Annotated in this window: 57 protein-coding genes, 1 pseudogene and 1 other annotated feature (1 of these 59 running past the window's edge); of the genes and pseudogenes, 14 read left to right on the top strand and 44 right to left on the bottom strand. The window is 53.5% G+C overall.

The features are described 5' to 3' along the window. The 4 genes from L1N82_RS09095 to L1N82_RS09080 form a co-directional block, all read right to left on the bottom strand. Positions 1–409: the 5' end (the start) of a metal ABC transporter solute-binding protein, Zn/Mn family gene (locus L1N82_RS09095; RefSeq protein WP_407946737.1), read on the bottom strand. 545 nt of this gene lie to the left of the window's left edge; 409 of the gene's 954 nt are visible here — the first part of the coding sequence; the start codon lies at positions 407–409; its stop codon lies beyond the left edge, outside the window. A 299-nt stretch (positions 410–708) separates the two neighbouring features. After that, a complete protein-coding gene (locus L1N82_RS09090; RefSeq protein WP_235287072.1) occupies positions 709–2,760 on the bottom strand; it encodes a peptidoglycan D,D-transpeptidase FtsI family protein in 2,052 nt (683 codons plus the stop codon). A gap of 151 nt (positions 2,761–2,911) precedes the next feature. Then, positions 2,912–3,868, bottom strand: coding sequence for a transglutaminase domain-containing protein (locus L1N82_RS09085; protein WP_235287071.1), 957 nt, complete (start codon positions 3,866–3,868; stop codon positions 2,912–2,914). A 249-nt stretch (positions 3,869–4,117) separates the two neighbouring features. Next, complete coding sequence (locus tag L1N82_RS09080; RefSeq protein ID WP_235287070.1) at positions 4,118–4,567, bottom strand: hypothetical protein; 450 nt, start codon at positions 4,565–4,567, stop codon at positions 4,118–4,120. Positions 4,568–4,823: 256 nt separating this feature from the next. Here L1N82_RS09080 and L1N82_RS09075 point away from each other — a divergent pair, with 256 nt between their 5' ends. Both L1N82_RS09075 and L1N82_RS09070 read left to right on the top strand, forming a co-directional pair. Further along, positions 4,824–6,038, top strand: a complete 1,215-nt coding sequence (locus L1N82_RS09075; protein ID WP_235287069.1) for an MFS transporter — start codon at positions 4,824–4,826, stop codon at positions 6,036–6,038. Positions 6,039–6,147: 109 nt separating this feature from the next. Beyond that, positions 6,148–6,525 carry a toprim domain-containing protein gene (locus L1N82_RS09070; protein WP_235287068.1) on the top strand — a complete coding sequence of 126 codons (378 nt, stop codon included), beginning with the start codon at positions 6,148–6,150 and terminating at the stop codon, positions 6,523–6,525. Here the strand turns inward: L1N82_RS09070 and L1N82_RS09065 are convergent. The 3 genes from L1N82_RS09065 to cyoE are packed head-to-tail and all read right to left on the bottom strand — an operon-like array spanning position 6,516 to position 8,997. Beyond that, complete coding sequence (locus tag L1N82_RS09065; protein WP_235287067.1) at positions 6,516–7,448, bottom strand: AEC family transporter; 933 nt, start codon at positions 7,446–7,448, stop codon at positions 6,516–6,518. The two genes, L1N82_RS09070 and L1N82_RS09065, sit on opposite strands and share 10 nt — an antisense overlap. Positions 7,449–7,480: 32 nt before the next feature. Further along, complete coding sequence (locus L1N82_RS09060) at positions 7,481–8,095, bottom strand: SCO family protein (protein WP_235287066.1); 615 nt, start codon at positions 8,093–8,095, stop codon at positions 7,481–7,483. Positions 8,096–8,124: 29 nt separating this feature from the next. Next, positions 8,125–8,997, bottom strand: coding sequence for a heme o synthase (gene cyoE / locus L1N82_RS09055; protein WP_235287065.1), 873 nt, complete (start codon positions 8,995–8,997; stop codon positions 8,125–8,127). Between the two features lie 272 nt (positions 8,998–9,269). Here cyoE and L1N82_RS09050 point away from each other — a divergent pair, with 272 nt between their 5' ends. Next, positions 9,270–9,692 carry a cell wall hydrolase gene (locus L1N82_RS09050; RefSeq protein WP_235287064.1) on the top strand — a complete coding sequence of 141 codons (423 nt, stop codon included), beginning with the start codon at positions 9,270–9,272 and terminating at the stop codon, positions 9,690–9,692. A gap of 20 nt (positions 9,693–9,712) precedes the next feature. Continuing rightward, positions 9,713–10,246 carry a spore coat protein GerQ gene (gene gerQ, locus L1N82_RS09045; RefSeq protein ID WP_235287063.1) on the top strand — a complete coding sequence of 178 codons (534 nt, stop codon included), beginning with the start codon at positions 9,713–9,715 and terminating at the stop codon, positions 10,244–10,246. Here gerQ and L1N82_RS09040 read toward each other — a convergent pair. After that, the gene (locus L1N82_RS09040; RefSeq protein WP_235287062.1) at positions 10,243–10,521 is read right to left on the bottom strand and encodes an HAD family hydrolase; all 279 of its coding nucleotides are present in this window, start codon (positions 10,519–10,521) and stop codon (positions 10,243–10,245) included. The two genes, gerQ and L1N82_RS09040, sit on opposite strands and share 4 nt — an antisense overlap. 86 nt (positions 10,522–10,607) lie before the next feature. On the opposite strand from L1N82_RS09040, the gene L1N82_RS09035 reads away from it, so the two are divergent. After that, positions 10,608–11,594, top strand: a complete 987-nt coding sequence (locus tag L1N82_RS09035; RefSeq protein ID WP_235287061.1) for a metal-dependent hydrolase — start codon at positions 10,608–10,610, stop codon at positions 11,592–11,594. A gap of 132 nt (positions 11,595–11,726) precedes the next feature. On the opposite strand, the gene L1N82_RS09030 is transcribed toward L1N82_RS09035, so the two are convergent. After that, positions 11,727–11,945, bottom strand: coding sequence for an alpha/beta-type small acid-soluble spore protein (locus tag L1N82_RS09030; protein ID WP_111148148.1), 219 nt, complete (start codon positions 11,943–11,945; stop codon positions 11,727–11,729). 116 nt (positions 11,946–12,061) lie between these two features. Here L1N82_RS09030 and L1N82_RS09025 point away from each other — a divergent pair, with 116 nt between their 5' ends. Continuing rightward, positions 12,062–12,238 carry a DUF5325 family protein gene (locus tag L1N82_RS09025; RefSeq protein WP_235287060.1) on the top strand — a complete coding sequence of 59 codons (177 nt, stop codon included), beginning with the start codon at positions 12,062–12,064 and terminating at the stop codon, positions 12,236–12,238. 54 nt (positions 12,239–12,292) lie between these two features. Here L1N82_RS09025 and trpS read toward each other — a convergent pair whose 3' ends face one another. Next, positions 12,293–13,282: a tryptophan--tRNA ligase gene (trpS, locus tag L1N82_RS09020; protein WP_235287350.1), complete on the bottom strand. Its 990-nt coding sequence runs from the start codon at positions 13,280–13,282 to the stop codon at positions 12,293–12,295. A gap of 120 nt (positions 13,283–13,402) precedes the next feature. Continuing rightward, positions 13,403–13,635 (bottom strand) — a binding site (T-box leader). A gap of 191 nt (positions 13,636–13,826) precedes the next feature. On the opposite strand from trpS, the gene L1N82_RS09015 reads away from it, so the two are divergent. The 4 genes from L1N82_RS09015 to L1N82_RS09000 all read left to right on the top strand — a co-directional run bounded on the left by L1N82_RS09015 (position 13,827) and on the right by L1N82_RS09000 (position 16,783). Next, positions 13,827–14,240, top strand: a complete 414-nt coding sequence (locus tag L1N82_RS09015) for a hypothetical protein (RefSeq protein ID WP_235287059.1) — start codon at positions 13,827–13,829, stop codon at positions 14,238–14,240. Positions 14,241–14,407: 167 nt separating this feature from the next. After that, the gene (locus tag L1N82_RS09010) at positions 14,408–15,445 is read left to right on the top strand and encodes a permease (RefSeq protein WP_235287058.1); all 1,038 of its coding nucleotides are present in this window, start codon (positions 14,408–14,410) and stop codon (positions 15,443–15,445) included. A gap of 30 nt (positions 15,446–15,475) precedes the next feature. Beyond that, complete coding sequence (locus tag L1N82_RS09005; protein ID WP_235287057.1) at positions 15,476–16,471, top strand: TIGR03943 family putative permease subunit; 996 nt, start codon at positions 15,476–15,478, stop codon at positions 16,469–16,471. Between the two features lie 87 nt (positions 16,472–16,558). Continuing rightward, the gene (locus L1N82_RS09000) at positions 16,559–16,783 is read left to right on the top strand and encodes an alpha/beta-type small acid-soluble spore protein (protein WP_235287056.1); all 225 of its coding nucleotides are present in this window, start codon (positions 16,559–16,561) and stop codon (positions 16,781–16,783) included. Positions 16,784–16,850: 67 nt separating this feature from the next. On the opposite strand, the gene L1N82_RS08995 is transcribed toward L1N82_RS09000, so the two are convergent. Then, a complete protein-coding gene (locus tag L1N82_RS08995) occupies positions 16,851–17,264 on the bottom strand; it encodes an O-methyltransferase (protein WP_235287055.1) in 414 nt (137 codons plus the stop codon). A 251-nt stretch (positions 17,265–17,515) separates the two neighbouring features. Here L1N82_RS08995 and L1N82_RS08990 point away from each other — a divergent pair, with 251 nt between their 5' ends. Then, a complete protein-coding gene (locus L1N82_RS08990) occupies positions 17,516–18,391 on the top strand; it encodes a polysaccharide deacetylase family protein (protein WP_235287054.1) in 876 nt (291 codons plus the stop codon). 29 nt (positions 18,392–18,420) lie between these two features. Here the strand turns inward: L1N82_RS08990 and L1N82_RS08985 are convergent, their stop codons facing one another. From L1N82_RS08985 to chvE, 31 genes are all read right to left on the bottom strand, one after another. After that, the gene (locus L1N82_RS08985) at positions 18,421–19,182 is read right to left on the bottom strand and encodes a 3D domain-containing protein (protein ID WP_235287053.1); all 762 of its coding nucleotides are present in this window, start codon (positions 19,180–19,182) and stop codon (positions 18,421–18,423) included. 251 nt (positions 19,183–19,433) lie between these two features. Then, on the bottom strand, positions 19,434–20,273 hold the full coding sequence (locus L1N82_RS08980; protein WP_235287052.1) for a hypothetical protein: 840 nt from the start codon (positions 20,271–20,273) through the stop codon (positions 19,434–19,436). 148 nt (positions 20,274–20,421) lie between these two features. Beyond that, positions 20,422–20,943, bottom strand: coding sequence for a DUF2179 domain-containing protein (locus L1N82_RS08975; RefSeq protein WP_235287051.1), 522 nt, complete (start codon positions 20,941–20,943; stop codon positions 20,422–20,424). Further along, positions 20,943–21,845 carry an ectoine hydroxylase gene (gene thpD / locus L1N82_RS08970; RefSeq protein WP_328284460.1) on the bottom strand — a complete coding sequence of 301 codons (903 nt, stop codon included), beginning with the start codon at positions 21,843–21,845 and terminating at the stop codon, positions 20,943–20,945. Before thpD ends, L1N82_RS08975 begins: the two co-directional genes overlap by 1 nt. 81 nt (positions 21,846–21,926) lie before the next feature. Beyond that, complete coding sequence (locus L1N82_RS08965) at positions 21,927–22,334, bottom strand: ectoine synthase (protein ID WP_235287050.1); 408 nt, start codon at positions 22,332–22,334, stop codon at positions 21,927–21,929. A 62-nt stretch (positions 22,335–22,396) separates the two neighbouring features. Beyond that, the gene (gene ectB, locus L1N82_RS08960) at positions 22,397–23,677 is read right to left on the bottom strand and encodes a diaminobutyrate--2-oxoglutarate transaminase (RefSeq protein WP_235287348.1); all 1,281 of its coding nucleotides are present in this window, start codon (positions 23,675–23,677) and stop codon (positions 22,397–22,399) included. Next, complete coding sequence (gene ectA / locus L1N82_RS08955) at positions 23,664–24,296, bottom strand: diaminobutyrate acetyltransferase (protein ID WP_235287049.1); 633 nt, start codon at positions 24,294–24,296, stop codon at positions 23,664–23,666. Before ectA ends, ectB begins: the two co-directional genes overlap by 14 nt. 77 nt (positions 24,297–24,373) lie before the next feature. Then, complete coding sequence (ehuA, locus tag L1N82_RS08950; protein ID WP_268821899.1) at positions 24,374–25,222, bottom strand: ectoine/hydroxyectoine ABC transporter ATP-binding protein EhuA; 849 nt, start codon at positions 25,220–25,222, stop codon at positions 24,374–24,376. Continuing rightward, complete coding sequence (ehuD, locus tag L1N82_RS08945) at positions 25,219–25,962, bottom strand: ectoine/hydroxyectoine ABC transporter permease subunit EhuD (protein WP_235287048.1); 744 nt, start codon at positions 25,960–25,962, stop codon at positions 25,219–25,221. The genes ehuA and ehuD overlap by 4 nt, the downstream gene beginning before the upstream one ends. A 3-nt stretch (positions 25,963–25,965) precedes the next feature. Next, positions 25,966–26,622, bottom strand: a complete 657-nt coding sequence (gene ehuC, locus L1N82_RS08940) for an ectoine/hydroxyectoine ABC transporter permease subunit EhuC (RefSeq protein WP_328284459.1) — start codon at positions 26,620–26,622, stop codon at positions 25,966–25,968. 4 nt (positions 26,623–26,626) lie between these two features. Then, a complete protein-coding gene (gene ehuB / locus L1N82_RS08935; RefSeq protein WP_268821909.1) occupies positions 26,627–27,535 on the bottom strand; it encodes an ectoine/hydroxyectoine ABC transporter substrate-binding protein EhuB in 909 nt (302 codons plus the stop codon). A gap of 477 nt (positions 27,536–28,012) precedes the next feature. Further along, on the bottom strand, positions 28,013–28,666 hold the full coding sequence (locus L1N82_RS08930) for a fumarylacetoacetate hydrolase family protein (protein ID WP_235287046.1): 654 nt from the start codon (positions 28,664–28,666) through the stop codon (positions 28,013–28,015). 70 nt (positions 28,667–28,736) lie between these two features. After that, the gene (locus L1N82_RS08925) at positions 28,737–29,732 is read right to left on the bottom strand and encodes a Gfo/Idh/MocA family protein (RefSeq protein ID WP_235287045.1); all 996 of its coding nucleotides are present in this window, start codon (positions 29,730–29,732) and stop codon (positions 28,737–28,739) included. A gap of 4 nt (positions 29,733–29,736) precedes the next feature. After that, the gene (locus L1N82_RS08920; RefSeq protein WP_235287044.1) at positions 29,737–29,964 is read right to left on the bottom strand and encodes a hypothetical protein; all 228 of its coding nucleotides are present in this window, start codon (positions 29,962–29,964) and stop codon (positions 29,737–29,739) included. After that, a complete protein-coding gene (locus L1N82_RS08915) occupies positions 29,922–30,167 on the bottom strand; it encodes a hypothetical protein (RefSeq protein ID WP_235287043.1) in 246 nt (81 codons plus the stop codon). Before L1N82_RS08915 ends, L1N82_RS08920 begins: the two co-directional genes overlap by 43 nt. 35 nt (positions 30,168–30,202) lie before the next feature. Further along, positions 30,203–31,297: a TolB family protein gene (locus tag L1N82_RS08910; protein ID WP_235287042.1), complete on the bottom strand. Its 1,095-nt coding sequence runs from the start codon at positions 31,295–31,297 to the stop codon at positions 30,203–30,205. 88 nt (positions 31,298–31,385) lie between these two features. Continuing rightward, positions 31,386–32,855, bottom strand: coding sequence for a sensor histidine kinase (locus tag L1N82_RS08905; RefSeq protein ID WP_235287041.1), 1,470 nt, complete (start codon positions 32,853–32,855; stop codon positions 31,386–31,388). Then, a complete protein-coding gene (locus L1N82_RS08900; RefSeq protein ID WP_235287040.1) occupies positions 32,852–33,550 on the bottom strand; it encodes a response regulator transcription factor in 699 nt (232 codons plus the stop codon). Before L1N82_RS08900 ends, L1N82_RS08905 begins: the two co-directional genes overlap by 4 nt. Positions 33,551–33,881: 331 nt before the next feature. Beyond that, a complete protein-coding gene (locus L1N82_RS08895) occupies positions 33,882–35,726 on the bottom strand; it encodes an ABC transporter ATP-binding protein (RefSeq protein ID WP_235287039.1) in 1,845 nt (614 codons plus the stop codon). Next, positions 35,719–37,476 carry an ABC transporter ATP-binding protein gene (locus L1N82_RS08890; RefSeq protein WP_235287038.1) on the bottom strand — a complete coding sequence of 586 codons (1,758 nt, stop codon included), beginning with the start codon at positions 37,474–37,476 and terminating at the stop codon, positions 35,719–35,721. The genes L1N82_RS08895 and L1N82_RS08890 overlap by 8 nt, the downstream gene beginning before the upstream one ends. Before the next feature lie 9 nt (positions 37,477–37,485). Next, on the bottom strand, positions 37,486–37,962 hold the full coding sequence (locus L1N82_RS08885) for a MarR family winged helix-turn-helix transcriptional regulator (RefSeq protein WP_235287037.1): 477 nt from the start codon (positions 37,960–37,962) through the stop codon (positions 37,486–37,488). 82 nt (positions 37,963–38,044) lie between these two features. Next, entirely contained in the window at positions 38,045–38,869 is an 825-nt protein-coding gene (locus tag L1N82_RS08880) for a glycosyltransferase family 2 protein (protein WP_235287036.1), read from the bottom strand. Between the two features lie 71 nt (positions 38,870–38,940). Continuing rightward, the gene (locus L1N82_RS08875) at positions 38,941–41,340 is read right to left on the bottom strand and encodes a putative bifunctional diguanylate cyclase/phosphodiesterase (RefSeq protein ID WP_235287035.1); all 2,400 of its coding nucleotides are present in this window, start codon (positions 41,338–41,340) and stop codon (positions 38,941–38,943) included. Positions 41,341–41,562: 222 nt separating this feature from the next. Further along, the gene (locus L1N82_RS08870; RefSeq protein ID WP_235287034.1) at positions 41,563–42,567 is read right to left on the bottom strand and encodes a cation diffusion facilitator family transporter; all 1,005 of its coding nucleotides are present in this window, start codon (positions 42,565–42,567) and stop codon (positions 41,563–41,565) included. Between the two features lie 14 nt (positions 42,568–42,581). Then, positions 42,582–42,890, bottom strand: coding sequence for an ArsR/SmtB family transcription factor (locus L1N82_RS08865; RefSeq protein ID WP_235287033.1), 309 nt, complete (start codon positions 42,888–42,890; stop codon positions 42,582–42,584). A 121-nt stretch (positions 42,891–43,011) separates the two neighbouring features. Then, a complete protein-coding gene (locus tag L1N82_RS08860) occupies positions 43,012–44,220 on the bottom strand; it encodes a response regulator transcription factor (protein WP_235287032.1) in 1,209 nt (402 codons plus the stop codon). Continuing rightward, positions 44,183–46,036: a cache domain-containing sensor histidine kinase gene (locus L1N82_RS08855; RefSeq protein ID WP_235287031.1), complete on the bottom strand. Its 1,854-nt coding sequence runs from the start codon at positions 46,034–46,036 to the stop codon at positions 44,183–44,185. Before L1N82_RS08855 ends, L1N82_RS08860 begins: the two co-directional genes overlap by 38 nt. Before the next feature lie 34 nt (positions 46,037–46,070). Next, positions 46,071–47,087, bottom strand: coding sequence for a substrate-binding domain-containing protein (locus tag L1N82_RS08850; RefSeq protein ID WP_235287030.1), 1,017 nt, complete (start codon positions 47,085–47,087; stop codon positions 46,071–46,073). A 163-nt stretch (positions 47,088–47,250) separates the two neighbouring features. Further along, complete coding sequence (gene mmsB / locus L1N82_RS08845) at positions 47,251–48,444, bottom strand: multiple monosaccharide ABC transporter permease (protein WP_235287029.1); 1,194 nt, start codon at positions 48,442–48,444, stop codon at positions 47,251–47,253. Continuing rightward, positions 48,441–49,982: a multiple monosaccharide ABC transporter ATP-binding protein gene (gene mmsA / locus L1N82_RS08840; protein ID WP_235287028.1), complete on the bottom strand. Its 1,542-nt coding sequence runs from the start codon at positions 49,980–49,982 to the stop codon at positions 48,441–48,443. The genes mmsB and mmsA overlap by 4 nt, the downstream gene beginning before the upstream one ends. Before the next feature lie 150 nt (positions 49,983–50,132). Beyond that, positions 50,133–51,239: a multiple monosaccharide ABC transporter substrate-binding protein gene (gene chvE / locus L1N82_RS08835; RefSeq protein ID WP_235287345.1), complete on the bottom strand. Its 1,107-nt coding sequence runs from the start codon at positions 51,237–51,239 to the stop codon at positions 50,133–50,135. Between the two features lie 264 nt (positions 51,240–51,503). Here chvE and L1N82_RS08830 point away from each other — a divergent pair, with 264 nt between their 5' ends. Further along, positions 51,504–51,857 (top strand): hypothetical protein, encoded by a 354-nt coding sequence (locus L1N82_RS08830; RefSeq protein WP_235287027.1) that lies wholly within the window; start codon positions 51,504–51,506, stop codon positions 51,855–51,857. Between the two features lie 113 nt (positions 51,858–51,970). Here the strand turns inward: L1N82_RS08830 and L1N82_RS08825 are convergent, their stop codons facing one another. Then, complete coding sequence (locus L1N82_RS08825) at positions 51,971–52,339, bottom strand: zinc ribbon domain-containing protein (protein WP_235287026.1); 369 nt, start codon at positions 52,337–52,339, stop codon at positions 51,971–51,973. A 195-nt stretch (positions 52,340–52,534) separates the two neighbouring features. After that, positions 52,535–55,318 (bottom strand): chitinase N-terminal domain-containing protein, encoded by a 2,784-nt coding sequence (locus L1N82_RS08820; RefSeq protein ID WP_235287025.1) that lies wholly within the window; start codon positions 55,316–55,318, stop codon positions 52,535–52,537. Between the two features lie 355 nt (positions 55,319–55,673). On the opposite strand from L1N82_RS08820, the gene katA reads away from it, so the two are divergent. Continuing rightward, on the top strand, positions 55,674–57,140 hold the full coding sequence (gene katA / locus L1N82_RS08815; protein ID WP_235287024.1) for a catalase KatA: 1,467 nt from the start codon (positions 55,674–55,676) through the stop codon (positions 57,138–57,140). A gap of 325 nt (positions 57,141–57,465) precedes the next feature. Further along, positions 57,466–57,671 (top strand): annotated as a pseudogene (locus tag L1N82_RS08810) (IS1182 family transposase); the annotation flags it as partial.

Genomic DNA, 57,671 nt, shown 5'->3' with positions numbered 1-57,671 from the left:
CGTCCTCCTCGCTTACGGTGAGCAGCTGTCCCTCTGTAAGCCGGCTGGCTACAGCAACTGTCCGCTTCTTCTCGGCCAGCTTCTCCAGCATTTCAGCCATTGTCCCCTCCAGATGAAGGCCGTTATAGAAGATCACATCCGCCTCATCCAGCCTCCGGATGTCACCTTGAGATGCCTTGTATAGATGCGGATCTGTACCGGGGCCCATCAAACCCACAGCCTCCACATCGCTTCCGCCGATTTCACGAACGATATCATGGATCATGCCTGTCGTTGATGCAACCTTCAACACCTCTGATCCCTCAACGCCTGCCCCCCGCTCACCGTTCCCGCATCCGCTGAGCAGCACAGCTGCAAGCAGCACGTAAGCCATTGTGACAACCCATCTCTTGAACGGTGCTTTCTTCATAACCAACTGTCCCGGTGCATGATTCCTGCTGCCGGTTTGGATGCCAACCATGTGATCACCTTCCTCAATAGTTTGCATGGACGAACAATAATTGCCCATAGGACTAATTGTTTTCATTATACAATAAAGTTTCCCCGGTGCAACATTTATTTTATGTTAATGCTGCGCGGCAGCTGCGGGGTCACAGCAGACAATCACTGCCCAACATGTATCCCGAAAATAAAAAAAGATCGTCCCCCGGGCTCATACGACCCGGAAGACAATCCTGTTATGCTCCAGCAGAGCAGCTTATTTGACACTTACTCAGCCGCCGCGTCCGCAGCATCCGACTCCTGCTGCTTCGCCTTGCGCGGCGTTCCATACAGACCAACCTCTTCATCGTAGGCATCAAAAATTTTACGTGCAATCGGTGCGGCACCGCGTCCGCCGAAGCCGCCCTCCGGCACGACTACCGCTACAGCCAGCTTCGGCTTGTCAGCCGGAGCGTAGGCGATGAAGACGGCATTGTCGACGGTACCGGCACTTGTCTTCTGCTCAGATGTGCCCGTCTTTCGGTTGAAGGAATAATTGACACCCTCAAATCCTTGAACACCGGATTTCATGCCACGCTCAATGACCTTCCAGTATTCGGCCGGGAAATCCACTTCATTCAGAACGACGGGCTCAGCCTTCTCCACAACATTGCCGTTCTGATCGACGATTTTCTCCACGAACAGCGGCTTCATCCGCTTACCGCGGTTAGCGAGCGTAGCGGTATATTGCGCGAGCTGCAGTACTGTATATCTCGCCTGTTGGCCGAACGAAGCACGGATTAAGGCGGACTGTGCACTAGCTACTTCTGCCTCATGGAAATAATCAATAACCCCACTACTCTCCCACGGCAATCCGCTCTCCGTAGACACGCCTAACCCAAATTGCTTGACATATTTGTCCCAGGTCTCGACTCCTTCTAAGCCATCATATTTATGGTAGAGCTGGTTACCGATCATCTCCGCCATAAACGGGTTAGACGACTTCTCTATCGCTCTGGCCGGGTCCATTAAACCGTATGCATGGTTACCGGCATTCTTAATTCGAACTCTGTGAGTGCCTTCCTTACCAAAGTAAAACGATCCATTATCGTTATAACGCGTATATGGGGTAATAACCTTCTCTGCCATCCCAATCAGTACTGATAGAGGCTTCTGTGTGGAACCCAGGTACACAAGGGAAGAGGTATGCTTGTATTCCTCTTTTTTTGAACCCCAATCTTGAACAACCTGCCGAATTGTACCGTTGTACTGAATGGCTTGAATCTTCTTATAATCCTCTGAATCGATGCTTCCGCCCTTCCATACATTCGGATCATAATCCGGCATGCTGGCCATGGCCACCACCTTGCCGGTGTCCACTTCCATTGCTACTGCATAACCAGCTCTCGCATAGGGTGCATAATCCGGACTACTGCGCGGTACTGAACGGATGTAAGCCAAATGGTTCATGATCGCTTCTTCCGTCTTCAGCTGCACATCCTTGTTAATAGTCAGGTACAGGTTGCTGCCCTTTTCCGGCTTCGTAACCGTCGGCTGTCCGATAATGGCCGACTGGCTGTTGATCGGATACGTCTTCACGCCGTTCTTGCCCCTCAGCACATCCTGGTACATCAGCTCAATACCATCCACGCCGACATCTTCCTCTTTCAGGTACCGGACCGTCGTATCTTCTTCCTTATCCCGGGCGCCATATATATCTTCGAAGGCCGGCACGGTATTTACCTTGTTGTACTTCTTCAGATAGCCGACCAGCTGAACGGCAATCGTGCTTTCATCATAATTGCGGATGCTCTCCTCCACGACCTCCATGCCTTCGAAATCATCCTTGTTCTCCATAAAATGGGCGATTTCCTCATTGGTCAGGTTCGATTTGATGCGGCGCGGCGTAGTGGCATAGTTAATCCGGAAATTAATATCCATCTCCTTGATGATTTCATCAACGGTCATGGACTCCTTCGGATCTCCGTACTCTTCAAAGACGGCATGGAGCTCCTCAGCAATACGCCTTGCTTCGTCTTCCTTGATTTGCGGGTCAATCGTATAATAAAGCGACTGCGTAGATGTCGAATACGCGATGCGCGTTCCTGTCGAATCGTAGATATCCCCGCGGATCGGCGGGATCAGAACCGGTCTAGTGCTTATCTTGGTCTCCATTGCCTTCAGCTCCGGAGCCTTGACGAACTGCAAGATCGCAAGCTGAACAATCAGCATGCTAAACAATACAAAGGTACTGAAAAAAAACATATTCAGCCGGAATGAGAAATGTCGCCGATTAACAATCTGCCGCTTCTGTTCCTCTTCCGTACGCTGATTCGACATACCCTTCTCCCCTCCCTATTCGCTTGCTGTCAAGCAGGACCAAGCCCGCCTGCTTCCTTACCTATAGACGATCATAACAGCCATCTGGTTTCATCCGCTTGACGCTGCTTCCGCAGTTGTAGCCAGGTATATATCCTATAGCTCCGGCAAGCTAGGCTTCGCGGATGTGTGTCTGGTCAAAATCGGCTGTATCGAACCAATTTCCCGAAGAAGCCCAGGTTGCATCAAGCGGAATCCACCGCCCGGTATCCGATACGAGCACTTCGTTCCAGGCATGCGGTCCATACCCGCCCCGTCCATCCGCTCCCAGTCCCGTGACCACCTTCACATCAAGACCGGCTGTCCGGGCCATTACCGCATACAAGCGGGCCACATCAATACAAACGCCCTTGCGGGTGCGAAAGGTGTCATCCGGTGTCTGTTCCTTCCATACACCATTCTCAATATAATTATCGGCCTTATCCCAATCATATTCAATCCGAGTCCCGATCCAGTCATACAGCGCCTTGGCTTTTTCCCGGTCACTCTCCAGCTCGGCTGTCAGCTTGACCGCCGCTTCCTTGATCTCATCCGGGACATCATGGTCGATGACCTCGTAGCGGCGCTGAGCGATCTGTCTGAACTCAGCTTCAACCGCCTTGGTGAAGACAGGCCCCTGCTCGGCCAGCACCCGGCCGGCCACGGGCTCCAGCAGCCGGCCGGCCGCTTCCTGGTAGACAGGCGAAGATGCGATTCCGCCGGCAAGCGGCGCTCCCGGCATCAGCGACACATACACGAATAGCATGGCAAGCAGCAGCAGCGCTCTGCCCGCTCCATGCGCCGCACCAAGGGCTGCTCCCGCAATCCTGCTGACCGCCCTGCTTGCAGCTCCCGCTTCCCTGCCGGGACTCAGTTTGCCCAGCAGGTCCACAATGAGCGGAACGAGCAGCATGCCTGCAATACGGGACAGTGTTCGCAGCAGCAGATAAAACACGACCAGCAGAACACCGATCCGCATCAGCGAAAAGTCGCGCAGGCTGGTAACGAAGGTGTACCATACTTGCGAGAAGGTATTTAGACCGCCTTCCGGGACTGTAATATTCCTGCCCTGCAGCCACAACTCCAGCATGGGAGACACGAAGCAAGCGATCCTCCAGGCCGCAACCAAAGAGATCAGGCTCCAGGCGCCCTCCCAAATAAAAAAGAAAAGGTGCTTCGCTGAACCCGACGCACCCCTACGAAAGCCTTGAATCACCGAGAAACCCAAAACCACTATAATGATCAACGCGACAGGCTCCAAATAGGAATCCGCCCTGCTCCAATCCATATCTGCATGTTCCCTCCCCGGGAGCTGTACCCATACAGCCAGTTAGTCTGGCTACCCGTTTTGCTTAGCCTGTTCAATCAGAGACTGAATGGTGTCATCAACTTTCCATTTGCCAAGTGATGTCCCTCTGTAATAAACCGCCACTTCGTTGTCCCCGGCAGCACCGGTCAGCTCCAGCGTATCGGTCTTCACCGTATAAGTCCCGTCCCCGTTATCCGTATACGAGGCGCTCTTGATTTCACCAGCCATAGCGTTAACCGCTTCCTTCTTCACACTGTCCGCTACCTGCGTGCCGATCGAGGTTATCGAATCTAGATTCAAATCATTCAGCGTGTAGCCGCTGTAGATGATTACGACTATGACAATGACGGCGACGAGCGCCCATTTCACCACGGTTTTAACAAGCCGGATAATGATAAGAAGTACAACAAGTGCAGCGACTAGTATTAACCAGTGCTCCTGAAAAAACAGCTTCCATGTTTCCCAGTCATAATTCAACATCTCTTCAAACACTAAGACACCCCAATTCATCTGTTTCCAAAGCCGTCCGCGCACGGCTCACAGCTAATCTAGCATACTACCAAATCAGCTTGATCCCGCATGCTCAGGTATCAATCATTATACCCCAGCTTCATCCTACCGTAAACGGCATTTGAGAGGACCTTTATGTCAAGGCGGCTTGTCCATACATATCCTGTCCCCTTAATGAGTACAAGTAGGATATAGAGAATTTTCGAACTTTACGGGAGAGTGACTCATGCGAACAGCCATTTGGCTTTATCTGTTTTCCTTCGTCGCTGTATTCGATCTGCACGCTCAATACCCTATCCTCACGCCCTTCGCCGTATCGATCGGCGCTGCCCCTTCGTTCATCGGGCTCATGATGGGAATGTACTCCCTGACGCATCTGCCCGGCAACATTATTGCGGGCTACAGTGTGGACCGGTACGGCAGCCGCTTCTTTATCGTAATGAGCCTCCTTCTGGCCGGCGGAATTCTGCTGCTCCAATCGCGGGTTACCGACCCCTGGCAGCTCCTGACCCTGCGCTCGATCAGCGGCTTCGTACTTGCCTTCCTTTCACCGGCTTGTATGGCCATGCTCGCCCGGATTACCTCCGATCAGCTCAAGCAGGGCAAGCTGATGGCAGGCAATGGCCTGGTCCATACGCTAGCTTCCGTCGTCTCGCCGGCGGCAGGCGCACTCTTGGTCGCGAAGGTGGGCTTTGAACAAGCCTTTTACCTGCTTGGATGGATTCTGATCGGCACAGCACTCTGCGCGTATTTCTTCATTCGCGAAGCATCCGCCAAGCCAATGCCAGGGGATACCAGCCAACCGGGCCAGCTGACTGGCAGCAGTCCGGCTGCAATCAGCAAGCCGCAGGAGGAGCAGGATCATGGCAGTACGCAAGCTGCGACAGCGGCCCCATCCATGCCGTGGCTTGTCTATTCCCTGCCGGTGGCCATGTCCTGCGCCCAAGGAATCCTGTCCTTTGAGCTCCCGCTCATGGCCGGCTCGAGCGCCGGCGTAATGACGACCGGACTGCTCTTCTCTGTAATCAGCCTCGGCGCATTGTTCACGCTCAGCCTGCTGTTCCTGAATAAGCTCTCGCCATACGCCCGTACACTGTGGGGCGCCCTGGGACTTGCGCTAACCTTCTTCGCCATTGCGATCAATATTCCACTACCGCTGTATATCCTGCTCTTCGCTGCCGGAATGGCCAAGGGGATCATCTATCCCGCTCTCTCGTCACTACTTATCCAGCTCAGCGGAGGCACCCGGTATGGCCGGATGTTCTCTATCCTGTCCGTCGCCTTCTCCATTGGCGCCTTTCTGGGTCCGATGATTGCCGGTCAGATCAGAGAGAGCATCTCGCCTTACTATATCGCTTTTCTGTCCCTGATGCTGGCCGTCATTCTGCTGCCTATGCATACGTTTCGGACATCCTCTGCCCCCACCCGGATCACATCGTAATGGCGTGCAAATGCAGTCATAAGGACTGCCCTGTTTTTCAGCCAGCCATTCAAGCCTTTCGACATTTCCCGGGAAATGGGTACAATAATAATAACGGGAGGTGGCCATGGTGGACATCGTTATCATAGTGGAAGGCAAGAATGACCGCAGCAGGCTAAAGCGAGTGGTGACGGAGGAAGTGGATATCTTCTGTACCTATGGAACTCCTGGCACACTGCAGGTGGAGCGGCTGATCAAACAGGTAAACGGGCGGGAAGTCTATATATTTACAGACAATGATTCTTCCGGCAAACGGATTCGCGGCATACTTCGCGATGCTTTCCCGGATGCTGAGCATATCTATACGAGAAGAGGATATCCAGGGGTTGAAGGCACTCCCGAGCCCTACCTGCTTGCCCAGCTGGAGAAGGCAGGACTCGGCGAGTATCTGGTATTCCCGGAGCCTGCTCCCGCCCTGGAGCGCTGGAGCAAGGAAGATCAAATCTGAATATTCAACAGATAGATGACGAAGGTAACCGTAATAATACTGGCTAACGTAGAAACAAATACAGCCTGGGAAGCAAACTCCTTCTCATTATCAAATTCAACGGCCAGCAGCACACTGCTCAGCGAAGTCGGAACGGCGGAGGACACAATCAGGGCAGCGGCTGTGAGACCATGGATGCCGAGGAGCAGCGTAAGGCCCCACGCAATGACCGGTCCCCCGATGAGACGCAGGAAGACTGACAGCCCTACATCGTAGGCCAGCCTTCCGCTGATCCGCCAGCTCATGGTCCCAAGCTGCACCCCCAGTGTGATCAGCGCCGTTCCAATGAAGGCATCCGCAAGATAATTAACCGGGGTATAGATAAACTCCGGAACAGGTACCTGAAGCCATCGCATGACAAAGGCCAGTGGGATCACATAGATGATCGGCATCGACAAGATTACCCGGCGGATGGCCCTCCAGTCCGCCTTATGGGCATTAACGCTGTAAATACCATATGTATTGGGGATCAGCGATTGCAGCATCATGATCAGAACCTGGATTGACAGCGTGTAAGAATTTCCGGCAAAGGCAAGCTGGTTAAGCGGTATCCCATAGTTCGCACTGTTATAGAAGAGGACACTGTTCCGCATCGCGCCCCGCATCCCTCCGTCATACCCCTTCAGACGAATGACGATCTCCACTGCTCCATACTGCAGCAGCATGAAGATCAGCGCAAACAGCATCACATTCCCGAAAATATCGAGCGATATAGGGGTTTCATACAGCAGCCTGAACATCAGCGCCGGGGAAAACAAGTAAAAGTTCAGCTTGGATAATGTTTTAATGTCTAAAGAAAAAGCCCGCTGCAGAATGATGCCTACAGCAATCATCACGGACAGCGGGAGTACGTTATTCCACAGGATGTGTAAAAATATCGACATCTCTCTATTCTCTTTCCGGGGCGCCTACATTCTCAATCGTTCGCCACGTTCTTAATATCGGCTACAACCGATTCCACACTGGTTTCATCGTCTGAGAAGCCCCTGATATATTTCCGGATTTGTCCTTCCCGGTCCACAAGCACCAGAATATCCATATGAACCAGATTATCCGAGCCCTTGCTGATCACGCCCAGGTCAAATTCCCTTGCAATGTTAACAATCTGCTCCGGTTCACCCCGCAGGAAATTCCATCCGTTCAAATCGAGCTGCATATTATCCGCATACTCGCGCATGGCTTCGAGACTGTCCCGCTCCGGGTCAATTGTAATCCAGTTAAACTCGACATCCGACGGGAACAGCCCGTCCTTCTTCAGCTCGTCCTGAACATCGCTGGCCATTCTCGTGGTCGGCGGACACACATCCGGACAATTGGCGAAGAAGAAGTAATACAGCCTGACCTTCCCATCCGAATCAGAGCGTTTAGCCATGTTCCCGTCAAGAGCGGTCAGTTCATAATCCGGCGCAGCCTTGATGACTTCAAGCTTCTCCTCTGGCGTGAACACGAATCGTGTCAGCACATAAGCCGCCATAGCGGCAACCAGAATAAACAATGCAATCTGAAAGCTGTATTTCTTAATAAATGCCATACGTCAGCTGATTCCTCCCTTCGTTAAATTCAGGGCTGCAGCGCAGCTGCTCCCGTTGTGTCTGCGACCATGATGATAAAGGTTAGCATCAGGTAGTTTACAGAGATCAGAAAATTCGTCTTGGCCCATCTCTCCGTGTCCTTGGCCCCAATCCCCAACAGCGTATGCCACATCCAAACGGCACCTGCAAGCACAGAGATTATCAGGTAAATCTCCCCGACATAACCGTAGTAGTACATCAGAATACCCGCGGGAAGCAGCAGCAGGACATACGGTATCATCTGCAGCTTCGTCCGTGGAACGCCCTTCACAACCGGGAGCAGTGGGAAACCGGCAGCCCGGTACTCCTCCACCCTTCTGATTGCCAGCGACCAGAAATGCGCGGGCTGCCACAGGAAGAGCAGAGCGAACAGCAGCCAGGCTCCTGCGTCAACCACATTGGATGCAGCGCAATATCCGATAACCGGCGGCATGGCACCCGATATCCCTCCAATCGAGGTACTCCACGTAGAGGATCGCTTCAGCCACATCGTGTAGATCACAATATAGACAAACATGCCAAGCAGTCCCAGCCAGCCGCATAACGGATTAACGAGAACAAATAGAACGATTTCCCCCACAATCCCCAGCACAATCCCGTAAAACAAGACTAAGGAAGGGGTTAAGCGGCCGGACGGAAGCGCACGGTCCTTGGTCCGGGCCATCTTCAAATCCAGCTCGCGATCCCAGTAATTGTTGATGACACAGGAAGACGCCATCGTCAGTGCGGAGCCGGCCAGCATCCAGAGAAGCAGGAGCCAATCGATATCCCACTTGGACCCGACCCAGAAGCCGCCGAATGCGGCAATCAGATTGAGGCGTATAATCCGCGGTTTGGTCAACAGGTATAAATCTTTCAGCACAGCGGGCCTCCAATTATTTGCATAAAGGCTGTACGGTCACCTTTTGCCCTTGAATCGTTCTTAATCATACCGAAAATAACGCCAGTTGACAACGTTCTCACAGGCTGTTCATCATTTCGCCATGTGTTGATTATCAGATCTCTCTATAGCCTAAAAAAAAGTACAAGCCGTATGTGTCACTATCCATTCGTCCAGCTAATATACATATCATATAGTCTTGTGCCCATGGGCGCGGGCGACCATACCTGCCGAAAGGAGTGGATCCCGAACAAATGGCAAGGATCAAGGCGAATTCCGAAGATGTCAAGATGCTGGCACGCCTCATGCGTGCAGAAGCGGAGGGTGAAGGCGAGCTAGGCATGCTTATGGTCGGTAATGTGGGTGTCAACCGGGTGAAGGCCAACTGCCTTGATTTCCGTAATCTCCGGTCCATCCGCGACATGACATTTCAAAGGCCTGGCGGCTTTGAGGCCACACAGAAGGGTTACTTCTACCAGGCTGCAAGAGAGAAGGAAATCCGGCTTGCCCGCCGTGTCATCAAGGGAGAGCGGCAGCATCCCGCATCCAATGCACTCTGGTTCTTCAAGCCGAGCGCATCCTGCCCAGGCCAATGGTACAACCAGCCGAACACCGGCCGTCACAAAAGCCACTGCTTCTTTGCCCCGACAACTACCAGCTGTCCAAATGTTTATTAACGAAAGCGAGGAATTATCGAATGTATAATGTTAATCCTTCTTACGGCATGCAGCCGGCTGCTTATGGTACTGGCGGACAACACCTTCAGCCCTACGCTGCCTCTTATACCTATCCCGGCTGCACAAGTGCCCCGATGACCTATTCTCAAGCTCCAAGTGCTATGATGACCCCCGGACCTGGCATGCAGGGAGCAGTGCCGCCAAGCGTGCCTTCAGGCGGAATGGTGACACCGGGCGCCGGCAATATCGTTACGATGCCCGCTGTTGAAGAGTCCTATGTAGAGAACATCCTGCGCCTGAACCGCGGCAAGCTCGCCACCGTATACATGACCTTCGAGAATAACAGCCAGTGGAATGCCAAGGTGTTCAAGGGCATCGTGGAAGCTGCCGGCCGGGATCATCTTATTCTCAGCAACCCGGAAACTGGTATGCGCTACCTGCTGCTTATGGTCAATCTTGATTACGTTACATTCGATGAAGAGATCGCCTACGAATATCCGATCAACGGCGGCGGAGTTGTAACCAACACCACACCGATGACGAACGGCCGTTAACAGGCTCTAAAAACCCAGGCGTGAATCTTATCTCTTCCGCCCTGCACATACTTGAACATACCGGCCCAGGAAGAGCTCTCCGAGCAGCGCTCTTCCTTCAGGGCCTCCCCCTGCTCCAGACTGTCCGCAGGCCATACCTCAACGAACAATCCTTGCTGGTCTGTTCCTTCATATAAGATGAAGCTCTTATTCGATACCCTGGCAGCTTCCATCCATTCCATATAGGCTGCACGGGATTCTGAAGCAACCCGGTATTCTACAAAGCAGGTGTACATCCAAGCCCCTCCTAATAATCAGCAGTTATGAAGAACATACTAAAGCATGCACATAGTATATCATCATAACGGGAGGTCAGCATGCCATGGATTCCGGAACTCATTTGGTCATCGGACTCGGTCTTGCAGGTTTGGCGGCAGTAGACCCCGTGGTCGCTGGCGACCCGGATATCTTCGGTGCCGTCATGATCGGCACGGTCGTCGGATCGCAAGCCCCCGATTTTGACGGGCTGATTCGTTTCATGGGCAATGCCGCCTATATCCGGAATCACCGGGGCAAATCCCATTCCTTCCCTGCGGTGCTGATCTGGGCTTGTCTCCTTACACTTGCCCTCCAGCTAGCCTACCATGGATCGCTGCCCCTCCTTCACGTCGGCGCCTGGGTACTGCTTGCCGTCAGCCTGCACGTGCTGACCGACATGTTCAATACATATGGCACACAAGCCTACTGGCCGGTGTCGGATAAGTGGGTAAGGTGGAATATTATCCACATTTTTGATCCTGTTATTTTCCTGACCCATCTTGCCGCGCTCCTCCTCTGGGCATCAGAAACGGCAAGGCCATCGCTGGTGTTTCCATGGCTCTACAGCTTATTGGTGATGTACTACATCGGCCGCACCCTTCAGCATAGAGCAGCGGAACGTCTTGCGATCCGCATGGATGCCACCTTCACCGACGGGGATCGTTATACTGTCATTCCCACGCTTACCATTCAGGACTGGAACATAGTAAAACGCCGGAGTGACGGCGGATTTGCCATCGGTCATCTGAAGGGGCGGACACTGACATGGATGGAAAACGTCCGCTCCGCCGAGCACCCGGCTGTCGAAGCTTCCAAACAGCATGCGGACGTTAAGGCTTTCCTGTACTTCACCTCTTTCACTTATGTGGAAGTACGCAGCTACGAATGGGGATATGAAGTTCGATGGTCGGACGTGCGATTCCGCTACCGGAAGCAGTATCCCTTCGTCGCCGTTGTCGTGATGGATAAGGATTACGTGACACTTGGCTCCTACATTGGCTGGCTGAGCGAGAAGAGGCTGGAGAAACGGCTCCGCCTTAACAGCTATTAATGCCTTGACCCCTGCATCCCTTCCTGCCACAATGGAAGGGGTGCGCTTTTAGCGTGAAGCAGACCCTCGGCCGAACACAAAAAGAAGCCCGGGCTTCCCCGGACTTCCGCTTATCAATAGGTATACGTAGAATTAACGGTTGCCCGCCAATTGTTGTTCAGCGATTTGGACGAGCTTCTTCGTGATGTAACCACCAAGGGAACCAGCATCACGAGTTGCCATGTTACCGTAATAGCCGTCCTGCGGGATTTGGATACCGAGCTCTTGTGCAGCTTCATATTTAATTTGTTCCAGTGCCTGGCTCGCTTGAGGTACTACCAACGTGTTGCTGCTGCGGGATTGGCCTGCCATGTTTGTAATCTCCTTTCGTCCTCTAAGCTGTAGTGTGTTGCAAGCTTGCGAGCTTATTATGTGCCCTCTGCGCAATTATATGCTTCTTGTCTCAAAAATTTTAAAGGAGAATGTGAATGTCCAAATCTGCATCGCTGCTGTTTGCCTGTATCTCTGTCCTGTTCATGTTTGCAACTGCCATCATGATCAGTCATAACGGCTGGCTGGCCCTGCTCTTCTTCCTTCTGACGATGGGCGTCATCGGGTACGGATTTGTCTATAAAGCTCGCCAGAGAAGAAGAAAAGACGGCTGATCGCCGTCTTTTCTTCTTGTAATAGTTGATAACACAGCCTTTACTGGCTTTAAGTTATGCCTTCGGCAGCAGGAAGCCCATCTTCTCCTTGACGTCACGCACGGTCTTGTCTGCAATAGCGGAGGCACGTTCGGCTCCATCTGCCAGAATCCGGTGGATTTCGCCTGACTGTCTGATTTCATGGTACCGCGCCTGCAGGGGCTCCAGCACTGCAACCACCTGCTCAGCCAGGTCCTTCTTAAAGCCGCCGTAGCCTTGACCCTCATAACGGGCTTCGATTTCTTCCAGCGACAGCCCCGAGCAGTGCGAGTAGATGCTCATCAGATTGCTGATTTCCGGTTTTTCAGCAGGATTAAATTTCACTTCACGGCCAGAGTCGGTTACCGCCCGGCTGAGCTTCTTACGAATGACATCCGGCGGATCGAGCAGGGCAATGTAGCTGGCCGGATTCGGGTTACTCTTGCTCATCTTCTTAGAGGCGTCGTCGAGGGACATAATCCGCGCGCCGATCTTCGGAATATACGGCTCAGGTGTGGTGAAATAGTCGCCGAACCGGCTGTTAAATCGCCCTGCCAGATCACGGGTCAGCTCAAGATGCTGCTTCTGGTCATCCCCCACCGGCACAAGGTCAGCGTTATAGATCAGGATGTCCGCGGCCATCAGCGCCGGATATGTAAACAAACCCGCACCAATCGAATCCTTGCCCGCTGATTTATCCTTGAACTGGGTCATCCGCTCCAGCTCGCCCATATAAGTCATTGTCGTCAACAGCCAGCTGAGCTCCACATGCGAACGTACATGCGACTGGACAAAAACGGCCGCCTTGGCCGGATCAATCCCCGCCGCGATGAATAGAGAAGCTACTGCTTCCGTCTGCTCACGCAGTGCTTCCGGCTCCTGTGGAACGGTGATGGCATGCAGATCGACGATCATGAAGAAGCATTGGTGGGTGTCCTGCAGACGGACAAAATTTTTCATTGCTCCGATATAGTTGCCAAGAGTCAACTGGCCACTGGGCTGAATGCCCGATAATACGCGCTGCATCAATAACAGCTCCTTCCCCTTAACTGTTTTGCAATCCATTCCTGTCTGTCCCCTGGTGTTTAGCCATTCCTGCACATGGGTATTAATACCAGGATACAAGAACACAAAAAGGCCCCCGCCGCAAGGGACGAGGGACCGTGGTGCCACCCTTATTCGCTGACGGAAGCGCAGTAACGCGCAGTCGACAGCCTTGATGTTCCGTAACGCTGAACCTGCGGAGAACCATCGGCAGCGGGTGCCTTCCGGTCTCGGCTCCGGGATCCATTCAGCAAGAGCTTGACACCGGTTTACACCAACCACCGGCTCTCTGCGATCACAGCTGCGCGCCTACTACTTCCCTTCATTGCCATTTAACCCGATTATACGCTGCAGACCCGAAAAGTCAAGCTGCTGCAGCTGGTTTATCGATACCTATCTTAACCGTTTAGAAGTTACCGGATAGGTACGAACAGTCCCGGAATCGGCCCGTTAAAATGTTAATGCACCAACCCTAGACCTATGCTACAATTAGGAAATTAGAACTACATACCGAGGTGAGTCGACGATGCTGAAGGAATTGCAAGTTGCACACTGCCCGTCTTGCGGGAAGGTGTACCAGAAGAATCTCCGCAACCTGTGCAGGGAATGCTCCTCACGTCTAGACAACCAGTTATCGGCGATCGACCGCTATCTGGCGGGCAACCGCTTTGCCGACACAGCAAGCCTGTCTGCGCGTACAGGTGTTCCAGTGAAGACCATTCACAGCTTTATCCGAAGCCGCAAGCTGTGCATTCAGCATTACCCTAACTTGACGACTGCCTGTGAAAGCTGCAGCGGACCGACGCGTGAAGGAAAGCTCTGCACAAGCTGCACCAAGCGATTAACGATGGACATTCATTCGATGCTGGAACAGGAACAGGCTCTACGCCAGCGGTCACGGGATACATCCAGCTTCCAAATCAGGCACTCATCGTATTGAAATGATTCGGTAGAAGCCGCATAATAAGCTGTCTTCGGCAGACGTGCCCGCACGCTGCTGAAGGCAGTTTTTTGCTTCTGTATCTTATATTAGTTGTCCTATGGACGCCTGTGGAGGCATAGTCTATAATTAGTAACCGTAATCCTTACAGAAATGAGGTAAGAAGCTTGGCCACCATTATTTTACGCTTTGTGCCTCCGCTGCTGATGGTCTGCTGTCTCGGAATAATCGGGCTTATTTTGACTGGCACCAGCTTCTCGGATTTAATGGATTTTTCACTCGATCCAGCCTTTATACCAAGCTTTAAGACCATGTTTATCAGCATCATTCTAGAGGCTTTCCCGTTCATCCTGCTCGGCGTATTGTTCTCAGCACTGCTGCAGGTGTTCGTTTCTGACAGTGTCATCCAGAGGTTTACGCCCAGGAATCCCGTCGCAGGTGTGCTGTTCGGCAGTCTTCTGGGTCTGCTGTTTCCGCTGTGTGAATGCGGTATGGTACCCGTCGTAAGGCGTCTAATCCGCAAGGGCATGCCCGCCTATATCGGAATCGTCTATATTATTGCCGGCCCGATCCTGAACCCTGTCGTTTATACAGCGACCTGGACGGCTTTCCGGACAAGGCCTGAGATCGCTTATTCACGAATGGGCCTCGCCTTCGGCGTGTCCGTGATTACCGGTCTGATCCTGTATAAAATGATTAAAAGCAGCCCGCTGAGACAGGCCAGCTCTGCTGCTGTGCACAATCATGATCACCATCACGGCCATGACCACAGCGATGCAGGGGCAGCAAGCGTTAAGAGCCGGTTCGCTTCTACTCTTTCACATGCATCGGATGAATTTTTTGAGATGGGCAAATATTTGATATTCGGTGCGCTGCTTACCGCACTTATACAGACTGGTCTCAGCCGTGATACGCTTGCAGGCGTCGGCGAGCAGCCGGTGCTCTCCAACCTGTTCATGATGGCTTTCGCCTTCATCCTGTCGATCTGTTCGACCTCTGACGCGTTTATCGCCGCATCCTTCACCGGAACGTTCAGCGCAGGACCGCTGCTTGCTTTCCTCGTGTTCGGACCGATGATAGATCTCAAGAACACGCTGATGCTGCTGTCCACGTTCAAAACGAAGATCGTGATAACGCTCATATTCCTTACAGGCACTCTGGTGTTAATCGGTTCTATCTTAACGGAGAGGCTGTTCTTTCCTTGACCGGCGGCCCCCTGAAAGGAGATTCAATCCATGCAAGATGAGATTCGCAGCCGCATGCTTCACCAGCTCATGAGAGGCCTCATCCTGACTGGCTTCGCCATGCTTATTGTCTATCTCGTCAAGACCGACAGTATCGGCTATTATATCGCTCCCCGGATGGAGCTTTACGTTAAGCTGTCCGCAATTGGCTTGTATGCCGCAGCTGTTTACCAGTTCTATGAAGCGATCCAGTCATGGATTGGCCGCAAAAGAGAGGCACAGTGCGATTGCAGCCATGATCCGTCGCCTTCTGCAGCCAAGAATACGCTTATCTATGGCCTCTTCCTGTTCCCCCTCGCGCTCGGCTTCCTGCTCCCCGACACCACAATGGGCAGTGCGCTGGCTTCGAAGAAGGGAATTACTTTAAGCTCCTCCCAGCAACTGGGCGGCTCAGCAGACACTGTCACCTCAGCAAATGAACAATCACAAGCGGAGGTCAGCCCGGAAAGTGAAGGATCAGATGCCTCCGCAAGCCAGCCTGAGATGACATCGCCAGTTCCCATCCAGCTTGAGCCGGGAGCAGTGCCTACCGAGGAGCAGCTCAATGCCATGTTTCCTGCGGACACCTATACGGAAACCTATGCCGAGCATGCCAAGAAGCTGTATTTCTCCGAGCGTATTGAAATACCGGAGAAATCTTTTATCGAGTACCTGACGACACTGGATCTGTACCGCGCCAATCTGACTGGCAAGACAGTGGTCATCAGCGGCTTCGTCTACCGCGAAGAGGAAATGGGCAAGGACCGGTTTGTTGTAAGCCGGTTCGCAATGAATTGCTGTTCAGCGGATGCCATGCCTTACGGCTTGATGATTGATTATCCGGGCGCATCGCGGTACGCGGATGACGAGTGGATTCAGGTAACGGGGCGGATGGAGTTGACGACCTATAAGGACAATGAGATCGTCTACCTCAAAGCGAGTAAAATCGAGAAAATCGCAGCGCCTGAGACGCCTTATGTATACCCTGATTTTGATTTTGGCTTCTAACATACTTTCCTCCGCTTCCTGAATGTTTATGGATGAATATTTTTATCCTGCATAACCATACTAAGGGCAGCAAAGGAGGTGAGCAGGATGGCATCTAATAACCGCAACAGCAACACGCTCGTCATTCCGCAAGCCAGCGCAGCTCTCAAGCAGCTCAAATATGAGGTTGCGCAGGAGCTCGGTATCCAGATTCCACAGGACGGCTACTACGGTTATATGGCAACCCGCGACACCGGCGCAATCGGCGGCTATATCACACGCCGCTTGGTTCAAATTGCGGAAGAGCAGCTGGCTGGCCGCTTCGGCCGTTAAGCTCTGACGCACTCAAGCCCGCAGCTATAACCGCTGCGGGCTTATTTCTTTGTAACTTAAGCGAACACTAATTGAATTCCATGAATGAGGTTTTATGCTGAGGCTGGTACCTGCTCATCCAGTTAACGGCATTGTAATTGGATTCGTACATCACACTGGCAGACCAGTTCTTGCTGCTTTCCCTCACTGAAAAATCGTATTGAATTTCCCCATGTGTCCAGCTGCGCTTCATCTGCAGCACCTCCACCGCCATCTTACGGAAGGCCGCCACCTGATCTGCGGACAGTCCAGTTCCGCTGCAAGGCTTTACTACACCATCACGTGTATCAATCGGATGATGCTTAATTCCATACTTGCCAACTGCATTATTCCGGATTTGAATTGATACTGTCCCTCCCACCGCATTGGTCAATTCATTCTCCAGCTGCCGGAACACATAATCCACCTGCCTAGCTAATGGCATTTCTTCTACTGATCTCATCATTAGTCTCCTCTACCCTTTTCTGCATGATCCTTCCACTGGGTCACAAGACTCATTATATAGTTAATAATCCCTATTCGACAATAGCTTTAGTGAATATTATTAGTTCTAAAGTATTATTATTCAGGAGAAGAAATAAAAATTACAGCTTCCTCCAGCTGCATGAGAACGCTGTAATCGGTGAAACTATGTATGAATATGTAGGGATGAATCCAATCAGTCCTACTACATGATTAAAGGGAGGGACGGACATGCAGCGGTTCTTACAGACGGCACTTATACTGCCCGTGCTCCTTCAGCTGCTGGCATCGGTTATACATACACCTTCTTTGTATCCGTATCCAATGAGCCATTCAGCAGTCCAATTGGGGAATGGGAATAAATCTGAGACAGCGGCTTTAGATAAGAACAGCACAAGTGAAGCCGCTCCCCGCCGGAAGCGCTACCGCAAATCCAGCGTCCGCCGTGTCCCCTGGTCAGTCCTGCAGAGCCGTTATTCGGGAAGCTTCGTCATACGGGGGAGCGGCGGGCGCAAGCTTGTGGCTTTGACCTTCGATGATGTTCCAGACCCCCGGTATACTCCAATGGTGCTGGATATCCTCGCCAAACACCACACCCGGGCAACATTCTTCGTGCTCGGCAGCCGGGCGGCGAAGCACCCTGGGATCGTTAAGAGAATGGTTCGAGAAGGCCATCTCGTGGGGAATCATTCCTATTCGCATGCCCTGTTCGCCCAAGCGTCACTGGCTGCTTACCGCAAGCAGATCACGCTGACAGACCAGCTGCTTGCCAAACTAACCGGCTACAGGCCCCGATTTATCCGCCCGCCTTACGGTGAGATCCTTCCCCGTCAGGTCGAATGGTCAAGGGAGCAGGGCTATATTGTGGTTAACTGGGATGTCGATTCCGAAGACTGGAAAAGCATCGGCAGTGATAAAATCATGGCCAATATCCGCAAAACGCTGCAGCCCGGCTCTATCATTCTCCAGCACGCAGGCGGCGGAGACAGCCAGGATCTAAGCGGAACCGTTAATGCAATTCCCAAGCTGCTCCGTTATCTTAGAGCCAAGGGCTACCAGACCGTTACAGTCGATGAACTGCTGGGGCAGCGGGGACAACGCGGATAGCGTTTTTTTCAATCAGATGCATTGCTCGTTTACAACACATATATCGTCACGCCTTGAATGCCGAACGTCAGTGCTTTATGCCTGCTGTCCGCAACGAAGATGTCGACCCGGCTGCCCTTAATCGCGCCACCAATATCTGAAGCAACAGCATACATGCCGCCTGCCGGCAGCCCGCTGTACGAGTAGCCTGTGATATAGAGCTTGCTTCCCAGAGGAATCAGCCTCGGGTCCACGGCAACGGTACCGATTGCCAGCGGATTGCCGAAATAATCAACTGCCCCCCACTTCCCGTTCTCAGCTGCTGATGCTGTGTAGACACTGGCCTTGGCCCGCAATGCTTTCTTGTAGCTGGCCGGTTTCACACTGGTTGAGCCCGTCTTTTGCTGGCTGGAAAAATCGGGCGCTTTGAACGCCACGGCACTCATCACCGTTGGCAGCTTGGGAGAAGCCGACATGATGAGAGGTGCCGGTCCGGCATCTGGTATATGGATCTCTATTCCTGCGGGCAGATTATTCGGATTAATCTCCGGGTTGCTCTCAAGCATCTGCTCCAGTTCCACGCCAAATCGCTGCGACAGCTTCCAGAAGCTGTCACCTGGTTCGGTGGTATAAACTGCAGCTGCAGCAGCTGAGGTTGCCAGCTGGGCTGCCGTTACAACGGCCAGGATGGCCGATGCTGCGCATATTCTCTTCAATAGCCCGGGTCTGCGGTTTTTCATCGTCGCAGTCTGTGGAACAGCCTTGCTTATATCGTTATGTTCGGGGTTGTTTAACTGGATAGTTGCGGTCATATTGCCCTCCCTGTTTTAGCAGCCTTTATGTACAGCTCAGCTGGTAACGGTTAGGAAAACCATCCCGCTTTGGCTTACAAACGAGAATAACACAGCCCTTCCGGCTAAAGTACAGGAAAAACTGACCAAAAGGCTTCAAACCCGCAGTGTAAAGCGAATATTAGAAATTATTAATTGGCTTAAGCTGGCAGCAAAAAGACCTGACGGCAGCTTGAGCGCTGAACCGCAGGTCTTTCCATTCAATATGTGTATTAACAGACCGGGTTCGTAACGGTCTGAACGCCTTGAAACAGGGTTGCCATATGAATTCGGTCCCCACTGAAATCAACATCAGTTACAGGCATGCCAAGCTGGACTGACTGCAGCCGAATCGACCCTTGGAATCCGCAGATGCGGTATACGCCGCGATCCGTGCATACAAAGCTGTCATGGCCAATAGTCCGGACAGCAAACATAAACAGACTGCCAAACCGGTATTTCTCAAAGCCGCCGCGTGTGTTTCCTACCGCAAGCTCCCCCTGCTCGGTTATTCCCAGCACTCTGCTTCCATAAACCGTCAGACCGGTTACTGCCCCGTCCAGCGGAAATTCCGCCCAGGCATCTGTGTAGCGGTCATAAAGCGCGATTCCTTGATCATAAGCCGCTATAATATAATGAGGGAGCAGGAGTATATCGTACACGACTGAATTGGGCATGGCCAATCTGCTCCAGCCGGCCCCCGAGTTCTCCCAGATTCCGTACTGCGTCGCAGCCAAATTACAGCCGCCCTGCCGTCTATACTGAAAACAGGGAATCGCGATATCCGATGAACACCAGCTGTCCCCCTTCAAATAATACAGTCCATGATCCGTGCAGGCATGCAGCACATCCTGCTGAAGAATTAGCCGGTTAACTGATGTAGCATCAGGCAACCCTTCATTTAGCTGGCTCCAATCAAATCCGGCCTCCCTGCGATATACACCCTTTCCTAATGTAGCGGCATATATAGAATTTTCCCCGACGACCTTTACCGAGGAAAGCGGATACTGAATTTCTTCCCAAGAACGCTTGGCCCCATGCGAGAACATCTGATCCGAGCACCCCATTTCCATTCATATCTTTAATGAGAATCATTATCAATGATATATGGAAAAAGCTCAACGGTCAATGCAAATTTAGAAGGATAGCCGATCCGCCTATGGCAGACCGGCTTTTGGCTCCTTCCAACGAGCTTTATGCTTGTCGAATCCAGCTTGTCCGCTATCGTGTCAGCTTGGTCCAGAAGCCTCCTTTGAAGAACTTCGGTTCATGTGAGATAACGAATGCTTTTGGGGCAATGTCTGCAAGTGTCTTCATCAGCCTGCGTTCATTGCTGCGTTTGACCAGCACCTGCATGACAAGCCGCTGGCCGTCCCGCCCGTCGGCCGGCCAGGAGGTGACTCCGTACCCAAGCTGGCGGAGCTTGCCGGGCAAGTCCACTGCCAGGGAATCCACAATCACCTGTACGACCATATAACCGAGAGCCAGGAACTCCTCAATTTTGCTTCCGAGGTATACCCCGATTCCAAAGCCCAGACAATACGCGATCATATTGGCCGGGTTGGAGACATTTTGAAGCACAAGATTAAGACCGACCAAATATACGAACACTTCGATCATCGCCAAGAAAGAGGCTGCGCCCGTCCGGCCTTTGATGACCAGAATAAGGCGCAGCGTAAAGAGTGATACATATACAACATTAATGGCGATGATCGTAACGACCGTCTGCCAGTCGATCAGCATTAGCCGTTGCCGCGCTCAGCAATATAGGCAGGACGCGGAGCTTGACCGGAGAAGGGCTCCGTCAATCTGTTCTCCGTGCTGTTGTACACCATAAACACGTTGCTGCGCGGATATGGCGTAATATTGCTGTTAGAGCCATGCATAATGTTGCAGTCGAACAGCAGGATGGAGCCTGCTTTGCCTACCGGCGTAGCGATACCATGCTCTTTCACGAGCTTCGTAAGGCTGTCATTGTCCGGTACGCCGTATTCCTGCTTGCGCAGCGATTCCTTGAAGTGGTTTTCCGGCGTCTTGCCGACACAGGAGACGAACTTCTTGTGCGAACCCGGTACAACCATCAGAGGCCCGTTATATTCAAAATTATCTTCCAATGCAACCGAGCAGCTGAGCGCACGCATGGAAGGCATGCCGTCCTCTACATGCCAGGTTTCAAAGTCGGAGTGCCAGTAGAACTCCTTGCCCTTGAAGCCAGGCTTGAAATTGATTCTGGACTGGTGAATGTAGACATCGCTGCCCAGCAGGTAACTCACGATCCCCACAAGACGCGGATCCTTCGAGAGCGCTTTGAATAGCATATTATTCTTGTGCACCTCAAAAACCGAGCGTACCTCTCTGCCTCCCGGCTCACGAATGACCCCATCAGCATCCTTCTCGCGATACTCTTCCAGCATCTTGCGGAGCTCGGCACGCAGCGCCTCCACCTCACGGGCGGGCAGGAAATCCTCCAGGAACAGATAGCCGTTCTGCTCGAAGAAATCCGACTGCTCCTTGGTCAGCGGGCTGTCCTCTGTCCAATTGGAATAGACAACCGGGTCCTTACGATCCGTAATCTCCGGCGTGTCTGATACACGGGAAGGATATTTGTCCGCGATTGTAGATTGGTTACCTACTTCCATAGTCATACGATCAGCTCCCTATTCATGGTTTAGTATTGGATGATAAGCAGGCATTAAACATGTCGATTAGCTGCGGGAAGCGGCACGTCAGGCAGATGGTGCAGCGGCTTTATCCTCTTCAGGCAGCGGATAAACGCCGTCCGCATCATGTACTTCCTCGCCTGTAACCGGAGGGTTGAAGACACAGATCATACGCATCGTGCTCTTGGCGCGAAGCAGATGCTTCTCATTGCCGTTAAGCGCATAGAGCGTACCCGGGCGAATCGGATATATCCGGTCTCCCTCCGGCTCTATTTCACCTTCGCCTTCGATGCAGTAGACGGCCTCCAGATGGTTCTTATACCAGATCTGCGTTTCTGTTCCGGCCTTAATCAGCGTGTCGTGCATAGAGAAGCCCATGCCATCCTTCTTCAGCAGCAGTCTTCTCGAATTCCACGTCTCTGTATCCACATCATGCTTGGTGCCAAGCACATCTTCCAAATGTTTGACGATCATATGCCATTACGCTCCTTCTCTATATAATCATGCCGCGTCCGCGGCACTATTCCCGGTAAATGTTACGCCTGGCCGGCGCCAACCAATTCTTCCTCTTTGATGGCGAGCTGATCAACACAGCCCTCTAGAATCTTAAGACCCGCTTCAAGAACTGCCGGCTCAATCGTCAGCGGCGGCATCAGCTTCGCCACTTCATCGAATGGACCCGAGGTTTCCATGATCAGCCCGCGTTCAAAAGCCAGCCCGCAAAGCTTCGAGGCCATCTCCGGCTCGGTGAACGACAGACCCTGAATCATGCCTTTGCCCTTATGCTTCACGGAGCCCTCAGGCAGCTTCTCGATCAGTCTCTTCAAGGTGCTGCGGATCGCGTCCGCCTTACCCTTAATATCACGGGTGAAGCTGTCATCCTTCCAATAAGCAAGTGCAGCTTCGGCAGCCACAAACCCAAGGTTGTTGCCGCGGAAGGTACCGTTATGCTCACCCGGCTTCCAGATATCATACTTCGGATGAATGAGCGTCAGCGCCAGCGGCAGACCATATCCGCCAATCGACTTGGACAGACATACAATGTCCGGCTTGATGCCCGCATCCTCGAAGCTGAAGAACGTTCCCGTACGCCCGCAGCCCATCTGAACATCATCGACAATCAGAAGAACGTCATGCTTGCGGCAGAGCTTCTCGATGTCCTGCAGCCACTGGCGGGAAGCCACATTAAGGCCGCCCTCTCCCTGAACGGTTTCGAGAATGACCGCTGCCGGTGTTTCAACGCCGCTGCCTGGATCCTCGAGCATCTTGGCAAGGTATTCCACCGTGTTCACATTTTCACCAAAATAACCGTCATACGGCATGAAGGCTGTGCCTCCAAGCGCCACGCCGGCACCGGCGCGCTTATAGCCGTTACCAGTAGCTGCCAGCGAACCAAGCGTCATGCCGTGGAAGGCATTGGTAAAGCTGATAACCGTATTTCGTCCCGTAACCTTGCGGGCAATCTTCAAGGCACTTTCCACTGAGTTCGTTCCCGTCGGTCCCGGGAACATGACTTTATAGGTCAGGTTCCTAGGCTTCAGAATCGTCTCATCCAATGTGGTAAGGAAGGATTCCTTGGCCTTCGTGGCCATATCCAGACTGTGTGTGATGCCGTCTTCCAGCATATAATCCACGATTTTACGGCGGATTGCCGGGTTGTTGTGACCATAGTTCAATGAACCTGCTCCGGCGAAGAAATCGATATATTCATTGTTGTTCGCATCCCACATCTTCGCGCCTGTTGCCTTCGAGAATACGGTCGTGAAGCTTCTGCAGTAGCTGCGCACCTCAGATTCCAATTGCTCAAACACTTGCATGGACGGTTTGTCTGCGATTTTCGTTCCCTTTACGTTGCTCACCGAATCCCTCCTTGAGTGGTTTGGTTTCCTTGGTCTGTCCAGTTGTTCCTGCATGCTCTTGCTTGCCTTTATATCGGAAAGGACCTACCCGCAGCAGCGGTTCATCCTCGTGCGTCATACCAGGCGGAAATAAGGTTGACGGATAGCCGTCAGCCGCTACGTCCAGCTTCGTTTCCATCGCTTCCGCAAAGGTGCGGAACAGACGGTTGGAAGCTTGATTAGACGGGCTCACTGTCGCTTCCACATAGCGGATTTCTTCCCCGCCGCGTGCTGTCACTTCCTTCAGCAGGCGCTTCCCAAGCCCAAGCCCCCGGCTGTCCGGATCAACAGCGATCTGCCAGATGAACAGGGTATTCGGCTGATCCGGACGGCGAAATGCCGACACGAATCCAAGCAGCCTGTTGTCGGCCTCCGCTACAGCGCATGTATCCTTGAACATGTCGCACAGCAGCAGGTAGCAGTACGCTGAGTTGAGATCAAGCGTGCCCGCCCGTTTGATCAATTGATAGACCGCGGCTCCGTCCTTCTTCGTGGAGCGTCTGATTTTCACGGTATCCTTCTTTTTGTTCAACTCCATACGTCACCTCCTCGTGATGCAGCCTTATGGTTGCTCCTTTGGTGATGGAATGTTGAATATCGTGAATTTCGCTTTCGCTACAGCCGGAACCGGCTTAAAAAGGACTGTAACCGTTCGCTCTGCGGATTTTCGAAAATCTGCTCAGGCGGGCCCTGTTCCACGATATGGCCTTCCGCGCCGAATATCACGCGGTCTGCTACATCCCGAGCAAAGTCCATTTCGTGTGTAATCAGCATCATGGCCATTTCGCCCTCGCTGGCAATTTCCTTGATGACCTCAAGCACCTCGCCGACCAGCTCGGGATCGAGTGCGGATGTAACCTCATCAAACACCATGATCTTGGGGCTCATGACAAGTGCCCGTGCGATTGCCACACGCTGCTTTTGTCCTCCGGACAGCATCGACGGATACACATCCAGCTTATCGCCAAGGCCCACCTTACCCAGCATCGTTACCGCGCGTTCATGCGCTTCATCAGTGGATACGCCCAGTACCTTACGCGGGCCAATGGTAACGTTGCGCAGCACGCTCATATGCGGAAACAGGTTGAAGTGCTGAAACACCATGCCGATTTTGCCGCGCATACGGTGTAAATGCGCTTCATTCGCCTTCACAAGCCTTCCCTTGGATTTCATGTGCCAGAGCGGCTCGCCGTCAACTGTGATCATACCTCCGGACGGTTCTTCCAGCGTCATGAGCATGCGGCCCAGCGTCGTCTTGCCGGATCCGCTTGGACCGATCATGGCAACCTTTTCACCAGGAGCAATGTCCAAATTAATATCATGCAGAACCTCCAGGTCGCCGAACGATTTACTGACATGCTCGTAGCGTACGATCGGCTGAACTCCTGTGCTTGCTCCCTGGGGTTTGCGGGTCCGGGCTGGAGCTTCCTGACCGGCCGTCTTTTCCAATTCAGTCGTATTCATGCTTGCTGCTTCACCTCCTTATTCAATCTGGCTTTCCCTCCGGACTGTGGCTTCGATGGAGAATCCGTGCCGGATGAAGCACTCTGTTCCCTGTTCAGACGTATCTCCATCATTCGAACAAGCAAGGAGAACATATAACTGATAATCAGGAATATAACACCAACCAGTGTATAGGCTTCGAAAGGACGGTACGAGACCGAGATCGCATTCTTGGCTGTTGTCAGCACCTCTACCAGCGTGATCGCAGACAGAAGCGGGGTCTCCTTGAAAATGACTATCAGATAATTCCCCATAACCGGTAATGTGGGCGGCAGGGCCTGCGGCAGGATAATGGACGTCCAGGTCTTAGACCGGGGAAAATTAAGCGCCTTGGCTGCCTCCCACTGTCCCTTCGGGACCGCATCAATCCCAGAACGGTATACTTCTGACATATAGGTACTGTAATGAAGACCCAGACCAATGATCCCGCTCACCAATGCGGTCGGTGCTGTCGGAAACATTGTCGGCAGAATGTAAAAGTACAGGAAGAACAGCTGTACGAGCAGCGGTGTGCTCCGGATAAACTCAATGATGAGCCGGTTAATCGCCCGGATAATCCAAATCGGAGATCTGCCAAGCAGCGCCAGCATAAGACCGCCTATGGCTGCAAATATAAATCCGCCGAATGTTGCCCAGAATGTCGTCTTCAGTGCAGCAATAAGATCCGGTAATATACTCCATGCGTAATCCCAATTCCACATCGGTTACAACCTCCCCGCCGCAAGCTTCCGCTCAAGCAGTCTGACGGTGACCGATACGAAAGACGAGAGCACAAAATAGATCAAGAGCAAGAGCAAGAAAATATACGGCGTCATGTTCAGGAAATTATTACGCAGAATCAGTGCCTGGTAGGTCAAGTCGGACAGTGTGATGAAGTAGATAAGGGATGTGCCCTTGATCAGCTCAATCATCAGATTGCCGAATGGCGGCAGCATCCGCAGCGCCGCCTGCGGAAGAATAATATAAATCATCCGCTGCAGCGGGCTGAAGTTAAGCGCCCTGGCCGCCTCTGACTGTCCATTAGGCACCGCGAGGATCGCGCTTCGGACAATCTCAGAACCGAATGCCCCATAGTTTAATCCGATGGCGACAACTGCCGACGTTACCTTGTCAAACTCGATACCGAGGAAAGGCAGTGCGAAGTATACCCAGAACAGCAATACCAGCAGCGGCAGTCCCCGAAACACTTCCGCGCAAATCTGTGAAATAATCCTCACAGTTTTGAATTTTGAAACCCGGCAAAGTCCGATTACAAGGGAGAGGACCATGGCCGCCAATGCGGACAGAACGGCCACCTCCACCGTTACTTTTAGCCCCTCCCAGAGGAGGGGGAAAAAGTCATTCCACGGTACATCCATCATCGCTTTAGCTGCAGAGCTCCTCTGCCGTTACATCACCAGGCAGCTCAGCTTCGGTAAAACCAAATTTCTGCAGGATCTCCAGCAGCTCGCCGGATTCCTTCATCTTCTCTAGCTCCGCATTGAAGGCATCCCGGAATTCCGTATCATCAATCCGGAAAGCAGAAGCGCCATAACCGCGCACGTCTTTACCATCGATTACCGGCTGGGTAAAATCAGCTACACGCTCAAGGCTATCATCGTTTGCTGCATCCAGACGGGATTGAAGTGCCGGACCGGTCATAGCCATGACATCCGCACGGCCGGTTTGAAGGGCATTGACTGCCGCATCCTGATCCGGTACGATGACGATTTGGTCACTTGGCACGCCAGATTTCTCCAGATATCCGATCTCAACCGCACCGGACATAACCGCTACTTTAGCGCCTTTTTCCTTAATATCCTCATAGCTCTTGATATCCATCGGGTTACCCTTCTTTACTGCAATCGCCTCACCGATGCTGTATTCCGGATTAGCAAACGCCACTGCCGGACAGCGATCCGGATTAATAAACATGCCGGCGGTAATCATATCAAACCGTCCAGCCTGCAGGCCGCCGATCAATGCGCCGAATTCGGTCAGCTCGCCCCGCACCTCAGGTACACCGAGACGCTCCAGAATGGTTTTGGCAATCTCTACGGCTTCGCCTGTTAAAGTTCCATCTGCTTCTTTATATGCATACGGCTTCTCATTAGCAAAACCAATCGTTATGTACCCTTGCTCGATCGCTTCGCCGAGCGTTCCCCCTACTGCGCTTGCATTGTTAGATGCTTCTCCTGCTGCCGGTACATTGGCATTATTACCGCCGCCATTGTTCGTACCGTTGGACCCGCAGCCTGTGACCAGCATGACGGCAGCGAGCAGTGCGTACAACATTCCCTTCCTCACGTGACTCCCACAACCTTTCTTCGTTATCTTTCGTTCAACGCTTATTATGTTAACACGGTTTTCCAGAGGGGTCATTTCCAGTCAGCTACCATATAGAGGGCTTATCATGGCTCACTTGGGATGAGGGAACATTATCCGGTCGGTTCTGCTTATTGCTCCCGTTAAGTGCCATATCGTGACCGATTCGCCGGTTTACATGCCCTGCAGAGTATGTTAAATAACCAAAACTTATAATTATCTAACCAAGTTAGGACGAGAATTTTGTTGATTTATATAGCTTTTTGGGATCGATTAAATTTTCAAATCTATAAGCGAAAATTATAATCAGACTATTAGATCTATTCTGGCTCCATTTAGCAGTGTTTTAAAGTGCGCTTATGTTCTTTTTACTCATAACAAAAAGCCGTGCAGCCACTCAAGAGCTGCACGGCTTAGACCGTAAACCATTCGTGATTAGACCGATTCCTACCTCTGCAGTGCGATCCGGCAGCTGCCCAACAGCTCTTCCGCCAGGAAGCATTCCAGCAGATCGCCGTCCTCTACCGCACCTACGCCGGCAGGCGTTCCCGTGAAGATAATATCTCCGGCATCCAGGCCGAAGCGATGGCCAATATACCGGATAAGCTCACTCGTGTGGAACAGCATCTGGGACGCTGACCCGCGCTGAACCTCCTGGCCGTTGCGCTTCAATGAGAACTCACGGTTATAGAGCGCCTGCTTGCCCGGGTACTCCTGCCAGCCTGTCAGCAGAGCGGAAGAAGGGAAGCCCTTGGCACTAAGCCAAGGAAGACCGGCCGATTTTGCAGTACTTTGCACATCACGCAGCGTCAGGTCCAGACCCAAAGCTAGACCGTCTATGATGGAATCCGGATCCACTCCCGGCTCGTACCGATCCCCGATGCGCAGCACCAGCTCCACTTCATAATGCACCGCTCCCCGCTTGCCCTCAACCTCTACCGCTGAGCCATCAAGCGGCACTGCCGCATGAGACGGCTTTAGAAATACGATCGGTTCAGCCGGGACGTCATTGCCGAGCTCCTTCGCATGCTGCGCATAATTACGTCCCACGCAATAGATATTTCGAATGGACTGCATATCTTCTCTACTAAGCGTGCCCATTGCTCGCTCATTCCTCCTTGTCACTTAAGTGCTCCTATATTATAGGAGCTGGTTTCAAAGCTTCGGCCAGTTACAGCGTAATCCGGCTCCGCTGCTCTGCCGACAGCAGACAGGCATCAATCAGACGCATATTGGCAACGGCATCCTGCGCCGCATAGCGCGGCGGCTGCCCGCCCCTTACCACTGCCGCAAAATCATCCGCCTGCATGGTATACGCATTGACCTGAGGAGCTTTAACCTCCCGCATTTCATCAGCGGTATGTACATAAAAGACCAGGTTATCGGTGTTAATTACGAATGCCTGCGGAAGCTCAATCCTGCCTACCGATCCGACAATCTCCAACACATTGCGGAAGGAGGCCCACATGCCGCAGTCGAATGTCAGCGCCACGCCTCCGGCAAATTCGACAAGCCCCGATGCCATCATGTCGACGTTGTCGTGTTCTGCCGATACGAAGGTCTGAACGGTCACCGCTTCAGGCTCAGCTCCCAGCAGCAGCCGCGCTGCGCTTAGCGGATAGCATCCGACATCGTACAAGGAACCGCCACCCCAATCCTTGCGGTAGCGCACATTCGACTTGTCATCGGCGTTGTTAAAGGTGAAGGCGCTGTGAATGGCCCGAATCTCGCCGATTTCGCCCGAACGGATAATCCCCGCTACCAGATCATACACCGGGTGGTGTCTGTACATGAACGCTTCAGCCAGATGGACACCGGCGCGTGCGCAGGCATCCACCATCTCCTGGGCTTGTCCCGCATTCAGCGCGAGCGGCTTCTCGCATAAGACATGCTTGCCCGCTTCCGCAGCCCGAATGGCCCACTCCCTGTGCAGATGGTTAGGCAGCGGGATATAGACCGCGTCAATATCAGGGTCCGCAAGCAGCGCCTCATAGCTGCCATAGGCCGCCGGTATGTTCATCTCTCTGGCTGCAGCCTCCGCCTTGTCCTGATCACGGCTGGCAAGCGCTGTCACAACGCCCGACTCCGATTGCTGGATTGCAGGTATAACAGCGCCCTTAGCAATGCCTGCGGCACCCATGATTCCCCAGCGCAGTTTATTGGACACGTGATTACACACCTTCCTTCCATGTAATGGATTCATTATACTGCATGATGACGTTGATTCCCATCCTAACATTGGATGACAAAAAAACGCCTCGCGGCGTTCTGTCACTGCTGCTGTAAATCGTCATCAGAGCAGGTTTAACTAACAAGCTTAATAGCACCGGAACTGTCGTTTCCTCCGCCAGCTTGCTCAGGCGCCCACCCGGGAACGCATTGCCTGCATGCCGCAGCATACCCGGATGGCCTCCTGCTTTAGCAACTTCTCTCTAGCACCCGAAGCCACAGTTGCAAAAAAAGCGTCGGAGGCGTACAAATTTATCAGCATCTGCTTGGCGGCCTCATGGGCCTGCTGCTCATCCTCCGTAAGCAGGTAACACATCCTGTAGCAGTCATGCTCCACCTCACGCAGCCTTTCAATTCGCTCCCCGCTCCCCATACGCTCACATCCTGTCTCCGGCTTGTGCCGGTCCGTTATTTCAACGTAATTACATACGTCACAAAATGATTGTGCCCTGTTGATGTGGAGGCGACAATCTTCGTTCCTGACGGGCTCCAGCGGATTTTGTCGGCCGCATACTGCAGCTCAACCGTCAGCGAGGTTGTCGTCCCAGTAATCGTATCCGCTGCAAAAATACCCTTTTCCCCGCGCTCCTCGGATATCATATTATAGACAAGCTTGGTGCCATCGGGCGACCAGCTCGTGCCGAACAGCTGTGTGGCAGAACCCAGCTTCATCAATTCATTCCCCTGCAGGTCGGTCACATACATCGTCATCTCGGTGTCGGAGCTGCGTTTTACCACCGCCAGCTGCTTGCCGTCCGGCGAAGGAATCACCCAGACGACTCTTTCGCCCGCCAGCTGCTTCGGCTTGCCGCCTTCGTCAGGCTGCATGTACAGCTGCTCATCCGCTACATAATAGATGCCGCTCGTACCCTTAGCCGCTGTGAAGAGCGACTTCGTCTCCTCAGGCAGCAGCTCCCCGGTGCTTCCATCTGCGCTCCCGCTCATCACTTGACCGCTTAACGTCTCGAACATGACCGCAGCATTATCCAGCCACTCGCCAGCGTAAACATTGATAGGGTCTGTATCCAGCCTTACAGTCTCGCCCGTGTCCATATTGAGGATATGGCCGTAGCTCGTAGCTTCCACATTCGTCTTATAGAAGAGATGCTCCCTGTCAGGGGACAGAACCGCGAAGCCCTGATTCTCATCAGCCGGGTTCAGCGCCTTGGCTTCCTTCGTCTTCATATCATACGTATAGAGGTTGCTTGGCTGGCTCTGCTCGCCTTCAGTATGAACAGGCTCGGCGTCCGGATTCGGCCGGCTTATAATGAGCACATCCTCGCTGAGAAAATCCATCCCTCTAGCATTATCCACAGTCTGGATCGAGTCCACAATCACCTTGTCCTGCGCCTTCTCCCCCGATTCGATCACCGTAATCGTCTTATCCGGCTTCTGAACCGTCTGCCTGTTCTCCTCCGTACCGCTTCCACAGGCACTCAGCGCAGAGGCGATCGTCACCACCGCTGCTAATGTCATCGTCTTGCCCCACATGTTGTTGTTCATACGTAAGATCCCTCCAATCGGTTATGGATCCATTATGCAGCCCCTATGTTTCGTCCGCATATCCGATTGTTTCGAAGTTGTAAACTATTCAGCCCCTATACAACGGCAGATATACCGTAAAGGTTGATCCTCCGGCATCTGTCGCTGTAAGCTGAGCCGATCCGCCCTGCTTCTCGGCAAGCTCGCGCACCAGCGGCAGACCGAGCCCTGTTCCGCCTGTTTCACGCGAACGGTCGCTTCCCCCCGTGAAGAAGGGCTCGAATATTTTATCGCGCGCATCAGCTGGAATTCCGGTGCCCGAATCCGTTACATCGATCCGGATGCCGGGATTCTCCGGGGCCATAACCAGCCGGATGCTGCCGCCCGGCCTATTGTATTTCACTGCGTTATCCAGCAGGTTAATCATAATATGGAGAAGATTCTCCCGGTCTGCCAGCACCACTGCCGGCTTCAGCTCAGTCGTTATCGAGATGCCGAATCTTGCAGCCTTGCCGCTCATCCGGCTCACGACATCCTGCAGCAGCTCCAGCATATCAACCGGCTCCGCGTGCTGCTCGAAGTCGTACTTCTCCAGAGCTGACAGACGCAGCACCTTATCCACCATATCCTGAAGCCGCGCTGTTTCCCGGCCAATGCTTCCAACCGCTTCCTCCAGAAGCCTCGGATCATCCGGGTACATGCCCAGCAGATCAATATAAGCCCTGATAGAGGTCAGCGGCGTCTTGAATTCATGGCTGATATTCCCGATAAAATGCTTCTGCTGCCGCTCCAGCTCCCGAAGCTTCTGTACAGCTAGCTCCAGCTTGTGCTTCTCCGCCTCCAGGCTGCGGATATTGTCCCCGATGGCCGTGCTCATATAATAGATATCCCGCCCAAGCTCACCGAGCTCATCCCGCCGCTTGACGGGCGGCTGCTCCAAATATTCCCCGGCCCGAATCCGGTTGGATGCACCCCGGAGCCGGTCAATCAGCGCAGCGAATCGGTAGAAGTAGCCGTAGCCCGCCAGAAAACCGCCCACCAGCACAGCGATGCCCACCGTCCGGAACTGCCATTCAATCCGGGCGAGAAATTCGCGGTCCTGCCGGAGCGGGTATTGAAACCGCACCGCACCCAGCAGCTCTGTTTCTCCCTCTACCGGGGCAAAATACAGCAGCGAATCCCCGCCCGGAGAGGTGTGATAGGCGATTTTCCCCTGCAGGGCATAACCCAGCGTATCGGCAATCTCCATCTTCTCCGCTGCGAGCGAAGAGCTGCCGGCCTCTCTGCCTTCCGTATCGTATAGGACGGTCTGAAGTCCGCTCAGCATTGCAATATACTGGGCCATCCGCTGGCCCCGGCTCGTCATGAAATCAGTCGGGTCAGGCCGCTCCTCACCTGTTACATACGTCTGCCTCACATACTGCCCCGCCACCTGGCTGTGCTTTGCGAGCAGCGCTTCCATCTGCTGGCGCTGGTTGCGCTCAATTCCCTGCAGCACAAGCGTGCTAAGCAAACCGACCGTCAGTCCCAGCAGGGCAGCGATCGCCAAGCTGAATTTCAGCTTGATGCTGATTCTCATACCGGAGCTCCGGATGCCTTGTAGCCGATGCCGTATACGGTCTGGAGCATATGCTGGCAGCCTGCGCCTAGCTTCTTGCGCAGCCGCTGGATATGAATATCCACGGTCCTTGTTCCGCCGGCATAGTCCATCCCCCATACCAGCTCCAGCAGTTCTTCCCGCGTATACACCCGTTCCGGATGCGTCATCAGCAGCGCGGCGAGATCAAATTCCTTGGGTGTCAGCTCCACCGCGTCCCCGTCCACAGTGAGCAGACGCTGCGCCGGCTTGATCCTGACGCTGCCAATCGCAATCTCATCTGCCTGCCGCTCCGCTTTGCCATTCTTCTCAATGCGCCGCAGCAGCGCCTTCGAGCGGGCGATCAGCTCCCGGATATCGAACGGTTTGGTCATATAATCATCGGCGCCAAGCTCCAGCCCAAGCACCTTGTCAACGATATCATTCTTGACGGTCAGCAGAATAATGCCCATTCCCCTGCGGTCTTCGAGCCTGCGGCATACATCATAGCCGGTCAGCTTAGGCATCATCACATCCACAATCATCAGATCAGGCTGAAATGTCCCCGCCTTAGCGACCGCTTCCTCGCCGTCGCCGGCCGTCTCCACCAGATACCCTTCCCTGCGGAAGGCATAGGCGACAGCATTCGCTATATTCGGCTCATCGTCCGCGACGAGCAGCTTCTTCGGTTGTGTCAAACGGTGTCCCTCCGCTTCCTGCAACGGGCCATTCGGTCTGTCAGCTATCTTCCGTGCATAGATTATCTATCTTATACCAACAAGTATGCCTCAACAATGCGTCTCCGTCATGTCGAACTTGTTTCCAAGATGTAAACAAAAGCAGAATGCTGGAGACATGTATTCGACGATTCATGCGTGCAGAAGGTTCAAAAACCGCGGACATCCAAACACGGTTTGCTGGTAAGCCTGTCGCTGTCCGTATAAAAAAGCGCAGGACAGCGTAACCCTTTACGCCATTCCTGCGCCATTATCCATTTACATACTCACCGTGCCGTGAATACCTTCGCCGCTAGCCCGTCTCAGGCTGTGTAAGCTGGTTGGCATACAGCCCGTAATACTTGCCGCCCCTGGCCAGCAGCTCGTCGTGAGTGCCGCGCTCGGCAATTTCACCATCTTGCACGAACAGAATCTGATCCGCACTGCGAATCGTGCTGAGCCGGTGGGCAATGACGAAGCTGGTGCGTCCGTGCATCAGCTTGTTCATCGCATCCTGTATCTGCATCTCCGTACGGGTGTCAACACTGCTCGTGGCCTCGTCGAAGATCAGGATCGCGGGGTCCGCCAGAATGGCACGGGCGATTGTCAGCAGCTGCCGCTGTCCCTGACTGAGGTTGCCGCCCTCCGCATGCAGCACAGTGTCATAACCGTCTGGCAGCTTCTGAATAAAGCCTTCCGCCCCGGCAAGCTGCGCAGCCCGGCGGATATCCTCCTCGGATGCATCTGTCCGCCCATACCGGATATTATCCTTCACGGTACCCGCGAACAGATAAGCATCCTGCAGCACCATCCCGATGCGGCTGCGCAGGCTATCCTTGCTGACCTCACGGATATCACGCCCGTCGATCCGGATGGCACCCGATTCTATCTCGTAGAATCGTGTCAGCAGGTTGATGACAGTCGTTTTGCCGGCACCTGTCGGCCCGACCAGCGCGATGGTATCTCCTGGCTTCGCTGTGAAGGACACATCCCTCAGCGTGATGTCGTCGCCATAGCGGAAGGTCACCTGCTCGAAGCGCACCTCGCCCTGAATATCGCCGAGCTCCTCGCCCTGCCTGTCATCCTCATATTCGGTGGACTCGTCCATGATTTCGAACACGCGCTCCGCACCGGCCACACCCGACTGGATCATGTTATACTGGTTGGCCAGCTCGTTGACCGGATTGCTGAACTGCCGTGAATACGTGAGGAAGCTGACGATGATTCCGATGGATGCATAGCCATTCAGCGTCATCCAGCCGCCTGCGACCGCCAGCAGAATATAATTGAAGTGACTCATCATGTTGTTGACCGGCCCGAGAGCGCCGGACAATATCTGGGCCCGGATGCCTGCAGCGGCAAGCTGGCCGTTAATGGCGCTGAACTGGCTGACCACCTTATCTTCACGGTTGTACATCTTCACGACCTTCTGGCCGGAGATCGTCTCCTCAATCAGGCCGTTCAGGTCGCCAAGATGCTGCTGCTGGCTCGCGAACTGCTGGCGGGTGCGGGCGGCGATAAGCCTGACCGTCAGCATGACCAGCGGGATGGTCACCAGCGCGATAATCGTCAGCCACACATTCAGCACGAGCATCATTGTCAGCGAGCCGACCAGCATCATCACGCTGTTAATGAGCTGCACCAGGCTCTGGTTCAATGTGTTCGATACATTCTCAATATCATTGGTCGTCCGGCTCATCAGCTCGCCGTGCGTCTTCTTGTCGAAGAACCGCAGCGGAAGCTTCTGGAGATGGCCAAACAGATCCCGCCGCAGTGTCCAGACTGTGCGTCCTGATATCCCGACCATCAGGTAAGCCTGCAGCCAGGTCACGATGGCGCCCGTAACATACACGAGCAGCAAAATCAGACAGGTGCGGAGAAGCCCGCTCCGGTCATGCTGCAGAATGTATTCGTCGATCGCCCGGCCGATCAGATATGGCCCGGCGAGTGATGCGGCTGCTCCGCAGATGACCAGCAGAAGAACAGCCAGCAGGCCGCCCCGCTGCTGCCGCAGTACCTTCCACAGCCGCACTAGCGTAGCCCGGGTGTTGCGGGCCCTCACCTTGACCATCGGCCCGCGTGCCCGTCCGGCGCCAAACGGCGGCAATGGCGGCTGCTTAGCTTCCTTTGCATTCATATTTCCCCCAGGTTCAGCCATGTCTTACCGCCTCCTTCCGCTGCTGGGACGCATAAATCTCCTGATAAACGCTGCTGGTCCGCATCAGCTCCTCATGGGTTCCAACGGCCGACAATGCACCGCTATCCAGCACAATAATCCGATCCGCATCCTCCACAGATGAGATCCGCTGGGCTATTACAACACGGGTACATCCCTTCATCAGGCCGCCGAGAGCCTGCTGAATCCGGGCCTCGGTCGTAAGGTCGACGGCGCTCGTACTGTCATCGAGAATCAGAATATCCGGCTTAAGAAGCAGCGCCCGAGCTATCGAAATACGCTGCTTCTGTCCCCCGGAGAGATTGACGCCGCGCTGTCCAAGCTCCGTATCATAACCGGCTGGCAGCTTCATGATGAAGTCATGAGCCTGAGCCGCCCGGGCAGCCTCGATGATTTCTTCCTCCGTCGCCTCCGGACGCCCGAACCGGATATTATCGCGAATCGTCCCCGTGAACAGCACCGCCTGCTGCAGCACCATTCCAATCCGGCTGCGCAGCTGGCGGGCGTCCATATCCTTCACATTGACGCCGTCGATCAGCACAGCGCCTTCAGTGACATCATATAATCGTGGGATCAGGCTGACGAGCGATGTCTTGCCGGATCCGGTAGCCCCCAGGATACCAACCGTCTCGCCCGCCTGAATATGAAGCGTGATGTTCTTAAGCACAGGAGCGGCTCCATCCTTCCCATACTCAAACGAAACATTATCGAAGGTGATGCTGCCCTTAAGGCCGCCGCTAACCAGCCCCTCTCGAACTCCAGCCTGTCCGGGCTTCCGGTCCTCGATACCAGGCACTTCCTCCAACACCTCGTTCACCCGGTCTGCAGATGCCTTGGCCCGGGAGAACATGACCAGCTGCATACCGAGCGCCATCATAGCGAACAGCATCTGCGTCATATAACTGATGAATGCCGCCAAGTCCCCGACTGGAAAACCGCTGTTCCATGTGCTGATGCCGCCGAACCAGATGATCGCTACGATTCCGAAGTTGAGCACCAGCATCATCAGCGGCATCCCAAGCGCAATAGTGCGTGCCGCCTTCAGGGCCATCTCCAGATAATCGGTATTGGCCCGGCCAAAACGGCTGCGTTCGAATCGCTCCCTTACAAATGCCTTGACCACACGGATGCCGGACAGATTCTCCTGCAGCACCGTGTTGACCTTATCCAGCCGCTCCTGCACCCTGCCAAACAAGGGAGCCGCGTATCGCCCAAGCACTACCAGGATCAGGATCAGCAGCGGAACAATGATAACCAGTATAAGAGCAAGCCGGGCATTCAGCATGAACATCATCACAATGCTGCCCACGGTAAGCGAGATGTCACGGACAAACATTCTCAGCGACATCTGGACCATATTTTGCAGCTGTACCACATCGCCTGTCAGTCTCGTTACCAGTGACCCGGCCGAGAAGCGGTCCAGATTGTCGAAGGAATAGGTCTGAACCTTGCGAAACAGGCTGAGCCGCAGGTCCGCCCCGAATCCAAGCGCCGCCTTCGAAGAATAGACCGTACAGCCGAACCCCCCGATCAGACCGATGATGGCCGCGCCAATCATAAGCATGCCTGTCTTCCAGATGGCTGACAGGTCGCCTTCCATAATGCCGTTATTCACAATCGAGGCCATCAGCCTTGGCTGCAGCAGATCCATGCATACCTCCAGGATCATCAGCAGCGGGGCCAGCAGCACCGCAGCCCGGTAAGGCTTCAGATAAACCGCCAATCGTCCCATGCTTCTTCATCACTCCATTTCTGTTGTACTGCCGCCTTCCGCATACTTGCCAGCGTCAAACTCTGACAAGTCCTTCACCATCTGCTGCAGCTGCCGGTGGAACAGCTGCTTGTCCTCCGCGCTAAAGCTGCGGAAGGACACCTCCTCCAGCAGAGCAAGCGCTTCCCTGACGGAATCCATTACACTGCGTCCGCGATCAGTCAGATATACGCGGGATACACGCTGGTCGGCAGGATCAGGCCTGCGGACGACATGGCCGTTCTTGACCATCCGGTTGATCATTACGGTCAAGGTGGCGGGCTTAACCCTCATGCTCTCAGCCAGTTCCTTTTGGCTCTGCCCGTCCTTCTCATGCAGGCGGAACAGCAGCGGCGGCTGGCCCGGGAAGATATCGTACTCTTCTGTAAGCTTGTGGAAGGTGTGCCGGTGCAGCTTCATAACATGGACCATCAGATGGCCCGTCGATTGACGAATATCAAATTCCATCAGAACCCTCCTTTATTTAGCCGGCTAACTATATATCCAGACTACAACGCCTAAGCATTGCAGTCAAGCATATCTGCCTCCACTAGCCAAGGCCGGGATTACGCCTGCGCGAGGGAATCGGCTCGCCGTCCCACAGCACTTCTGTTGCAGCCTCCCGCTTCTTCACATCCGGCTCGTCGAGCAGAACAAAAAAGTTCTTGGTAGGCAGGCTTCCCAGCCCATGCTTCTCTGAGAGCAGGTCAAGATGCTTCCTGTGCGAGTCCCCCTGCGCGCCTGATATATTGCCCCCCTGCTGGGAGAAGGCATACAGCACGCCGGCGCTCGGCACACGGGCCACCCGGAATTTCTCCACTGCGCGCAAATAAAAATCCCAGTCCCAGTAATGATTCATCGCCTCATCAAACGGACCCAGTGTATCGTGCAGGACGCGTCTGTACAAACAGCCTGAGGGCACAAAGGTAGAGAACTTCCGCATTTCCGCCGGATCGTGCTCATAAGCAAACACCCGCCGCGACAGCGGTTTGCGCATCCCGTCCACAAGCTCATAATCAAAGATCTCAACATCCGAATACACCAGATCATAGTCGGCTATGGCTGCCAGCATCCGTTCGATATGGATCGGGAGCAGCAAGTCATCATCGTCACACAGCAGGATGTACTCGCCGGTCGCTTCCGCAAGAGCGGCATTGCGGGCGTGAACATGCTTGCGATTTTCCGGCAGATGAATGACCTTGACCTGTAATTCAGGATACAGGGCCACAATGTCCTCTACCGGCTCACCGGCATCGTTGGCAATAATAATTTCCAAATGCTTGTAGGTTTGTCTAGTTAATGATTCCAACAGCTCTCCAAGCTGTACGGGACGGTTATACGTAGGTATGATGACAGATACCAGCGGCTGCTCCAAGCAGTTATTCCTCCTTGTGAACTTGTTCGTCGTCTGCTTCTATCTTAATCACTTCAGCGGTATAAATCCAATCAGCCCGCTGAGTCTGTATCTCGGACCGAATCCGGCATCAGAAGCTGGTCGATATCCTCAGGTTCAGAGGGATGCCCGCACAGATATCCCTGTACCTCATGGCAGCCCAGACGCTTCAGAATATCCAGCTGCGCTTCCGTCTCCACCCCCTCTGCCAAAACCTCCATCTCCAGATGCTCTGACAGACGGATGATGGTCTCGATGATTGCGGCATCCTTGCTGCTGGCTTCAATATCGCGGATCAGCGACTTGTCAATCTTGATTGTGCGGAAAGGAAAGCGGCTCAGCAAACCAAGAGAGGAGAAGCCTGTCCCAAAATCATCAATCGCCAGTGCAACGCCCATATCGACGATTTCCTCACATACCTTGAGCGTCTGCTCCACATCCCCGATCATCGTGCTCTCGGTTATTTCCAGACATAGATTTGCCGGCGGAAACTGATAAAGCTCCAGCATGCTCCTCAGCTTCGCCGCAAGGGTCGGATCCTTCAACTGGCGGGCTGACAAATTAACCGAAACAACAAAGTCCTCCCTGCCCGAGCTAATCCAGCGTAATCCTTCAGCTAGTGCCGTTCGGATCACCCATTCCCCGATTGGCACGATGGCCCCGGTCTCTTCGGCCAGCGGAATGAAATCTCCCGGAGATACGACACCGATTTCTGCCGACCGCCAACGCAGCAGGGCCTCAACCCCAATCACCCGATTCGTGCGGATGTCAATTTGCGGCTGGTAATGGAGCGAGAATTCCTCCTCCTCAAGCGCGCGCTGCAGACAATTTGCCAGCTTTAATGCCTTCTCGGCATTTGCCTTCTGTGAGGGCCGGAACAGATGGAACTGGTTACGGCCCTCACGCTTGGCCTCATACATGGCGGAGTCCGCACTCCCTACGATCAATTCCACTTCCATACCGTCTCTTGGCGCAATCGATATCCCGATGCTGGCTGATATTTGGAAGCGGCTGTTCTGAAACAGAAACGGCTCCCGGAGGGCCCGAATAATGAGATGCGCGCATTCCAATGCCTCGTCCGTGCCCGACAACCAGGGCAGGAGGACAATAAATTCATCGCCGCCCAAACGCGAAACACATGCTTTGCCGGGGATAATAGTTTGCAGCCGGTCCGATGCCATCCGCAGCAGTTCATCCCCTGCAGAATGACCGAGTGTATCATTAATCCATTTGAATTGGTCCAGGTCAATCAGCAGCACAGCCAGCTTATCGGTTTCGGGGTTCATCTGCTCCAGATACTCTCCAAGCCGCTCCTGGAACTTTCGTCTGTTGCCAAGCCCTGTAAGTGGATCATGATAGGCCAGAAACTCCAGTTTCGCTTCACTATCCTTCTGCTGCGTGATGTCCTTGGTCATCATGAAGCACCAGATCTGCCCGTCCACTTCAATATATTCGACGTCTGTTTCCATAATATAGCTCTCGCCCAGGAAGTTAGTGACGCGGATTTCCGCATGGAAGGGCTCCTTATCTGCGAACTTTTCATTAACCCATTCATACAGCTTTGCATCCTCTATGGTAATGAAGGAATATATCCGCCGGCCCTTCCAGCTGGCATCCTTCTGGTCGGTAATGCCAAGCATGCGGATGAAAGCTGGATTCGTCTCGGCCATATATCCGTCCTGATCCACCAGCGCTATGCCGTTACGGGACAGCTTGAACAGCATCTGGTATCTTCTTCCGGTCGTGGACAGGAAATCATAGTTAATCATGACATGCCGGATCGCATATACAAGGAACAGCACACTATAAGCCGACATGGCGCCCGGCGGAAGAATTGGAGCATGCTCTGCATAAGGCCGGAAGACGAATAGGGCAAGCACTCCCCAGATGCATGTCAGAGCCGCACCGCGAAGCATAACCCGGTAACGTTCCTTCTCTCTAAGGACCCGAAGCTTGGGCTTGCTGCTTAGCAGAGCTTTGAAAAGCTGCAGCAAGAACAATATAATAGAATAGATTCCAGTTATTAGGAGTACAGCTATCAGATCCGTGCTGTAAATCTCGATATACCAGTAAGACTGCTTCTCAAGGGATATTTCAAAGCCTGGAAGCGGAAAGACCAGCGGTATAATTCCGAATAGCGGAAGCAAGGCCATTACCTGATATATACGGCTGAGCCGGGCATAGGTGAACAGACGGACAAAGTACAGGCCAATCGTCATCGTTGTGAAAGCCGACGGAAGCTTAATATATCGTGCAGCGAGCTGGGCCTTTTCGTACGGCAGCACATTGAACAGGAATTCACCCAAAAACAAAAAGCTGATGGAAATAATAAGCAAAGCAGTCAGGCGGTGCTTGATGCTGCCCGGGTTCCGCAGGTAGATTTCTGCCGACATATAAAAGAGCAGCAGGTAGGGACCAAGCAGAAAAATCAAGGGGAGGAAAAGATCGGTCATCGCGGGTCAGCTCCATTAAAGTTTTCTCAAAAGTTGCGGTTAAGCTGAATATGTAAACGACAGGCGATAAAAGGCGCAAGGTCAAACACACAAGGTCTATATCGGAAGATAGACACCGGCAGTGTAGAGTTGACCGCCTATTATAAATAGTACCACAGACCTATTTGCATTGCTCCAATTATTTAATTCAACCCTTGGAAAATTCTGCTGCCCGCCCTTTTCTTACTGATGAAGACCTTCATGCTCAATGCCCGAATTTTCAACCTGTATCGTTGTATGATGTATCCCGAACCGTTCGCCGATAAGCCGGATTGCCTGCTGCAGGATGCGCTGGCTGTCCCTATTGTCATCAACGAGCAGATGACAGCTCAGCGAATCCATGCCCGAAGTGATTGTCCAGATGTGGAGGTCATGAACGTTAAGCACACCGTCAATTTGCTCAAGAGCCGCCCTTACTGACTGCTGGTCAATGGCTTCCGGTGTGCCTTCCATCAGGATATGCAGCGCGTTGACGAACACGCTCCATGCCCCGCGCAAAATTAGCAGGGATACTGCCATGCTGATGACCGGGTCCGCGATATACCAGCCGAACAGCCACATCACCAGGCCCGCTCCGATCGCACCGATGGAGCCAAGCGCATCACCGAGGATGTGCAGATAGGCACTGCGGAGGTTAATGTTATTTTTCACATCGCCCCTGCTCATCAGAAAATAGGCGCTCAACAGATTGGCCAGCAGGCCAATTAGCGCGATCACCATCATGGAGCCGCTTGATACGGCTGGCGGATTTGCGAAACGCTCGATGGCCTCCCATACAATAAATCCGGCAATGATAAACAGTGATATACCGTTAAAAAGCGCCGCCACGATTTCAAACCGCTGGTAGCCGTAGGTTTTCTTGGGAGATGCCGGCTTGGCCGCGATCCATACGGCAATCAGGCTGAGCACAAGCGAACTGCTGTCACTCAGCATGTGCCCGCTGTCTGACAGGAGGGCGAGACTGCCGGTGAACAGGCCTCCGAAGAACTCCAGCAGCATAATGCCAAATGTAATCGCCAGCGCAATAATTAGCCCCTTCTTGTTCCCTTCCAGATCCACATGATGATGGTGCCCATGATGCCCGTGGTGGTGCCCATGATGTCCGAGATGATGCTCATGATGACTTTGTTCTTGACCATAGCTGTCCTTAGGGCCATCAGCATGCCCGTTGTGTTTGTGCTTTCCCATAGATCGTTCCTCCTCTACCTGTGCTCCGCATGGTCAATGGCCTGCCTGAGCAGTGAGATGACATGGGCGTCATCGCAGCTGTACAGCATGGCCGTACCCTCACGGCGGTACTTCACAAGCCTCATTGTCCTAAGCATTGCCAGTTGATGCGACACTGCCGATTGCGATATCTCAAGCACTTCCGCGATATGGTTGACCGAACACTCCTCCTGCGAAAGCATGTACAGAATCCGTATCCTGGTCGGATCGGCAAGCGCCTTGAAGATCTGTGAAACATCCGTAACTACCTCTGGACTTAAGAAAGAATGCTCTTCTGCTTTCATATTCATACCACCTCATAACAAAATATAACCTATATATGAGCATATGCTCATATATAGGTTATATTACATTTAAGCTGCTATGTCAACTAACCAGCCTCGGTCTCCTAAGGGGAAAGCCGGCTCATGTATGAACCTTGCGGTAATGAGCCGGCGGCACACCGGTAGCTTTCTTAAATGCGGTACTGAAGTAGTGCTGGGTCTCATACCCGATCCGCTGCGCAATTTCATTCATGGTCAGATCTGTGTCGTGGAGCAGCCGTATGGCTTCCTTTATCCGCATTTCAGTCAGCAGTGTGCTGTAGGAAACGCCGGTTTCCTGTTTGAACAGCCTGCTTAGATAAACCGAAGAGACACAGAGCTCTGCGGCAACAGCCTCAAGACTCAATTCCGGTTCGGCATAGCGTTCGGTTATGGCCGCCTTGGCGCGCCTGATTAACGGGGACAGCTTGGCTGACTTGAATACATCCGCCTTCGCTTCTGCGTAGCACTTGTAAACATCGGTCAATCCTCCCGGATTTGCAGCCAGCCTGGCCTGAACCTTAATGTTCAGGCAGTCAGAAACCGCTGTCCCTATTCTCCCCCAAGCCTCACCGTCCGGCTGCTGCCAGAATAAGAGCACGATCATGCCGAAGTCATCCCGGTAGTGAATGAACCGGTACCCAGCCAGTACCTCCTCTACAATATTCTCAATTGCGAAGAGCAGCAGCTGACGATCCTTCTCGGTCAGGAACTGCTTGCCCTTGGAGCCTTCAGGCCAGCGGATTACGCCCACCGCCTCCGGCGGCCTGACCGGCATGCCTAGGAATGCCAGCTGCTCGCGCAGCTCCTCCTCCGACAGCTCGCCGGCCATCCATTCGAGGCAGAACCGCTCCCGCAGCATTCCCATGTTCTTCTCAAGCTGCCTGGAGGCAAGAGCCATCCGTTCCTCCTGGTGCTTCTCAGCTGTAAGCCTGGCAGCAGTCTTCTCCAGCAGCCCCTGCAGCTGTCCGGGATTGACCGGCTTAAGCAGATAATCGTCCACACCGAGCCGTATCGCTTCCTGCGCATAGCCGAATTCATCATGCCCGGTAATAATAATTATTTTGCAGGAGGGATGCTGCTCCCGCAGCTTGCCGATCAAGACAAGACCGCTCATGATCGGCATGTTCAAATCAACCAGCACGATGTCAACATTTTCCCTAAGTGCTATATCGAGTGCTTCTTCCCCGTCCTCCGCCTCACCAGCGATGGTCAGGCCAAGCTCCTCCCAGGAAACTGAGCCGCGAATGCCTTCCCTGATAATCGGTTCATCATCAGCAATCAACACCTTCCACAGCCGCTCCCGTTCCATAAACTTTCTCCCCTTCCTCCTCCAGCAGCGGATGCCGGATTGTTACAGCCGATCCTATGCCCGGTTCACTCTCCACCTCTATGCCATACTCCCAACCGAAGGCAAGACGGATTCGCTCCTGGATATTTACGAGCCCATACCCGCCAGCTCCTTCCTCTCCCGGTACTCCATGGCTCTGCCGCCGGTCCAGTGTGCCCGCTCTGTCTAACCGGACACGAAGGGCGTGGAGGGCAGCCGCATCCATTCCTGCACCGTCATCTTCCACGACAAGCAGCAATCTGTTACCCTTTACTGCCGTACGAATCCGGACCATACCCGGCCCCCTTCGCTCCTTGATTCCGTGATAGATGGCATTCTCCACAATCGGCTGCAGCGTCAGCTTCGTCACCAGAAGATCGCCGGTCTGCGGCTCCGAGTCAATTGAATAGCTGAGCTTGTCCTTATACCGGGTCTTCTGGATTTCCAGATAGCTGCGGATATGGGCAAGCTCATCCTGCAGCGGAACCAGCTCACGCCCTTTGCTGAGACCGATGCGGAACAAGCGGGACAGCGATTCAACCACCTCCGCAGCCTGAGCCGCTCCGTCCTTGCGGGCTAGCCATTGGATCGTGTCGAGCGTGTTGTACAGAAAATGCGGCTTAATATGCGCCTGCAGACTTCGCAGCTCCGCCTCCCGCTTCTGGCGCTGTTCCTCCCCGACCTGTTCCAGAAGCCGGTTGATCTGCGTGAGCATCCCATTAAAGCTGCGCCCCAGTATGCCCACTTCGTCCTGTCGTGTGCCCGGATAACGAATCGTCAGGTTCCCTTCCTCCACCTTGCGCATGGTCGAGGCCAGCTGTGTAATGGGGCGTGATATGGAATAGGACAAATAATAAGAGGCTGCAATGCCGAGCAGACAGGCAGCGAAGACGAAGATCAGCAGGAACAGGTTGATCTGTCTGACCTCGGCTGCTGATTCCCGTACATCGAATACCCCGACTGTCGCCCAATTCGTGAATGGCGAGCGGGCATAGATGAACTGAAAGGAACGGTCGCCGATCCTCTCGGCAAACGTCCCTGACATATCCCTGAGCTGTCCTCTGTCAAATGAAGCTGCAACAGATTGGCGCGGCGCATAGATGCTGTCTCCCTTCTCATCAACGACCATGAGATAGCCCGATTTGCCGAGACGCACATCCTTAACGGTTTCCGCGATCACGCGCAGCTTCAGATCAATCAGCACGACACCCAGCGTTATCTGGCGTTCGGGGTCCAGAATCGCCCGCACGACAGACACGACCTCCTCGTCCTTGTAGTTCGCATGCGTTATGACATTGCGATCTGAAGGATGGCCGATCATCTTGAATATGCCCTTCGCCGCTGCCGCTTCCCTATACCACTGTTCCTCCGTTAGACTGCGGCTGGTCCGGGCATACATTTCGTTACTGATATAATCACCGTGGGCGCCAACAACCATAATGCCGGCTATTTCCGGGTAGAGGGTCGTAAAGCCCTGCAGAAACTTCTTGGTTTCATACCGCGCGTTCCCCTGCTCCAGCGCTGCCTCGCCCTCCTCAAGAAACCGGATAATGGCAGGATTAAAGGATATAAAATACGTATGATTCTGCAGATTCTGCGCGTAAAAATCCAGGGACTGGCTTACACTCCCGATTAATCTTGCGGTCTGACTGTTGACCTGCTTGCCGATAATGGTGTCTGTCGCCCAAGCAATCAGTACCCCAATTGTCGCAGCAGGCAGGATGCTGATCAGGATGAAATGAAGGATAAGCTTGTACCTTATCGGCCAGTTATTAAGCGCAAGCGGATTATATCGCATCGATGTTATCCTCCCGGTTGTTCAGGCGGTTATGCTACTTGGCATAATAATCGTCCACACTGCTCTGCGTCACGATGGATATTCCGGTATCCACATAGACAGGAAGCTGCGGGACCCGGCTGCTCTTGCGGTCCGCACCCGGCTGGACGATGTCATGCTCCAGATGGAACAGATGCATCAGCGCCCAATACCCCATATTCCATGTACCTTGGGCGAGCGTTGCCGCTATGGTTCCTTCCTTCACCATATCTAGCGTGCCTTTATCCGTATCGAAGCTGATAATCCGGACCTGCGGCAGCATCCCTGCCGACTTTACAGCCCGTCCGACACCGACACCTCCATTAGCTTCTGTAGCGAACACGCCAACCAGTTCAGGATATTCCGCGAGCAGCTCCCGGGCAGCCTCCTCCGATGCAAGCTGATCGCCTTCTCCGTCCGTTACGGCAACGATATCGATTTCCGGATAGTCCGAGGCCATGACGGAGCGGAAGCCCTCAGTCCGTTCCCGGTGATTAAGCTGCCCTGGTCTTGTAACAATAGCCACAGCCCCTCGCTGCCCGATCAGTTCCGCCATCTTGTGAGCTGCCACTTCACCCGCATTATAATTGTCCGTCCCAAGAAACGAGTAGGCCCTGCTGGCCGGAGCGCCCGAGTCGAACAGCACGACCGGAATCCCCGCCTCCACCGCCTTATCAATAGTCGGTACCAGAGCCTCCGGATCCATTGCAGACAAGGCGATCCCGGCAGGCTTGCGGGCGATGACCTGCTCCAATACCGTAATCTGCTCGTTCATATCATATTGGGTGGCACCACGGTATTCGACCGATACACCCAGCACCTGTGCAGCATCCTCGAAGCCCTTCAGCCCGGTCTTCCAGTAGTCAATGCCTGATTGGAACGTAACCATTACATATTTCTCTTCCATGGTGCCCTGCAGACGCTCGTCAGGAGGAAGACCGGTATCTGCGGTAAAACTCCGGAAGTAGAAGAAGTACAAGAAGATCATAAAGCCGGCAATGAGCAGGGTATAAAGCAGCAGCATTTTCTTCATCTCGTTCGCTCCTCGACTTGAAATGACAGTTCCGCTTCTATTATACCGTGCATGCTTAATCGGTAAAGCGCAACCATTTCCAACTGAGTACGATTACGGCTGCTGAAGAGAATCGGCCCTGCAGAACACCGCTTCCAGCGTGCCCTACCCCACTGTCACAAATTTAAGCTGTCTTGTTCTTATTGTAGAGATCGAAGGCAACTGCGAGCAGCAGCACCAGACCTTTAATGCCCTGCTGCCAGTCGATGCCAAGACCGACCAGTGACATCCCGTTGTTCATAACGCCCATGACGAGACCCCCGACGATCGCGCCGATTACCGTTCCTACACCGCCAGTCGCTGATGCACCGCCGATGAAGCAGGCTGCAATGGCATCAAGCTCAAAGTTGACGCCCGCCTTTGGTGTGGCAGCCCCAAGCCTTGCGGCAAACACCAGACCGGCGAGCGCGGCCAGGACGCCCATATTGACGAACACCCAGAACGTCATCTTCTTCGTCTTCACTCCGGACAGCGCCGCTGCCTTCTCGTTGCCGCCGAGGGCATAGATGTGGCGTCCCATAATCGTCTTGCGCATGAAGAACGTGTAGATCACAATGAGCAGGAACAGCATAACGAGAATATTAGGAATGCCTGCATACGAAGCAAGCACATACGTGAAGAGATTGATAATCACCAGCAGGACAGCCAGCTTGCCGATGAACAGCGGCAGCGGAAGCACATCGAAGCCGTAACGCTGCTGCGTCAGCCTGCCCTTCCACTCTAAGAAGATGAGGATCAGCGAGACGGCGGCTCCCGCAAGCAGCGTTACCATATGAAAGCCGTATTCTCCCGGGATATCCGGTATGAAGCCTGCACTCATCTTCTGAAAAGCCCGCGGGTACCCGGATATCGACTGACCCTCAAGCACAATCAGCGTAAGCCCCCTGAATAGAAGCATGCCGGCCAGCGTAACGATGAATGACGGAATGCGCACGTACGCCACCCAGAAGCCCTGCCAGGCTCCAATGAGAGCCCCAATCAAGAGAGACAGCAGCATGGCCGGTACAAAATGCATCTGCCATTCCACGATCATGATCGCAGACACGGCACCGACAAAGGCGGCTACCGAGCCGACAGACAAGTCAATATGGCCGGTAATAATGACTAGCAGCATGCCGATTGCCAGAATAAGAATATAGCTGTTCTGCAGGATGAGGTTCGTAATATTAATCGGCTTTAACAGAATCCCATCCGTCAATATCTGAAATAACAACATGATCAGCAGCAGCGCAATAAACATGCCGTACTGCCTGATATTGCCTTTAAACAACCGGCCCAGTGACCAGCCGCTCTGCCCCTTGGTTACTTCCGCTCTCATATCACATCAGCCCCCTTGCCCTTAGTCATCCATTTCATCAGCACTTCCTGAGTGGCATCCTTGCGCAGCACCTCGCCGGTAAACCGTCCCTCGCTCATGACGTAAATCCGGTCACACATCCCAAGCAGCTCAGGCAGCTCCGACGAAATCATCAGAATGCCCTTGCCGCTGTCGGCCAGCTGATTGATGATCGTGTAGATCTCATATTTGGCGCCGACGTCAATTCCGCGTGTCGGCTCATCCAGGATCAGCAGGTCCGGATCGGTGAATATCCATTTGCTCAGTACGACCTTCTGCTGATTGCCGCCGCTCAAGTTACCGGTCTTTTGCAGAATGCTCGGCGTCTTGATCGCCAGCTTGCGCCGGAAGCTCTCCGCCTCCACTACTTCCTGATTATCGTTCACAACCAGAGACTTGGAAATTTTCTTGAGATTAGCCAGCGTCGTATTCCGCTTGATATCGTCTGTCAGGATAAGACCATAATGCTTACGGTCCTCCGTTACATAAGCAATCCCTTCTTCGATTGCCTGCGATACATTGCGGAATGTGACCTCCTTGCCGTCCTTGAACAGCTGCCCGCTGATCCGGCTGCCGTACGACCTGCCGAATATGCTCATCGCAAGCTCCGTCCGTCCGGCTCCCATCAGGCCTGCGATACCGACAATCTCCCCCCGCCGGATCTGCAGGTTGACGCCAGCCACCACCTTACGCTCCTGCTGCGCCGGATGGTGGACGGTCCAGTCCTTCACCTGAAAAAATACCGGCCCGATCTTCGGCTCACGCTCGGGATAGCGGTGCGTGAGATCACGTCCAACCATACCCTTAATAATCCGGTCCTCGTTAATGCTGTCCTTCTTCATGTCTAGTGTCTCTATCGTCTGTCCGTCCCGCAGGATGGTGATGGAGTCGGCCACCTTCGTAATTTCATTCAGCTTGTGCGAGATGAGGATGCAGGTTATCCCCTGCTGCTTGAAGCTCAGCATCAGATTGAGCAGATTCTCGCTGTCCTCTTCATTAAGAGCCGCTGTCGGTTCATCGAGAATAAGCAGCTTAACCTTCTTGGACAGCGCCTTAGCGATTTCCACCAGCTGCTGCTTGCCGACGCCAATCGTGGATACGACCGTGCCCGGATCCTCGGGCAGCCCGACGGTTTGCAGCAGGTCCCGCGTCTTGACAATCGTGTCATGCCAGTTGATCACGCCCCGGCTGGCCCGTTCATTGCCGAGAAAGATATTTTCTGCTATAGACAGCTGCGGGATAAGCGCCAACTCCTGATGAATGATGACAATGCCCAGCTCCTCACTGTCCTTAATCCCCCGAAACTCACAGGGCCTGCCCTTGAATAAAATATCGCCGCTGTAGGAGCCATGCGGATAGACACCGCTGAGCACCTTCATCAGCGTTGACTTGCCCGCGCCGTTCTCGCCCATCAGCGCATGGATCTCGCCTTCCTTCACCTGAAGATTGACATCACTCAAGGCCTTAACACCGGGGAAGGTCTTGGTGATGCCGCGCATTTCGAGTATGACGTCCGCCATGATAGCCACCCGCCTTCCTTAACTTGTGCCGCCTGGCTGCGGCCGCTCTTCATACGTAAATTCCCTGCTGGACTGCACTGAACTGCATACGGATTGCGGACAGCTGAAGCAGCTGCCCGCATTCCTGCTCGCCAGTAAAGGCTGTTTCCGTCACTTCAGCTGGTCTTCACTGTAATAGCCAGCCTCTACAAGAACTTCCTTGTAGTTGTCCTTATCAACGGACAACGGTTCAAGCAGGTAGGCCGGTACAACCTTCATGCCATTATCATAGGTTTCCCTATCATTGACTTCCGCTTCCTCGCCCTTCAGCACGCTGTCGGCCATCGCGACAGCTTTCTTCGCCAGCTCCCGCGTATCTTTGAACACTGTCATCGTCTGCTCGCCTGCCATAATGGATTTAATCGAGGCCAGCTCTGCATCCTGACCGGTTATGACCGGCATTGGTTTGCTCTCCGAGCCGTACCCGACACCCTTCAGAGAGGAGATGATGCCGATACTAATTCCGTCATACGGGGACAGCACGGCGTCCACCTTTTCCGAGGAGTAGAACGCGCTGATCAGATTGTCCATACGGGCTTGGGCGGTTGCTCCATCCCAGCGGAGTGTGGCCGCCTGCTCCACATCGGTCTGACCGCTGCGGACCACAAGCTTGCCGCTGTCGATGTAAGGCTGAAGGACGGACATCGCGCCATCGAAGAAGAAATACGTATTGTTGTCGTCCGGCGAACCCGCAAACAGCTCAATGTTAAACGGCCCCTTGCCCTCCTTCAGCCCAAGCTTATCCTCGATATAGGAAGCCTGCAGCACGCCTACCTTGAAGTTATCGAAGGTTGCGTAATAATCGACATTCTCGCTCTGCTTAATCAGCCGGTCGTAGGCAATTACCGGGATTTCGGATAGAGCCGCTTTATCCAGCACATCAGTCAGCGCCTGACCGTCTATCGGTGCTATAACAAGCACATCAACGCCCTTGGTAATCATGTTCTCAATCTGGGAAACCTGATTCTCCACCACATCCTCGGCATACTGGAGATCAACCTGATAGCCAAGCGACTCAAATTCCTTCTGCATATTGGCCCCGTCACTGACCCAGCGCTCAGAGGATTTGGTCGGCATGGAGATCCCGACTTTACCCCCCGAGCCTTCAGAATTCCCCCCTGCTACGCCGCTGCCCTCCGTGCCTCCGCCGTTGCTGCCGCAAGCGGCTGTCCAGATCATCACCACAATCAACAGCATAGTTGTAAGCGCTCTCTTCATCATGTAATCAAACCCCTCTCTTCATCATTGGCTGCCGCTGCCGCTATCAGGCTGCTAACCGGCTGCTACTAGCATAAAGGACTGGAGCGGTCCCGGTCTTTCCAATCTGTTAACGGTTTTTTATACTTTATCAACCAATCCCTCCGTAATTCGGGAGCTCTGAATAAGCAGGTGGAAGGAATGCCCATACTAACGAAGATTCGGTCATTGCTCTCTTGGGGTAATGTAGGGGTATATCGGATTTTCAATAAGGAGGCAACGGTTATGAAGGAAAACAATGAAAACAGACATTCACTCGCCACCGAACGCGATATTGATCCGGAGTTCGGCTTGTTTGAAGATAACCGAGTAAGCCAGGCAGTGCCGGATGCAGAGGAGGAGCTGCTGAGCAGCTATCCCGAAGAGAAGGTCCGGAGGGAAGCATCACATGATGAATCAGGCGAAAGTATTGAGGACATCCCGGATGCTGATGCCATTTCCGCAGACAGCCCGGTGGATCCTGCTTCGCCGCATGATCATTTCCACGGAACAGATCTGCTGAACGGAGCCGGAGCCGAGCCTGGTGAAGAGAAGTTTGACCGCAGGTTCGATACCGTGAGGGATACTAAAGAGGAATAAACAATAAAGCACCGCGCGGAGTGACCCCGCTGCGGTGCTTATTATATGTATGCCCTAGTAGGCGCCAGATCTTACCGCATACGACGATGCAGTATAACGGAACAGCCAGATCCTTATCCTCCAAAGCCGCTGCCGCACTGTACGCAGAACTGTGTATCCGCTGCTGCTTTATAGCCGCATTTGGGGCAATCCTTCTCATTGGTAAGCAGTCTGATCTCCAGCAGGTTGGCCTGAATCTCTTCCTTCAGCACATTGACCCGGTCAATAAGCGGGGCCCAGCGGGCAGACAGCTCGGGATTCATACCGGCTGAACCTGCACTTGTCTCCGCCTCATACACCATTCGGCCGATTTCCTGCCAATGCTTGTCGATTTCCCCCTGCTTGGAGCTGTTCTGCATTTTCAGCCGGTTTACTTCGACAACAATCTTCGCCTTGTTTCCGGCTTCCTTCACACCTGACTTGAACTTATCCATGAAATTCACGGCCCTACTCCTCCTCGTTGACTCCCTGAATAATCCTCTGTCGAAAAACTGTTGATTCTGTCCGTTTTTCCGACACCTTCTCACTATATCTATGCCGCAGCCCGTGCACAATGACCATCTGCCTAAGTTTAGCTAAAAAAAGAAGCAGGCAGCGGATGCCCGCTGCCTGCCCCATATTCGTGGTTTAACCCTGGCTTATGCTGCCTGCTTGCTGCTTTCGTTCACGATTACTACAATACTCTCACTTGATGTAACTCCTGCCGCGTTCACAAGCTCACAGCGGTAGCTGTATTCACCAGGTGCTTTATCCGCAAAGGCCGTTACGGCCTTCTGGGCGGATGGCGTTGCGGCTGTCAGCTGCTGTGTATCCACCAGCACGTCATTCTCATACAGCCGGTATTCCGTGGCGTTTGTCCCCCACCACATGTTCATCGTTACCGTGTAACTGCCGTCACGGTCCCAATTGTTCTGGAACAGGACCGGCTTGCCGGGATTCGCGTCCTTGACAACGACCACATGCTCCTGGCATGCCGTCTTGCCAGCTGCGTTCACCAGCTCACAGGTATACGTGTATGTACCGTTCGCCTTGCCTGTTACTTCATAAGACGCCGTCTGGGCTGACGGAGAAGCCGCTGTCAGCTTCTGCGTGCTGATCAGCTCGCCGTTCTCATACAGCCGGAACTCCGTGCCGTTCTCTCCCCACCACATGTTCATGGTGATCGTATAGCTGCCGTCACGCAGTCCGTTGTCATGGCCATTGTTATCTCGCAGGACAGGCTTGCCCGGTGCTGCTGCAGGAGTCTGAATAACCTCATGCAGCGTAATATCGGATAAACCGCGCGGCTTCAGCTGATAGACACCTTTGAAAATAGCGGAAACACCTGTAATGTCGAGCACATCACCCTCTTGATAGGGAAAATCTGCCAGACTGAGTCCTGTCCGTACATCCACGCGGACATGCGTGCTCACGCCGTCCTTCACCGCGTCAAACTCGAAGGAGCCGGAAGGGCTGGCGGTTACAAAATTGCTCACAACCGCACCGCTAATGGCAATTAGCTGGCCCTGGTTAGCATCGGTCACGGTATCTGCCGGGGCAGCTGCCGGAAGCTCTGCCGTACCTGTCTTTTCAATGGCCTCAACATCTGCCAGCTCGAGCTCCGTGTTATACAGCGTCAGCGGGGCTGTAATCTTGAGCACATCCCCTTGCTGAAAGCCGCTCTGGGTTTGATAGACATAGATACCGCCTGTCTCATCCTGCAGGTAGAAGGCTTGTCCGCCAAAAGAACCGGGCACAGTGGTAACTGTGCCCTCCACGGTAACGACTGTGCCAACCGACTTGGATCTCGCATCGGCAATTGTGCTGAGCGCCGGGGCCGGGTTCCCTTCAGCCGGTAGCGGCTCGGCCGGAACATTAGCAAGCGTAACGGATTTTGTCAGCAGGTTGCTTCCATTTTGACGGAGGCGAAGGTTCGCCGCTCCGCTTGTACCCGGCTTGATACGGACGGTTAAATCCTTGTACGCACGGCCTTTGCTGTCTGAGGTCGCACTAAATGCGCTGCTGTATCCGTAAGAAGCCGGCCAGCTGCCGTTCTCGTTCTGTACCTGGGCGACCTGTGTGCCGCCTGCCAAGTAAATACCTGCGCTGAGTCCCGAAACCGTCGTGTTCGCCGGCAAATTCTCAATCAGCACACGAATCTGGAAGGTCTCAGCATTAGGCAGCTGAGCTTGGTGCACGAAGCTGTAGACAGGATTCTGAACGACAGTACCCTGACTGCCGTAAGAGCCCGGCTTAAACGTCGAAGGATCCCACCACTTGTAGCCTGCCGCTGGCGCAGACCATGGCTCAGCCTGCGGCTCCGTGGAGGCCGCCGGTTCTTCGAAGGCCAGCAGCTTTGTAGCGTTATCCAGCTCGAGGCCTTCTACCTGCTCCAGGCTTGTATAGCTCTCCTGCTCAGACAGCCAGTTAATCAGATTCACAAGCAGTACGCCGTCATCGACTTCCTTGAAGCCATCATAGGTTGTCTTCTTCCCGCCTGTCTCTTCACGCAAATATTTAGGCGTAGCATCCTCTACCGGTGAGGAATCCCCGATGAAAGCCGCTTTGCCCGCTCCCAGCTTGGATACTGCTACATAAGGCCCTTCTGCAATGCCGCCCCCGTTATATACACCCTGGTCCACGGCATGCGGCCATGCTTCATTGGTCTCAGGCACATAGACGATGCCCTTTGCTTTTGACGGGTCCGTAATAGCAAGCGTGGAACCGGCATGCATTGCAACCGCCGATACGCCTTCCGTGATACCGAACGCCTGGTCAGGCGCTACGATCTGATTCGCTGTTACGTTGCCGAGCGAATTGTAGCGGAAACGGACACCGAACTTGGTGCCGAGCCAGTCCGAGCTTACGACTCCCTGCATCGCAGCCGAGTTCTTCTCCTCTGTGCTCATGCCCTTGGTCGGATCTTCCCATGCTCCGCGGCGGTAGCCGTTGAACGACTCCGAACCGTCCCAGCGGTTCTTATTCCGGTCTGCATTATAATGATCGCCGATGAAGAAGATGCTGCCGCCGTCCATGACATACTTCTCCATGGCCGCCTGCTCGCTTTGCTTAAACGGAATATTCGGCTCCGCAATAACGAAGACGTCGTACGCCTTCAGGTCGTCATACGTGAACGGCGCCGATTTGCGCAGCTCTTTTACATAAAAGCCGTCATTGGCCAGTGCATTCGCAAAATCCGAGAACCCGCCGTCAATTACCCAGTCGGCTGCGCCGGCTGTCTGGGCGTGTGTGTTGTCAAAGAGGACCTTCTTGCCCGCATTATCATTAACTACCTTGGGCTCGATATAAGGCGCTGGATCTGTCGGGCCTTCCGCCTTGGCGGGATACATGCCGCCAGTTAATCCGGTCACAAGAGTGACCGCAACCGTCAGGGCAACGAACCATTTCGACCACAACGTATTACCTTTTCCTGCTTGTCTCATCATTACCTCCTACTAATCGCTAAATTGCACTGCGCCACCATTCTATCATGGGATTCTCCCAACAGATGATATAGATTTTGTAAATTGGCAGACTCCGGCGCGTTTATTCATTTCCCCCTCATTTAAGCTTCATTAATGGTCGAATTATGACATCTCTCCGATTCCCTTCTACATTTATCGACAGCCCCAAAAATCGGTGATATAGTAAATCTAGCTTGATTAGCTTGGGAAAATGAAGGGCGATAGACGGCTGCCAGCTTCGCTGATTCCGTCTCTTATTCCCCGTCAGGGCTAAAGCTGATCGGGCTTCCATATACCTGTATGGAGACAACATTTAACGATGAGGTGATCGATCTTGAGTACAAGTAATCAGAATAGTCCGAATAAACTAACAACAAGTACAGGTGCTCCGGTAGGCGATAACCAGAACTCGCTGACCGCCGGACCGCGCGGTCCGGTCTTGATTCAGGATGTGCATCTCCTTGAGAAGCTTGCTCACTTTAACAGAGAGCGTGTGCCAGAACGGGTCGTGCATGCCAAGGGTGCAGGCGCACACGGTTATTTTGAGGTAACCCGGGATGTATCAAGCTATACGAAAGCAGCGTTCCTCTCTGAAGTCGGCAAGCGGACGCCTATGTTCATCCGGTTCTCTACCGTTGCCGGTGAGCTCGGCTCAGCCGATACGGTACGCGACCCCCGCGGATTTGCCGTTAAATTTTATACCGAAGAAGGAAACTATGATCTGGTCGGCAACAACACGCCAGTCTTCTTCATTCGTGATGCGATTAAATTCCCGGATTTCATTCATACCCAAAAACGCCATCCCCAGACCCACTTGAAAAATCCGAATGCCGTATGGGATTTCTGGTCGCTCTCCCCTGAATCGCTGCATCAGGTTACCATCCTGATGTCCGACCGCGGCATTCCGGCTACATACCGCCATATGCACGGGTTCGGCAGCCATACCTTCAAATGGGTGAATGCCGAAGGCAAGGGTGTATGGGTGAAATACCACTTCAAGACAGAGCAGGGCGTCAAGAATCTGGATGTCAACTTGGCGGCAGAGCTTGCAGGCACGAATCCGGATTATCATACCGAGGACCTGTTCAACGCCATCGACAAGGGAGACTTCCCTGCCTGGAAGCTGTTCGTTCAGATCATGCCGCTGGAAGATGCGGATACCTACCGGTTCGATCCGTTTGACGTAACGAAGGTATGGTCTCAGAAGGATTATCCGCTGATTGAAGTGGGACGTATGGTGCTGGACCGTAATCCGGAAAATTATTTTGCAGAAGTGGAGCAGGCCACCTTCTCGCCTGGCAACTTCGTTCCCGGTATCGAAGCATCACCTGACAAGATGCTGCAGGGCCGCCTGTTCGCCTACTCGGATGCGCACCGCTACCGTGTCGGCGCTAATCACAACACACTGCCGGTCAACCGTCCGGTGGCCGAAGTGCGGAACAACCAGCGTGATGGCCAGATGCGTGCCGACGGCAACGGAGGCTCCTCCACCTATTACGAGCCGAACAGCTTCGGAGGACCTACTGAATCGCCTAAGGACCGCATTTCACCGTTCGAGGTGTCAGGGTATGCGGACAGCACCGCTTATGATCATGACGACCACTACACACAAGCCGGTGACTTGTACCGTCTGCTGAGTGAGGATGAGCGCGCTCGCCTTGTCGCCAACATCGTCGGTGCAATGAAGCCGGTTGAGCATGATGAGATCAAGCTGCGTCAGATTGCCCATTTCTACAAAGCCGACCCGGAATATGGGCAGCGGGTAGCTGAAGGGCTTGGACTGCAAGTGCCCAAGGCATAATATTATTGTCATCCACGATATAACTGAACAAACAAAGGGGGTGTCCCATAAGTCATTCAAGATGACATGGGGCACCCCCTGTATTAATTCGGGCCAAACAAAAGCTACTGCGCATTTCGAATATTCTTAAGGGCCGCTGTTGCTCATGGATTCCTTTAACAATTAAGCAAGGATGGAATCCCCAAGAAAAGGCGGACGCTACCGCTTCTCCAGAAACATTCGACCTGCTCCGTTTTGGTTTACCCTTCCAAATTTAAAAAGAAAAAGAAACCTGTCTTTGTTAGGATGGAAGTACCACCCACCATCTAAAGAAGAGAGGTTTCTTATGTATATCCAATATACTATGGACCATCTAGCCTTGCCAATGGACCTGCAAGAAGACGTCCCTCCAAACCATCTCGTCCGTATCGTTAATGATGCTGTCAACCACTTGCCTATAAGCTTATTTGCAAAAGCTTACCCCGGTGGTGGCCGGGACAGCTACCATCCCAAAATGCTAACGAAGATCATCATCTACGCCTACACGCAGCG

It is taken from the genome of Paenibacillus tarimensis (assembly GCF_021532315.1).
Classification (GTDB): Bacteria; Bacillota; Bacilli; order Paenibacillales; family Paenibacillaceae; genus Paenibacillus_I; species Paenibacillus_I tarimensis.
Note: the sequence above shows the minus strand (reverse complement) of the source record. Positions and strands in the feature narration are given on the sequence as shown.

Bases quoted from the DNA above. Each gene is read 5' to 3' on its own strand.
- L1N82_RS09090 (WP_235287072.1), bottom strand. From the start codon at position 2,760: ATGTCGAATCAGCGTACGGAAGAGGAACAGAAGCGGCAGATTGTTAAT.
- L1N82_RS09085 (WP_235287071.1), bottom strand. From the start codon at position 3,868: ATGCTGGAGTTGTGGCTGCAGGGCAGGAATATTACAGTCCCGGAAGGC.
- L1N82_RS09080 (WP_235287070.1), bottom strand. From the start codon at position 4,567: ATGTTGAATTATGACTGGGAAACATGGAAGCTGTTTTTTCAGGAGCAC.
- L1N82_RS09075 (WP_235287069.1), top strand. From the start codon at position 4,824: ATGCGAACAGCCATTTGGCTTTATCTGTTTTCCTTCGTCGCTGTATTC.
- L1N82_RS09065 (WP_235287067.1), bottom strand. From the start codon at position 7,448: ATGTCGATATTTTTACACATCCTGTGGAATAACGTACTCCCGCTGTCC.
- L1N82_RS09060 (WP_235287066.1), bottom strand. From the start codon at position 8,095: ATGGCATTTATTAAGAAATACAGCTTTCAGATTGCATTGTTTATTCTG.
- L1N82_RS09050 (WP_235287064.1), top strand. From the start codon at position 9,270: ATGGCAAGGATCAAGGCGAATTCCGAAGATGTCAAGATGCTGGCACGC.
- gerQ (WP_235287063.1), top strand. From the start codon at position 9,713: ATGTATAATGTTAATCCTTCTTACGGCATGCAGCCGGCTGCTTATGGT.
- L1N82_RS09040 (WP_235287062.1), bottom strand. From the start codon at position 10,521: ATGTACACCTGCTTTGTAGAATACCGGGTTGCTTCAGAATCCCGTGCA.
- L1N82_RS09035 (WP_235287061.1), top strand. From the start codon at position 10,608: ATGGATTCCGGAACTCATTTGGTCATCGGACTCGGTCTTGCAGGTTTG.
- L1N82_RS09030 (WP_111148148.1), bottom strand. From the start codon at position 11,945: ATGGCAGGCCAATCCCGCAGCAGCAACACGTTGGTAGTACCTCAAGCG.
- L1N82_RS09025 (WP_235287060.1), top strand. From the start codon at position 12,062: ATGTCCAAATCTGCATCGCTGCTGTTTGCCTGTATCTCTGTCCTGTTC.
- trpS (WP_235287350.1), bottom strand. From the start codon at position 13,282: ATGCAGCGCGTATTATCGGGCATTCAGCCCAGTGGCCAGTTGACTCTT.
- L1N82_RS09015 (WP_235287059.1), top strand. From the start codon at position 13,827: ATGCTGAAGGAATTGCAAGTTGCACACTGCCCGTCTTGCGGGAAGGTG.
- L1N82_RS09005 (WP_235287057.1), top strand. From the start codon at position 15,476: ATGCAAGATGAGATTCGCAGCCGCATGCTTCACCAGCTCATGAGAGGC.
- L1N82_RS09000 (WP_235287056.1), top strand. From the start codon at position 16,559: ATGGCATCTAATAACCGCAACAGCAACACGCTCGTCATTCCGCAAGCC.
- L1N82_RS08995 (WP_235287055.1), bottom strand. From the start codon at position 17,264: ATGAGATCAGTAGAAGAAATGCCATTAGCTAGGCAGGTGGATTATGTG.
- L1N82_RS08990 (WP_235287054.1), top strand. From the start codon at position 17,516: ATGCAGCGGTTCTTACAGACGGCACTTATACTGCCCGTGCTCCTTCAG.
- L1N82_RS08985 (WP_235287053.1), bottom strand. From the start codon at position 19,182: ATGACCGCAACTATCCAGTTAAACAACCCCGAACATAACGATATAAGC.
- L1N82_RS08980 (WP_235287052.1), bottom strand. From the start codon at position 20,273: ATGGAAATGGGGTGCTCGGATCAGATGTTCTCGCATGGGGCCAAGCGT.
- L1N82_RS08975 (WP_235287051.1), bottom strand. From the start codon at position 20,943: ATGCTGATCGACTGGCAGACGGTCGTTACGATCATCGCCATTAATGTT.
- thpD (WP_328284460.1), bottom strand. From the start codon at position 21,845: ATGACTATGGAAGTAGGTAACCAATCTACAATCGCGGACAAATATCCT.
- L1N82_RS08965 (WP_235287050.1), bottom strand. From the start codon at position 22,334: ATGATCGTCAAACATTTGGAAGATGTGCTTGGCACCAAGCATGATGTG.
- ectB (WP_235287348.1), bottom strand. From the start codon at position 23,677: ATGCAAGTGTTTGAGCAATTGGAATCTGAGGTGCGCAGCTACTGCAGA.
- ectA (WP_235287049.1), bottom strand. From the start codon at position 24,296: ATGGAGTTGAACAAAAAGAAGGATACCGTGAAAATCAGACGCTCCACG.
- ehuA (WP_268821899.1), bottom strand. From the start codon at position 25,222: ATGAATACGACTGAATTGGAAAAGACGGCCGGTCAGGAAGCTCCAGCC.
- ehuD (WP_235287048.1), bottom strand. From the start codon at position 25,962: ATGTGGAATTGGGATTACGCATGGAGTATATTACCGGATCTTATTGCT.
- ehuC (WP_328284459.1), bottom strand. From the start codon at position 26,622: ATGATGGATGTACCGTGGAATGACTTTTTCCCCCTCCTCTGGGAGGGG.
- ehuB (WP_268821909.1), bottom strand. From the start codon at position 27,535: ATGTTGTACGCACTGCTCGCTGCCGTCATGCTGGTCACAGGCTGCGGG.
- L1N82_RS08930 (WP_235287046.1), bottom strand. From the start codon at position 28,666: ATGGGCACGCTTAGTAGAGAAGATATGCAGTCCATTCGAAATATCTAT.
- L1N82_RS08920 (WP_235287044.1), bottom strand. From the start codon at position 29,964: ATGCTGCGGCATGCAGGCAATGCGTTCCCGGGTGGGCGCCTGAGCAAG.
- L1N82_RS08915 (WP_235287043.1), bottom strand. From the start codon at position 30,167: ATGGGGAGCGGGGAGCGAATTGAAAGGCTGCGTGAGGTGGAGCATGAC.
- L1N82_RS08910 (WP_235287042.1), bottom strand. From the start codon at position 31,297: ATGAACAACAACATGTGGGGCAAGACGATGACATTAGCAGCGGTGGTG.
- L1N82_RS08905 (WP_235287041.1), bottom strand. From the start codon at position 32,855: ATGAGAATCAGCATCAAGCTGAAATTCAGCTTGGCGATCGCTGCCCTG.
- L1N82_RS08895 (WP_235287039.1), bottom strand. From the start codon at position 35,726: ATGGCTGAACCTGGGGGAAATATGAATGCAAAGGAAGCTAAGCAGCCG.
- L1N82_RS08890 (WP_235287038.1), bottom strand. From the start codon at position 37,476: ATGGGACGATTGGCGGTTTATCTGAAGCCTTACCGGGCTGCGGTGCTG.
- L1N82_RS08885 (WP_235287037.1), bottom strand. From the start codon at position 37,962: ATGGAATTTGATATTCGTCAATCGACGGGCCATCTGATGGTCCATGTT.
- L1N82_RS08875 (WP_235287035.1), bottom strand. From the start codon at position 41,340: ATGACCGATCTTTTCCTCCCCTTGATTTTTCTGCTTGGTCCCTACCTG.
- L1N82_RS08870 (WP_235287034.1), bottom strand. From the start codon at position 42,567: ATGGGAAAGCACAAACACAACGGGCATGCTGATGGCCCTAAGGACAGC.
- L1N82_RS08865 (WP_235287033.1), bottom strand. From the start codon at position 42,890: ATGAAAGCAGAAGAGCATTCTTTCTTAAGTCCAGAGGTAGTTACGGAT.
- L1N82_RS08860 (WP_235287032.1), bottom strand. From the start codon at position 44,220: ATGGAACGGGAGCGGCTGTGGAAGGTGTTGATTGCTGATGATGAACCG.
- L1N82_RS08855 (WP_235287031.1), bottom strand. From the start codon at position 46,036: ATGCGATATAATCCGCTTGCGCTTAATAACTGGCCGATAAGGTACAAG.
- L1N82_RS08850 (WP_235287030.1), bottom strand. From the start codon at position 47,087: ATGAAGAAAATGCTGCTGCTTTATACCCTGCTCATTGCCGGCTTTATG.
- mmsB (WP_235287029.1), bottom strand. From the start codon at position 48,444: ATGAGAGCGGAAGTAACCAAGGGGCAGAGCGGCTGGTCACTGGGCCGG.
- mmsA (WP_235287028.1), bottom strand. From the start codon at position 49,982: ATGGCGGACGTCATACTCGAAATGCGCGGCATCACCAAGACCTTCCCC.
- chvE (WP_235287345.1), bottom strand. From the start codon at position 51,239: ATGAAGAGAGCGCTTACAACTATGCTGTTGATTGTGGTGATGATCTGG.
- L1N82_RS08830 (WP_235287027.1), top strand. From the start codon at position 51,504: ATGAAGGAAAACAATGAAAACAGACATTCACTCGCCACCGAACGCGAT.
- L1N82_RS08820 (WP_235287025.1), bottom strand. From the start codon at position 55,318: ATGAGACAAGCAGGAAAAGGTAATACGTTGTGGTCGAAATGGTTCGTT.